Origin of the sequence: Nonomuraea roseola, assembly GCF_039535395.1 — a bacterium.
GTDB classification, from domain to species: Bacteria; Actinomycetota; Actinomycetes; order Streptosporangiales; family Streptosporangiaceae; genus Nonomuraea; species Nonomuraea roseola.
This window is the reverse complement of record NZ_BAAAXC010000015.1, coordinates 4,751,865-4,806,589: the sequence shown is the minus strand read 5'-3', so window position 1 is coordinate 4,806,589 and position 54,725 is coordinate 4,751,865. Positions and strand designations below refer to the sequence as shown.

Annotated in this window: 56 protein-coding genes and 2 pseudogenes (2 of these 58 cut by a window edge); 29 read left to right on the top strand and 29 right to left on the bottom strand. The window is 70.8% G+C overall.

Annotated features, from left to right (window positions below):
- The 5 genes in view from ABFX55_RS46210 to ABFX55_RS46190 are tightly spaced (at most 32 nt apart) and all read left to right on the top strand, a layout consistent with a single transcriptional unit that may run on beyond the window.
- Positions 1–803, top strand: partial view of a phenylacetate--CoA ligase family protein gene (locus ABFX55_RS46210; RefSeq protein WP_346130206.1) — the 3' portion only. 178 nt of this gene lie to the left of the window's left edge; 803 of the gene's 981 nt are visible here — the last part of the coding sequence; the start codon falls outside the window, past its left edge; the stop codon is at positions 801–803.
- A gap of 9 nt (positions 804–812) precedes the next feature.
- Positions 813–2,273, top strand: a complete 1,461-nt coding sequence (locus tag ABFX55_RS46205; RefSeq protein WP_346130204.1) for an AMP-binding protein — start codon at positions 813–815, stop codon at positions 2,271–2,273.
- A 32-nt stretch (positions 2,274–2,305) separates the two neighbouring features.
- Entirely contained in the window at positions 2,306–3,496 is a 1,191-nt protein-coding gene (locus ABFX55_RS46200; protein ID WP_346130203.1) for a class I adenylate-forming enzyme family protein, read from the top strand.
- 21 nt (positions 3,497–3,517) lie between these two features.
- Positions 3,518–4,828 carry an FAD-dependent oxidoreductase gene (locus ABFX55_RS46195; RefSeq protein ID WP_346130202.1) on the top strand — a complete coding sequence of 437 codons (1,311 nt, stop codon included), beginning with the start codon at positions 3,518–3,520 and terminating at the stop codon, positions 4,826–4,828.
- A 32-nt stretch (positions 4,829–4,860) separates the two neighbouring features.
- Positions 4,861–6,006 (top strand): DUF6986 family protein, encoded by a 1,146-nt coding sequence (locus ABFX55_RS46190; RefSeq protein WP_346130200.1) that lies wholly within the window; start codon positions 4,861–4,863, stop codon positions 6,004–6,006.
- A 6-nt stretch (positions 6,007–6,012) separates the two neighbouring features.
- On the opposite strand, the gene ABFX55_RS46185 is transcribed toward ABFX55_RS46190, so the two are convergent.
- The 3 genes from ABFX55_RS46185 to ABFX55_RS46175 all read right to left on the bottom strand — a co-directional run bounded on the left by ABFX55_RS46185 (position 6,013) and on the right by ABFX55_RS46175 (position 8,252).
- Positions 6,013–6,690, bottom strand: a complete 678-nt coding sequence (locus ABFX55_RS46185) for a copper homeostasis protein CutC (RefSeq protein ID WP_346130198.1) — start codon at positions 6,688–6,690, stop codon at positions 6,013–6,015.
- 74 nt (positions 6,691–6,764) lie between these two features.
- A complete protein-coding gene (locus ABFX55_RS46180) occupies positions 6,765–7,343 on the bottom strand; it encodes a GNAT family N-acetyltransferase (protein WP_346130196.1) in 579 nt (192 codons plus the stop codon).
- A 186-nt stretch (positions 7,344–7,529) separates the two neighbouring features.
- Positions 7,530–8,252 carry a GntR family transcriptional regulator gene (locus tag ABFX55_RS46175; protein WP_312895861.1) on the bottom strand — a complete coding sequence of 241 codons (723 nt, stop codon included), beginning with the start codon at positions 8,250–8,252 and terminating at the stop codon, positions 7,530–7,532.
- A 210-nt stretch (positions 8,253–8,462) separates the two neighbouring features.
- Between ABFX55_RS46175 and ABFX55_RS46170 the strand changes: the two genes are divergently transcribed.
- Entirely contained in the window at positions 8,463–8,768 is a 306-nt protein-coding gene (locus ABFX55_RS46170; protein WP_346130194.1) for a hypothetical protein, read from the top strand.
- A 99-nt stretch (positions 8,769–8,867) separates the two neighbouring features.
- Here ABFX55_RS46170 and ABFX55_RS46165 read toward each other — a convergent pair whose 3' ends face one another.
- A complete protein-coding gene (locus ABFX55_RS46165) occupies positions 8,868–9,236 on the bottom strand; it encodes a Zn-ribbon domain-containing OB-fold protein (protein ID WP_346130193.1) in 369 nt (122 codons plus the stop codon).
- A 3-nt stretch (positions 9,237–9,239) separates the two neighbouring features.
- Complete coding sequence (locus tag ABFX55_RS46160; protein ID WP_346130191.1) at positions 9,240–10,367, bottom strand: thiolase C-terminal domain-containing protein; 1,128 nt, start codon at positions 10,365–10,367, stop codon at positions 9,240–9,242.
- A 183-nt stretch (positions 10,368–10,550) separates the two neighbouring features.
- Between ABFX55_RS46160 and ABFX55_RS46155 the strand changes: the two genes are divergently transcribed.
- The 7 genes and pseudogenes from ABFX55_RS46155 to ABFX55_RS46125 all read left to right on the top strand — a co-directional run bounded on the left by ABFX55_RS46155 (position 10,551) and on the right by ABFX55_RS46125 (position 16,527).
- Positions 10,551–11,075: a flavin reductase family protein gene (locus ABFX55_RS46155; RefSeq protein WP_346131457.1), complete on the top strand. Its 525-nt coding sequence runs from the start codon at positions 10,551–10,553 to the stop codon at positions 11,073–11,075.
- Entirely contained in the window at positions 11,072–12,193 is a 1,122-nt protein-coding gene (locus tag ABFX55_RS46150; protein ID WP_346130189.1) for an acyl-CoA dehydrogenase family protein, read from the top strand. The genes ABFX55_RS46155 and ABFX55_RS46150 overlap by 4 nt, the downstream gene beginning before the upstream one ends.
- 9 nt (positions 12,194–12,202) lie before the next feature.
- Positions 12,203–12,970, top strand: a pseudogene (locus ABFX55_RS46145) (SDR family oxidoreductase); the annotation flags it as partial.
- Positions 12,971–12,999: 29 nt separating this feature from the next.
- A complete protein-coding gene (locus ABFX55_RS46140) occupies positions 13,000–13,356 on the top strand; it encodes a PadR family transcriptional regulator (RefSeq protein ID WP_246452284.1) in 357 nt (118 codons plus the stop codon).
- Complete coding sequence (locus ABFX55_RS46135) at positions 13,353–14,393, top strand: hypothetical protein (protein ID WP_346130188.1); 1,041 nt, start codon at positions 13,353–13,355, stop codon at positions 14,391–14,393. The genes ABFX55_RS46140 and ABFX55_RS46135 overlap by 4 nt, the downstream gene beginning before the upstream one ends.
- Positions 14,394–14,427: 34 nt before the next feature.
- A complete protein-coding gene (locus ABFX55_RS46130) occupies positions 14,428–15,729 on the top strand; it encodes a DUF2252 domain-containing protein (RefSeq protein ID WP_346130186.1) in 1,302 nt (433 codons plus the stop codon).
- A 51-nt stretch (positions 15,730–15,780) separates the two neighbouring features.
- Positions 15,781–16,527 carry an SDR family oxidoreductase gene (locus ABFX55_RS46125; protein ID WP_346130185.1) on the top strand — a complete coding sequence of 249 codons (747 nt, stop codon included), beginning with the start codon at positions 15,781–15,783 and terminating at the stop codon, positions 16,525–16,527.
- A 7-nt stretch (positions 16,528–16,534) separates the two neighbouring features.
- Here ABFX55_RS46125 and ABFX55_RS46120 read toward each other — a convergent pair whose 3' ends face one another.
- The 6 genes from ABFX55_RS46120 to ABFX55_RS46095 form a co-directional block, all read right to left on the bottom strand.
- Positions 16,535–16,876 (bottom strand): RNHCP domain-containing protein, encoded by a 342-nt coding sequence (locus ABFX55_RS46120; protein WP_246452283.1) that lies wholly within the window; start codon positions 16,874–16,876, stop codon positions 16,535–16,537.
- 209 nt (positions 16,877–17,085) lie between these two features.
- Positions 17,086–17,901, bottom strand: coding sequence for an ATP-grasp domain-containing protein (locus ABFX55_RS46115; RefSeq protein ID WP_346130183.1), 816 nt, complete (start codon positions 17,899–17,901; stop codon positions 17,086–17,088).
- A gap of 78 nt (positions 17,902–17,979) precedes the next feature.
- The gene (locus ABFX55_RS46110; RefSeq protein ID WP_346130182.1) at positions 17,980–18,240 is read right to left on the bottom strand and encodes a hypothetical protein; all 261 of its coding nucleotides are present in this window, start codon (positions 18,238–18,240) and stop codon (positions 17,980–17,982) included.
- Between the two features lie 87 nt (positions 18,241–18,327).
- Positions 18,328–18,585, bottom strand: coding sequence for a hypothetical protein (locus ABFX55_RS46105; RefSeq protein ID WP_346130180.1), 258 nt, complete (start codon positions 18,583–18,585; stop codon positions 18,328–18,330).
- Positions 18,586–18,741: 156 nt separating this feature from the next.
- Positions 18,742–19,668 (bottom strand): SDR family oxidoreductase, encoded by a 927-nt coding sequence (locus ABFX55_RS46100; RefSeq protein ID WP_346130178.1) that lies wholly within the window; start codon positions 19,666–19,668, stop codon positions 18,742–18,744.
- A gap of 19 nt (positions 19,669–19,687) precedes the next feature.
- The gene (locus ABFX55_RS46095; RefSeq protein WP_346130176.1) at positions 19,688–20,476 is read right to left on the bottom strand and encodes an SDR family oxidoreductase; all 789 of its coding nucleotides are present in this window, start codon (positions 20,474–20,476) and stop codon (positions 19,688–19,690) included.
- 45 nt (positions 20,477–20,521) lie between these two features.
- On the opposite strand from ABFX55_RS46095, the pseudogene ABFX55_RS46090 reads away from it, so the two are divergent.
- The 4 genes and pseudogenes from ABFX55_RS46090 (at position 20,522) to ABFX55_RS46075 (ending at position 23,728) form a co-directional block, all read left to right on the top strand.
- Positions 20,522–21,254 (top strand): annotated as a pseudogene (locus ABFX55_RS46090) (enoyl-CoA hydratase family protein).
- Positions 21,255–21,262: 8 nt separating this feature from the next.
- Positions 21,263–22,036, top strand: a complete 774-nt coding sequence (locus ABFX55_RS46085; protein WP_346131455.1) for a CoA transferase subunit A — start codon at positions 21,263–21,265, stop codon at positions 22,034–22,036.
- On the top strand, positions 22,023–22,703 hold the full coding sequence (locus tag ABFX55_RS46080; RefSeq protein WP_346130174.1) for a CoA-transferase subunit beta: 681 nt from the start codon (positions 22,023–22,025) through the stop codon (positions 22,701–22,703). Before ABFX55_RS46085 ends, ABFX55_RS46080 begins: the two co-directional genes overlap by 14 nt.
- Positions 22,700–23,728, top strand: coding sequence for an NAD(P)H-dependent flavin oxidoreductase (locus ABFX55_RS46075; protein WP_346130173.1), 1,029 nt, complete (start codon positions 22,700–22,702; stop codon positions 23,726–23,728). The genes ABFX55_RS46080 and ABFX55_RS46075 overlap by 4 nt, the downstream gene beginning before the upstream one ends.
- Here ABFX55_RS46075 and ABFX55_RS46070 read toward each other — a convergent pair.
- Genes ABFX55_RS46070 through ABFX55_RS46055 form a run of 4 tightly spaced genes read right to left on the bottom strand, consistent with a single transcriptional unit; the run spans position 23,715 to position 27,669 of the window.
- Positions 23,715–24,386, bottom strand: a complete 672-nt coding sequence (locus ABFX55_RS46070; RefSeq protein WP_346130171.1) for a pentapeptide repeat-containing protein — start codon at positions 24,384–24,386, stop codon at positions 23,715–23,717. The genes ABFX55_RS46075 and ABFX55_RS46070 overlap by 14 nt on opposite strands.
- A gap of 4 nt (positions 24,387–24,390) precedes the next feature.
- Complete coding sequence (locus ABFX55_RS46065; protein ID WP_346130169.1) at positions 24,391–25,896, bottom strand: glycoside hydrolase family 3 protein; 1,506 nt, start codon at positions 25,894–25,896, stop codon at positions 24,391–24,393.
- Positions 25,897–25,940: 44 nt separating this feature from the next.
- Positions 25,941–27,242 carry an alkaline phosphatase D family protein gene (locus tag ABFX55_RS46060; RefSeq protein WP_346130168.1) on the bottom strand — a complete coding sequence of 434 codons (1,302 nt, stop codon included), beginning with the start codon at positions 27,240–27,242 and terminating at the stop codon, positions 25,941–25,943.
- A gap of 13 nt (positions 27,243–27,255) precedes the next feature.
- Positions 27,256–27,669: a DoxX family protein gene (locus tag ABFX55_RS46055; protein ID WP_346130166.1), complete on the bottom strand. Its 414-nt coding sequence runs from the start codon at positions 27,667–27,669 to the stop codon at positions 27,256–27,258.
- A gap of 80 nt (positions 27,670–27,749) precedes the next feature.
- Between ABFX55_RS46055 and ABFX55_RS46050 the strand changes: the two genes are divergently transcribed.
- Positions 27,750–28,211 (top strand): MarR family winged helix-turn-helix transcriptional regulator, encoded by a 462-nt coding sequence (locus ABFX55_RS46050; RefSeq protein ID WP_346130165.1) that lies wholly within the window; start codon positions 27,750–27,752, stop codon positions 28,209–28,211.
- Positions 28,212–28,329: 118 nt separating this feature from the next.
- Positions 28,330–28,944: a hypothetical protein gene (locus ABFX55_RS46045; RefSeq protein WP_346130164.1), complete on the top strand. Its 615-nt coding sequence runs from the start codon at positions 28,330–28,332 to the stop codon at positions 28,942–28,944.
- A 19-nt stretch (positions 28,945–28,963) separates the two neighbouring features.
- Here the strand turns inward: ABFX55_RS46045 and ABFX55_RS46040 are convergent, their stop codons facing one another.
- Entirely contained in the window at positions 28,964–30,844 is a 1,881-nt protein-coding gene (locus tag ABFX55_RS46040; RefSeq protein WP_346130162.1) for a beta-galactosidase, read from the bottom strand.
- Positions 30,845–30,909: 65 nt separating this feature from the next.
- Positions 30,910–32,046: an acetyl-CoA C-acetyltransferase gene (locus ABFX55_RS46035; RefSeq protein WP_346130161.1), complete on the bottom strand. Its 1,137-nt coding sequence runs from the start codon at positions 32,044–32,046 to the stop codon at positions 30,910–30,912.
- Positions 32,047–32,144: 98 nt separating this feature from the next.
- Here ABFX55_RS46035 and ABFX55_RS46030 point away from each other — a divergent pair, with 98 nt between their 5' ends.
- Together ABFX55_RS46030 and ABFX55_RS46025 are read left to right on the top strand one after the other, a co-directional pair.
- Complete coding sequence (locus ABFX55_RS46030; RefSeq protein WP_183657210.1) at positions 32,145–32,810, top strand: TetR-type transcription factor C-terminal domain-containing protein; 666 nt, start codon at positions 32,145–32,147, stop codon at positions 32,808–32,810.
- Entirely contained in the window at positions 32,807–33,520 is a 714-nt protein-coding gene (locus ABFX55_RS46025; RefSeq protein WP_346130159.1) for a DNA alkylation repair protein, read from the top strand. Before ABFX55_RS46030 ends, ABFX55_RS46025 begins: the two co-directional genes overlap by 4 nt.
- Here the strand turns inward: ABFX55_RS46025 and ABFX55_RS46020 are convergent.
- Complete coding sequence (locus ABFX55_RS46020) at positions 33,474–34,298, bottom strand: LysR family transcriptional regulator (RefSeq protein WP_346131453.1); 825 nt, start codon at positions 34,296–34,298, stop codon at positions 33,474–33,476. The genes ABFX55_RS46025 and ABFX55_RS46020 overlap by 47 nt on opposite strands.
- 55 nt (positions 34,299–34,353) lie before the next feature.
- Here ABFX55_RS46020 and metE point away from each other — a divergent pair, with 55 nt between their 5' ends.
- Entirely contained in the window at positions 34,354–36,474 is a 2,121-nt protein-coding gene (metE, locus tag ABFX55_RS46015) for a 5-methyltetrahydropteroyltriglutamate--homocysteine S-methyltransferase (RefSeq protein ID WP_346130157.1), read from the top strand.
- On the opposite strand, the gene ABFX55_RS46010 is transcribed toward metE, so the two are convergent.
- Positions 36,437–38,344, bottom strand: coding sequence for a HelD family protein (locus ABFX55_RS46010; protein ID WP_346130155.1), 1,908 nt, complete (start codon positions 38,342–38,344; stop codon positions 36,437–36,439). The two genes, metE and ABFX55_RS46010, sit on opposite strands and share 38 nt — an antisense overlap.
- Positions 38,345–38,535: 191 nt before the next feature.
- Here ABFX55_RS46010 and ABFX55_RS46005 point away from each other — a divergent pair, with 191 nt between their 5' ends.
- From ABFX55_RS46005 to ABFX55_RS45990, 4 genes are all read left to right on the top strand, one after another.
- Positions 38,536–39,477 carry a LysR family transcriptional regulator gene (locus ABFX55_RS46005; RefSeq protein ID WP_346130153.1) on the top strand — a complete coding sequence of 314 codons (942 nt, stop codon included), beginning with the start codon at positions 38,536–38,538 and terminating at the stop codon, positions 39,475–39,477.
- A gap of 85 nt (positions 39,478–39,562) precedes the next feature.
- A complete protein-coding gene (locus ABFX55_RS46000; protein WP_346130151.1) occupies positions 39,563–40,114 on the top strand; it encodes an RNA polymerase sigma factor in 552 nt (183 codons plus the stop codon).
- Complete coding sequence (locus tag ABFX55_RS45995; RefSeq protein WP_346130150.1) at positions 40,111–40,986, top strand: hypothetical protein; 876 nt, start codon at positions 40,111–40,113, stop codon at positions 40,984–40,986. Before ABFX55_RS46000 ends, ABFX55_RS45995 begins: the two co-directional genes overlap by 4 nt.
- Before the next feature lie 122 nt (positions 40,987–41,108).
- Positions 41,109–41,387 carry a hypothetical protein gene (locus ABFX55_RS45990; protein ID WP_346130149.1) on the top strand — a complete coding sequence of 93 codons (279 nt, stop codon included), beginning with the start codon at positions 41,109–41,111 and terminating at the stop codon, positions 41,385–41,387.
- 51 nt (positions 41,388–41,438) lie between these two features.
- On the opposite strand, the gene ABFX55_RS45985 is transcribed toward ABFX55_RS45990, so the two are convergent.
- From ABFX55_RS45985 to ABFX55_RS45970, 4 genes are read right to left on the bottom strand one after another with little or no spacing between them, the layout of a single operon-like run.
- Entirely contained in the window at positions 41,439–42,323 is an 885-nt protein-coding gene (locus ABFX55_RS45985; RefSeq protein ID WP_346130148.1) for a carbohydrate ABC transporter permease, read from the bottom strand.
- Positions 42,323–43,219 (bottom strand): carbohydrate ABC transporter permease, encoded by an 897-nt coding sequence (locus tag ABFX55_RS45980; protein WP_346130147.1) that lies wholly within the window; start codon positions 43,217–43,219, stop codon positions 42,323–42,325. Before ABFX55_RS45980 ends, ABFX55_RS45985 begins: the two co-directional genes overlap by 1 nt.
- Before the next feature lies 1 nt (position 43,220).
- Positions 43,221–44,639, bottom strand: a complete 1,419-nt coding sequence (gene ngcE / locus ABFX55_RS45975) for an N-acetylglucosamine/diacetylchitobiose ABC transporter substrate-binding protein (RefSeq protein WP_346130146.1) — start codon at positions 44,637–44,639, stop codon at positions 43,221–43,223.
- 2 nt (positions 44,640–44,641) lie between these two features.
- Entirely contained in the window at positions 44,642–45,505 is an 864-nt protein-coding gene (locus tag ABFX55_RS45970) for a MurR/RpiR family transcriptional regulator (protein ID WP_346130145.1), read from the bottom strand.
- A gap of 243 nt (positions 45,506–45,748) precedes the next feature.
- Here ABFX55_RS45970 and ABFX55_RS45965 point away from each other — a divergent pair, with 243 nt between their 5' ends.
- Complete coding sequence (locus ABFX55_RS45965) at positions 45,749–46,699, top strand: N-acetylglucosamine kinase (RefSeq protein ID WP_346130143.1); 951 nt, start codon at positions 45,749–45,751, stop codon at positions 46,697–46,699.
- Here ABFX55_RS45965 and ABFX55_RS45960 read toward each other — a convergent pair whose 3' ends face one another.
- The 6 genes from ABFX55_RS45960 to ABFX55_RS45935 all read right to left on the bottom strand — a co-directional run bounded on the left by ABFX55_RS45960 (position 46,700) and on the right by ABFX55_RS45935 (position 52,790).
- Complete coding sequence (locus ABFX55_RS45960; RefSeq protein WP_346130142.1) at positions 46,700–47,518, bottom strand: carbohydrate ABC transporter permease; 819 nt, start codon at positions 47,516–47,518, stop codon at positions 46,700–46,702.
- Positions 47,518–48,453 carry a carbohydrate ABC transporter permease gene (locus tag ABFX55_RS45955; RefSeq protein ID WP_346130140.1) on the bottom strand — a complete coding sequence of 312 codons (936 nt, stop codon included), beginning with the start codon at positions 48,451–48,453 and terminating at the stop codon, positions 47,518–47,520. The genes ABFX55_RS45960 and ABFX55_RS45955 overlap by 1 nt, the downstream gene beginning before the upstream one ends.
- 89 nt (positions 48,454–48,542) lie before the next feature.
- The gene (locus tag ABFX55_RS45950) at positions 48,543–49,793 is read right to left on the bottom strand and encodes an extracellular solute-binding protein (protein ID WP_346130138.1); all 1,251 of its coding nucleotides are present in this window, start codon (positions 49,791–49,793) and stop codon (positions 48,543–48,545) included.
- 49 nt (positions 49,794–49,842) lie between these two features.
- Positions 49,843–51,165 carry a cellulose binding domain-containing protein gene (locus ABFX55_RS45945; RefSeq protein WP_346130137.1) on the bottom strand — a complete coding sequence of 441 codons (1,323 nt, stop codon included), beginning with the start codon at positions 51,163–51,165 and terminating at the stop codon, positions 49,843–49,845.
- A gap of 18 nt (positions 51,166–51,183) precedes the next feature.
- The gene (locus ABFX55_RS45940) at positions 51,184–51,924 is read right to left on the bottom strand and encodes an SIS domain-containing protein (protein ID WP_312895856.1); all 741 of its coding nucleotides are present in this window, start codon (positions 51,922–51,924) and stop codon (positions 51,184–51,186) included.
- On the bottom strand, positions 51,921–52,790 hold the full coding sequence (locus ABFX55_RS45935) for a MurR/RpiR family transcriptional regulator (RefSeq protein WP_183657165.1): 870 nt from the start codon (positions 52,788–52,790) through the stop codon (positions 51,921–51,923). The genes ABFX55_RS45940 and ABFX55_RS45935 overlap by 4 nt, the downstream gene beginning before the upstream one ends.
- 60 nt (positions 52,791–52,850) lie before the next feature.
- On the opposite strand from ABFX55_RS45935, the gene ABFX55_RS45930 reads away from it, so the two are divergent.
- Together ABFX55_RS45930 and ABFX55_RS45925 are read left to right on the top strand one after the other, a co-directional pair.
- Positions 52,851–53,918 (top strand): N-acetylglucosamine kinase, encoded by a 1,068-nt coding sequence (locus ABFX55_RS45930; protein ID WP_346130135.1) that lies wholly within the window; start codon positions 52,851–52,853, stop codon positions 53,916–53,918.
- Between the two features lie 224 nt (positions 53,919–54,142).
- Positions 54,143–54,725, top strand: the 5' portion of a protein-coding gene (locus ABFX55_RS45925; protein WP_346130133.1) for a hypothetical protein. The gene runs 209 nt beyond the window's last position; the window shows 583 of its 792 coding nt (coding positions 1–583); the start codon lies at positions 54,143–54,145; its stop codon lies off the right edge, out of view.

Sequence of the window (54,725 nt, the reverse complement as noted above, 5' to 3'; positions counted from 1 at the left end):
CGACGGCCGCCGCGTCCGTGGCCGAGGCCGCCGCGTCGGTCGGGCCGCGCGGCAGGATGCGCCTCCACCACGCGCTCCAGGAGATGGGCGCCACGACGCTGGTCGCCACCCCCACGGGCGCCATGGACTTCCTGGCGAGGCTGCACCTGGAGTTCCTGCTCGACCCTCTCGACCTCGGCCTGCGGCACATCGTGCTGACCGGCGAGATCGCCTCGAGGAGAACCCTCGGCCACCTGGCCTCGGAGTTCGAGGCGCGGGTCACCGAGGTCTACTCCAGCCCGTTCTCGGGCGGCGCGCTGGCGTGGAGGCCGGCCGAGAGCGAGCCGCTGACGCCGCTGGCCGAGGGCGTGCTCGGGCTGGCCTCCATCGGCAAGGACACCATGATCGACGAAGGGCGCGGCGAGCTGGTCATCCCGTACGGCGACGCCGTCCTGCGCACGGGGCAGGTCACGGTCGAAGGCCGGCTCGCGCACACCGTCGGCGAGCACGTGCTGGTGCGCGGGGTGTGGCTCTCGCTGCCCAGGATGGAGAAGGCGCTGTCGAAGATCGACGGCGTCTCGGGGTGGGAGCTGGCGATCAGCAGGCAGGGCACGCTCGACGCCGCCGCGCTCACCGTGACCTTCGCCAGGCAGAGCCTGGTCAAGAACCCGATGTGGAGATCGCGCATCCAGCAGGCGCTCGCCGCGCTCACGCCGATCTCGATCGCCGTGGAGATCTCCCCCGACGCCGCGGAGAGCTCCACCCCCGGCGTCGTCACCGACCATCGCGGCCACCACCTCGGCAGGGACCGCGCTCTCGTCTAGGAGCCCGTCATGCAGTGGGAAACGATCCCCCGGATGCTGCGGGACCAGGCCGAGCGCCTTCCGCGCGCCGCCGTCACCCTCGACTTCGACCTGGCCTCCCTGCGGGAGCGGGCCCAGACGGTGGCGCGGGCGCTCATCGCGCAGGGCGTCCGTCCGGGCGACAGGGTCGCGATCTGGGGCCCCAACGACCTGTCCTGGGTGGTCAACGCCTTCGGGGTCTGGGACGCGGGCGCGGTGCTCGTGCCGATCTCCGCCCGCGCCAAGGAGCTCGAGGCCGCCGACCTGGCCGGCAGGACGGGCGCCCGCCTGCTGGTCAGCGAGCGGCGCCTGCCCTCCGTCCGGCCCTTCGAGGGCGTACGGCACGCGCTGGCGAGCGTCGAGGAGGCCGAGGAGAGGGCGCTGGCCGTACGGGGCGAGGACATGTGCGAGATCATGTCGACCTCCGGCACGACGGGCATCCCCAAGGGCGTCATGCTCGACCATGCCCAGATCCTGCGGGGCTACGGGGACTGGGCGGAGATCGTCACCCTGCGCGAAGGCGACAGGTACCCGGTGATCGCACCCTTCGCCCACGGCTTCGGGCTGAACGCGGGGCTGCTGGCCTGTGTGTTGCGCGGCGCGACGATGATGCCCGTCGCCTCCTTCTCCCCCGACGGCCTCATGGACCTCATCGAGAACGGCGGGATCACCATCCTGGCGGGGCCGCCCACCCTCTTCGTCCGCCTCCTCGACGAGCTCGACAGGCGTCCGCGAGACGTCTCCTCGCTCAGGGTCGCCATCTGCGGGGCGGCGGCGGTGCCCGCCTCGCTCGTCACCCGGCTGGTCGAACGGGTGGGGCTGGAGCGCATGATCAACGCCTACGGCCTCATGGAGGGCACCGTCGTCTCGATGACCAGGGCGGAAGATCCGGTCGAGGTGATCGCGGGTTCGGCGGGACGTCCCGTGCCCGGCATCGAGGTCAAGATCGTCGACGCGGCGGGCAAGGAGGTGCCCAGGGGCGAGAGGGGCGAGATCCTCCAGCGCGGCTACGGCGTCATGCGCGGCTACTGGGGCGAGCCCGCCATGACCGCCGAGGTGATCGACGACGACGGCTGGCTGCACACCGGCGACATCGGCCTGCTCGACCTGGCAGGCAACCTGTCCGTCGTCGACAGGAAGAAGGAGCTGTTCATCGTCAACGGCTTCAACGTCGCCCCCGCGGAGGTCGAGTCGCTGCTGCTCAGGGAGGGGTCGCTGGCGCAGGCGGCGGTGATAGGGATGCCCGACGCGCGCTCGGGCGAGGCGGGCTGGGCCTTCGTGGTGCCGAGAGCGGGCGCCGAGGTCACCGAGGAGGGCCTGCGCGCGTGGGCGAAGGCGAACATGTCCGACTACAAGGTGCCGCTGCGCGTGCGCGTGGTCGAGGAGCTCCCCCTGAACGCCAACGGCAAGCTCGACAAGAACGCCCTGCGTGAGGCCGCGCGGGGCGGGTAGACAGACAGTGCGCCTTTCGTCAGGAGCCAGCCATGTTGCGCCTGCTGGCCGGAGAGGCCGCACGCAGGTTCGGGGCGCGCGCTGCGGTCGAGTCCGGCACCTCCCGCCTGTCGTTCACCGATCTCGACCACCTGTCCGACCGGGTGGCCGCGGGGCTGGCCCATCGCGGCGTGCGCGTCGGCGACGTGGTCGCCCTCGTCCTGCCCGACGGCCCCGAGTTCGTCGTCTGCTACCTCGCCGCGGCCAAGATCGGCGCCGTGACGGCGGGGATCGACGCGCGGCACCCGGCCAGGCTCGGCCTGCTGACCAGGCTCGATCCCGCTCTCGTCGTCACCGCCCCGCGCCTGCTCCCCTCGCTGCCCGGCCGCGAGGTCGTCACCCTGCCTGCGTCGCTGCGGATGACCACGGACGCGCTCGGCGTGCCCCCTCCCGCCTCCTGGCTGGGCTCCCTCGCCAGGAACGAGCCCCCTCCTCCTCCGCTGCCTCCCGATCCTGGGCGGCCCGTCGTGATCACCCACACCTCCGGCAGGACGGGCCCGCCCAAGGCGGTGCTCTTCGGCGAAAGGCAGCTGGAGGCCATCAGGGCGCACGGGGCCGGCGTCAGGTGGGGCAAGGGCGACGCGCGGCTGCTGTCGCACCCGATGAGCCACATGGCCTTCGCCACCAGGCTGCCGGTGATCCTGCAGACCGGCAGGACCACCTACCTGCTGCCGCGCTGGGACCCCGAGTCGGCGCTGCGGCTGGTGTGCGAGAAGCGGCTGCGCGTCCTGCAGGGCACGCCCGAGCAGCTGGCCGCCCTGCTGGAGCCAGGAGGCGAGCCGCCCTCGGTCGAGCTGGTGCTCTCCAGCGGAGGGCCCGCCGCCCCCGGCCTGATCAGACGGCTCAGGGAGCGCTTCGGCGCGCCCGTCTGCAACCGCTACCTGTGCACGGAGGCGGGTCTCGGCCTCGGCACCCGCCCCGACGATCCGCCGGAAGCCGCCGAGCACACCGTCGGCAGGCCGCGCGCGGGCGTGGACCTGTCCGTCCGCGACGAGGCAGGGCGCCCGCTGCCGGCGGGCGGGGAAGGGGAGGTGCTCCTCAGGTCTCACGCGGTCATGAGCGGGTACGTCGGAGACGGCGACGCACGAGTGTTCGCGAGAGACGGTTTCGTCAGGACGGGCGACACGGGTTTCCTCGACGACCTTGGCCGCCTGCACCTAGTGGGTACACAATCACGGACATAGCGTCGCCCCCGAGGAGGCAGCGTGTCATTGCGCGTGGCAGTCGTCGGATCGGGTCCCGCCGGTATCTACACGGCCGAGGCACTGGTGAAGCAGTCGGCAGGGCCCGTCGAGGTGGACGTGCTCGAACGGCTGCCCACGCCGTACGGGCTGGTGCGGTACGGGGTGGCGCCCGACCACACCTCGATCAAGTCGATCGCCAACTACCTCCAGCGGGTGCTGGAGCTGCCGCAGGTGCGCTTTCTCGGCGGCGTGACGCTCGGCTCGGAGGTGTCCGTCGACGACCTGCTGGCCTGTTACGACGCCGTCGTCTACTGCACGGGCGCGATGGTCGACAGGAGGATGGGCATCCCCGGCGAGGACCTGGTGGGCAGCGTCGCCGCGACGGACTTCGTGAACTGGTACTGCGGCCACCCCGACGTCTCGCCCGACAGGTTCACCCTCGACAGCCCCGAGGTCGCGGTGATCGGCGTCGGCAACGTGGCGGTCGACGTGGTGCGGGTGCTCGCCAAGACCGCCGAGGAGCTGAGCTCCACGGACGTGCCTGACGACGTGCTGGCCAGACTGGCAGACAGCCAGGTCAAGGCGATCCACATGATCGGCAGGCGCGGTCCCGAGCACGCCAAGTTCACGCTGAAGGAGCTGCGCGAGCTCGGCGAGCTGGCAAACGCCGACGTGTGCGTGCGGCCCGACGAGGCGGTGGTGCTGGGCGGCGACTTCCCCAGGCAGGTCAAGGGCAACATCGACGTGCTGAGGTCGTGGTCGGAGCGTGAGCCGGTCGGCCGTCCGCGCAGGCTGGACGTGCGGTTCTGGCTGCGCCCCGTGGAGATCCTCGGCACCACCGGTGTGGAGGGGCTGCGGCTGGAGCGCACCAGGCTGTCGGAGGACGGCAGGGTCGTGGGCACGGGCGAGTTCGAGACGCTGCCCGTCGGGATGGTGCTGCGCTCGGTCGGCTACCAGAGCGTGGCGCTGCCCGGCGTGCCGTTCTCCAGCGAGACGATGACCGTGCCGAACGTCGAGGGGAGGGTTCGCGACCGCGAGTACGTGGCGGGCTGGCTCAAGCGCGGGCCGACCGGCGTGATCGGCACCAACAAGTCCGACGCCGCCGAGACGGTCCGCACGCTGCTCGCCGACGACCCGCACGGCCGCGTGGCCTCGATCGACGAGCTGCTGTCCGCGCGTGGCGTCAGGCCCGTCACCTACGAGGACTGGATGGCGATCGAGCAGGCGGAGGCCTCGCTCGCCCGCACGCTCGGCAGGGGCGAGAGGGTCAAGCTGGTCGGGCTCGAGGCGATGCTGGCCGCCTGCGGCCGCGTCACCCCGGCACCGCCGTGACCGTGACCTGCACCCCTCGATAGCGTGTGACGATGCGCATCACCGTCGGCGGTTTCGAGGACGTCCACAGGATCCAGCAGGCCCGCTACCCCGTGCGGGAGCCGGCCTGGCAGCCCGTCCACACGGTCTACGTGCCGGCCGACAGGTTCTCCTCCTCGACGCCCTCGACATGGGGCGGCCAGGCCCTCGACCTGATGAAGACGCACCTGCCCGACGCCGACGCCCTGGCGGAGGTGTTCGGCGTCCCTTCCGGCCTGGCGGCGGGCGTGCACACGCGGGTCGCCGCGAAGCTGGCCGCCGAGCCCGTCGAGGACCTGCGCGTCGACTTCGAGGACGGGTACGGCGTGCGCCCCGGCGCCGAGGACGGCGACGCGGTGGCGGCGGCCTCGGCGCTCGCCGACCTGCACGCCGAAGGGAGGCTGCCCCGCCGGTGGGGGCTGCGGATCAAGTCGTTCGCCGACGGCGACCCCGCCCGTTCCGTCCGCACCCTCGAGCTCTTCCTCGTCGAGCTGGTCGCCAGGACGGGCTCGCTGCCGCCCGGTTTCACGGTCACCTTTCCCAAGGTGCTCATGGAGGAGTATCTGGGGCAGTTCGCGCAGGTCCTGGCCGAGCTCGACAGCGCGCTCGGCCTGCCGGCCCCGCTGCGGTTCGAGATCCAGGTCGAGGCGCCGCAGACCGTGCTGTTCCTGCGCTCCGACCTGGCCGAGTCGCTGGGCGGACGGCTCGCCGCCGCCCATTTCGGCGTCTTCGACTACACCGCCGCGATCGGCCTGCCCCCGCACGAGCAGCGGCTCGACCACCCGGCCTGCGACCACGCCCGCCATGTCATGCAGGCCGCCTTCGCGGGGACGGGCGTGGAGCTGTCCGACGGCTCGCTCGCCGCCTCGCCCGCCTCGCCGTCCACGCAGGACGTCCACGCGCTGTGGCGCAGGCACGCGGAGCTGGTGCGGCACTCGCTCTCGCACGGCTTCTACCAGGGCTGGGACATGCACCCCTCGCACCTGGTCTCCCGCTTCGCCACCGTCTACGCCTTCCACCTGGAGCGCTACGACTCCTACGCGGCCAGGGTGCGGGCGTGGGAGGACAGCCGCGAGGCCGGCGGCGGCGTGATGGACGAGCCGGCGACGATCAAGACTCTCGTCGCCGCACTCCGCCGCGCCGACTCCGCACTCGGCTGACCCGCGTCAGAGGTCGCGGTCGATCAGGGCGCGCCACTGCGAGACCAGGCGGGCCTCGATGGGAGAGGTCCACGAGTCGCGCACCGCGCTGCCGACGTGGAAGGCGCGCACGCCGTAGTCGAGCAGGGTCGGGATGTGGCGCAGCTTCAGGCCGCCGCCGGCGAGGATCAGCCCCGCGTCGCCCGCCTCGGCACGGGCCTTGAGCACGGGCAGGCCGTCGGTGACGCCGTTGGGCGAGCCCGAGGTCAGGACGGTGGCCAGGTTGGGCAGCAGCCGCACCGCCCGCCAGGAGGCCTGGGTGTCGGCGGCGTGGTCGACGGCCCTGTGAAAGGTCCACGGCAGCGGCGAGACCGCGTGGATGAGCGCCTCGGTGGCGGCCAGGTCCACGGCCCTCTTGGCATCGAGGAAGCCGAACACGAATCCTGCCGCCCCCGCGTCGGCCAGCTCCTTCACCAGCGAGCTCAGCTTGTCCAGCGAGTCGGCGCCGAAGTTCGCCTCGGTGCGCAGCATCACCATCTGCGGAAGCGGGCACTCCCTGGCGATCGCGGCGACCGTCTCCGCGGCGGGGCTGAGCCCGTCGGCCGCCATGTCGGCGACGACCTCCAGGCGGTCGGCGCCACCCTGTTCTGCGGCCACGGCGTCGCGCACGTCGAGCGCGATCACCTCGAGCAAGGATCCGGTCATGAACCAGAGGTTATAGCCTATTTCACCCTCCTCCCGGCAGAGAGGAGGGTAGGGGTTATTTCTGACAAACCATGTCAGGCATTGACAAGATCCCGTGTCCGGAAGAGTCCGTCCGCCGTGCTGGTGCGCACCATCGCCGGACGCTGGAACAGCGCGCCCGATGCCCGGTGCGGCAGGTCGACGGTGCGAAGGTGGCGGAATCCGCGGCGCCGGTAGTAGTGCTGCAGGCGCGCGTTGTCCTTGGAGCAGTCGAGCCTGAGCCAGTCGAGCCCGGAGGCCGCGACGCTCGCGCCCGCCCAGTCCAGCAGCGCGTCACCGAGCCCCGTGCCCGAGGCGGCGCGGGAGACGGCGAGCTTGTGGACGTACAGGGCCGAGCCCGGCTCGTCGGCGGGGGTCCAGAACTCCGCGTCGGCGTGGCCGTCGAGCGCGATGGTCGCGACGGTCGTGCCGAAGTCGCCTTCCAGCACGTAGAGGACCTGCTCCTCGATCAGCGGTTCGATGCGCTCGGGACCGAAGCCGCCGCGCGGCCACTGCCGCACGCCCTGCCGGTGCAGCCATTCGGAGGTGTCGGCGAGGAGGGAGAGGACCCCTGAGAGGTCGGCGGGTACGGCACGCCGGAGGGTCAGCGGGTGAAGCAGGGTGTTGGAGTGCATGGTTCTACCCTTCGTTCCGATGGGTGACTGAGTGAACACGGAGCGTGTCCATCCGGTGGCGCACGGCTTTCGTGGCGATATTTCTAGGAAGAATGCAATTTGGGGGAGTATGCACGAGTCCCTAGTGCCCAGCGCGGCAGAACGATCCGCGCCCCGTGGCAGGGATCACCCCCAAGCGAGCCGCTCCTAGCGGAGAGCGAGCTCGTAACGGATCAAGTGCTTGTCGGCAGGGAGCACCGACACCGCCACGCGCACGGGCGTGTCGCCGCTGTCGTAGCCGACCCTGATGTACACCACGACCGGGGTCCCGAGCTCCAGTTGGAGGCGCTCGGCCTCGGACTGGTTCGGCATCCGCGCCATGATGTCGTCGACCACGCGCACCTGCCCGTGGCCGAGCTCTTCGAGCACCCTGTTCGCCCCTCGGGCGATGTCCCCTGGCCGCTCGATCTCCGAGCCGCGGACGAGGTCTCTCGGGAAGTAGGAGTCGTTGGTGTTGTAGGGCTGCCCGTCGACGAACCTCAGCCGCCGCCTCACGACGGCCAGGTCGGCGTCGCCGAGCTCCAGCCGGCTGGCGATCTCCTCGACCGGGCTGACGATCTGCACCTCGATCAGCTGGCTGGGCTCGCGTCCCTCCTGGGAGACGGCGTAGGCGAAGGCCTCGCGCACTTCGCCTGTCGGCTGCGGGGCGAGTTCCCGCTGCGGGTACATCAGCAGGGGCCTGCGGTCGCGCACGATCGTGCCGCGCCGGGGAGCACGTGTGACGAGGCCCTCGTTCACCAGCTCACCCAAGGCAAGTCTGACGGTATTGCGACTTACGCCGTACTTGTCCTGCAAAGTCGCTTCTGTGGGCAATTGCGCCCCAGGGCCGAGGTCGCCGGAGTAGATGGCCCTTCGCAGATCCGAAGCCACCTGCTGATACAGCGACGACCGTGCCACTTTCACCCCTTTTGTTCCAACAATTTAGACGATCTGGTTCTGGCTAGCTACAACCCCTTGACCGCACGGCCTTGACAGCCCCATCATCCATTCGTTGGTACAAATCCATCGAAAGGTCGGGCGAGGGGGTGACTGCCGGTGTCGCCGGTCCACGCGGGCACGCCGTATGCGAAGCAAGCGAGCTTGCGAAGCTACCTGCCCTGGCACGATCCCCGCGAGGCAACACGTTTACTGCGTTACGCGTTGCACCGCGAGGGGTTCACCCACACCTACCAGAGCAATGGGAATGGCATGTCCGTGCTTTCCGTACTGACCGAGGTGACCGTGTGGTGCAAAGACGGATCATTCATCTGGAATGAGGATGGATCTCCCGTCACCCACCCGATCGACGACCCGGTAGGCGCGGCGCACCGCATCGCCGAGCGCTATCGGCATCCAACTGCAGACGGTCACACCCTCACTGACTCCGTGCGCGAGCACTCGGCCTAGGACCCCATCCCTCGCCGGGGTCCTGGGTCGACGCGCACGGTACGGAGGCGCGTCCTGGCGGGTCCCCCACGCCCGCCAGGGCGCGCTCTCCCCTTCGAGTCAGGTGGCGTGGCCGCCGGGGTCCTCGGGGCGCCACTCGATCGACGGCCGCTCGGTGAAGACGGCGACCACCCGCTCCCCCTGGCGGGGCTCCCGCTCCCCTCGCCAGGTCCCGTACATCACGCACCCCCGCGCCTCCGCGGGCCGCACCCTCACCACGGTGAACGGCTCGGGCGCGCGCCAGCGGCCGACGATCCAGCTCTCCACCACACCCAGCGGCGCGAGCCGCGCCCATGACCAGCCCTCGGTACGGCAGGCGGCGCAGAACGCCCGCGCGGGGAAGCGCGTCAGCCCGCACGCGTCGCACCGCTGCACGGCGAGCACCCCCTTGGCCGCCAGCTCCCACCACTCGGCCGAGTCCCTGTCCACGGCTCACCCCCTCCGCAGGATCAGCGCCGACGTGGCAGGCAGGATGTGGCCGGGCTGGGCGGTGGACAGCGCCACCTCCGCCCCGGCGACCTGCCGTTCACCCGCGTCGCCGCGCAGCTGCGAGACCGCCTCCGCGACGTGGTTGAGCCCGTGGACGTACCCCTCCGACAGGAATCCGCCGTGCGTGTTGACCGGCGGGCCCTCTCCCGAGGCCGCGAAGGGGCCGCCCTCCCCCTTGGCGCAGAAGCCGTAGTCCTCCAGCTGGACGATCACCGAGTAGGTGAAGCAGTCGTACAGCTCGGCGACGTCGATGTCCGTGGGGCCCACGCCCGCCATGCCGTACAGGCGCGGGGCGAGCGCGGCGGCCGCGGTGACGGTGGGCTCGCCAGGCGCCAGGAAGGAGTCGCCGCCGCCCCATGCCGCTCCCGAGACGAGGACGGGAGGGCGGCGCAGGTCTCGCGCGCGCTCGGCGGTGGTCACCACGACCGCGCACGCGCCGTCGGTCTCGAGGCAGCAGTCGAGCAGGCGCAGCGGCTCGGCGATCGGACGGCTGGCGAGATAGTCGTCCATGGTGATCGGCTCGCGCATCAGCGCGCGGGGATTGCTCGCCGCATAGGCGCGCTGCCTGATCGCCACCCGCCCGAAATCCTCCGCCTTCGTGCCATATTTCAGCATGTGTGTGCGCGCGTACATCGCGAACTGCTGCACGGGCGCGCCGTAGCCGTACGGGGCGAGGTACTGCGTCTCCGGGCTCGGGTTCGGCGCGGTGCCCATGCGGAACTCCGAGCGCGCGTTGATCGCCCGGTAGCACACGACCACGTCCGCGATCCCCGCCGCCACCGCCAGCGCCGCCTGCCCGACGATCGCGTGCGAGACGCTGCCTCCGCCGAACTGGTCCAGGTGCCAGGTGGGCGCGTGGATCCCGAGCGCGGGGCCGACCAGCGAGGGCGCCGCCGAGTCGCCGACCCTGTGGGTGGCGATGCCGTCCACGTCGTCGGGGGTGAGTCCGGCGTCGTCGAGAGCGCTCATGACCGCCCTGCAGGCGAGGGTGAGCGTGCTGACGCCCGAGTCCTTGGAGAAGGGTGTGTAGCCGATGCCCACGAGAGCGGTGTCGTTCCGGAATTCAAGCAAGCGCTTGGCCACAACCCTGACGCTATGCGGGCCTCCACGCGACTGTCAACGTGCCTTCTCGAGAAGACACCTACCGTGCCAAGCAAGCGCTTGGTAATCTACAGTGGTGGACAGGAGGCGCCCATGAGCACACACGCCGCCCGGCTGATCGCGGTGGACAGCTGTGACGACAGGCTGCCTGTCATGCCGCACCACACCGTCAACGGAGCCGCGATGCAGGGGAACGGCCATCTGGACGGGCGGCGTTTCAGGTCGGTGCTGAGCAGGTTCGCCACCGGCGTGGTGGCCATCACGGCTCTCGACCCCGACACGGGCGAGCCCGCGGGCCTCGCCGCCAACTCCTTCACCTCGGTCTCCCTCGACCCGCCACTGGTCGCCTTCTGCGTGGCCCACACCAGCACCAGCTGGCCGAGGCTTCGAGCGGCCAAGACGGTGACGGTCAACGTGCTGGCCGAGCACCAGCAGCCGGTGTGCGCGCAGCTGGCGGCCAAGGGGGGCGACAAGTTCGCGGGGCTGTCATGGACCCGCTCCCCCGGCGGCAACCCGCTGCTGGAGGGCGCGCTGGCCTGGCTCGAGTGCTCGATCGAGGCCGAGCACCCGGCCGGCGACCACGTGATCGTCGTCGCCAGGGTCCACCAGCTCGACGCGAACGCCGACGGCAGCCCGCTGGTGTTCTACCGCGGCGGTTACGGGCGCTTCACCTCATGACGCTCAGGCAGGAGGCGAGGGCCTGGCTGGAGTCGGCGCTGGCCGGTGAGTTCGCGCACGCCAGGGGGCTCGGCGGCCCCGGCCGCGAGCACGAGGGGCACGCCGTACGGCACGCGTGGGAGCGCCATCTCGGCGGGGCGGGCTGGACCTGCCTCGGCTGGCCCAAGGAGTACGGCGGCCGCGCCGCCTCCCTTGAGGAGCAGATCGCCTTCCACGAGGAGTACGCCAGGGCGGACGCCCCTGCTCGCGTCGGCCACATCGGCGAGGGGCTGATCGGCCCGACCATCCTGGACTTCGGCACCCAGGCGCAGAAGGACCGCTTCCTTCCGCCGATCCAGCGCGGCGACGAACTGTGGTGCCAGGGCTACTCCGAGCCGGAGGCGGGCTCGGACCTGGCAGGCGTCCAGACCAGGGCGGTGCTCGAAGGCGGCGAGTGGGTGGTCACGGGACAGAAGGTATGGACGTCGCTGGCGCACGTGGCCGACTGGTGCTTCGTGCTGTGCCGTACCGAGCCGGGCTCGAGGCGGCACCACGGCCTGTCGTACCTGCTGGTCCCGATGCGCCAGGCGGGCGTCGAGGTGCGCCCGATCAGGCAGCTCACCGGTACCTCGGAGTTCAACGAGGTCTTCTTCGACGGCGCGAGGACCGCCGCGGGCAACATCCTCGGCGCGCAGGGCGAGGGCTGGCGGGTGGCGATGGCCACGCTCGGCTACGAGCGGGGCGTCTCCACCCTCGGCCAGCAGCTCGGCTTCCAGCGTGAGCTCACGAAGGTGATCGAGGCCGCGAGGAGGACGGGCGCCCTCGACGACCCGCTGGTCAGGGACGGCCTGGCCCGCTCGTGGCTGGAGCTGCGGATCATGCGGCTCAACGCGCTGCGGCCCGACACCGAGCCGACGATCGCCAAGCTCTACTGGTCGCGATGGCACCAGCGCCTCGGCGAGCTGGCCCAGGACGTGCTCGGCAAGGAGGGCCTGGTCGGCGAGCTCAACGACCTGCAGCGGCTCTACCTGTTCAGCCGCGCCGACACCATCTACGCGGGCTCGAGCGAGATCCAGCTCAACATCATCGCCGAGCGCGCGCTCGGACTGCCGAAAGAGCCGAGGACGGAGCCCCGATGAGCCCGCAGCCCCCCCTACCCTCGCTCGCACGGCCTGCTCGACGGCCGCGTCACGCTCGTGACGGCCGCGGCGGGCACCGGCATCGGCTACGCGACCGCCAGACGCTGCGCGGAGGAGGGCGCGACGATCGTCGTCTCCGACCGGCACGAACGCCGCCTGGCGGAGGCGGCGGAGGCGCTGGCCGAGCTGACGGGGGTCAAGCCGCTGGCCGTACCGTGCGACGTCACCTCCGAGGCGCAGGTGCGCGCGCTGTTCGACGCGGTGCTCGAAACCCACGGACGCCTCGACGTGCTGGTCAACAACGCGGGCCTCGGCGGCACCGCCGAGCTGAGCGAGATGACCGACGAGCAGTGGCACGCCGTGCTCGACGTGACGCTGACCGGCACGATGCGCTGCACCCGTGCGGCGCTGCGGCACATGGTGCCGCAGCGCTCCGGCGTGATCGTGAACAACGCCTCGGTGGCCGGCTGGCGGGCCCAGCGCGGCCAGTCGCACTACGCGGCGGCCAAGGCAGGGGTCATGGCGCTGACGAGGTGCGCCGCACTGGAGGCGGCCGAGCACGGGATCAGGATCAACGCGGTCGCGCCCTCGCTGGCCATGCACCCGTTCCTCGCCAAGGTCACCACCGAGGAGGTGCTGGACGACCTGACGGCCAGGGAGGCGTTCGGCAGGGCGGCGGAGCCGTGGGAGGTGGCCAACGTGATCGTCTTCCTGGCCGGCGACTACTCGGGCTACATGACGGGAGAGGTCGTCTCCGTTTCGAGCCAGCGCGCCTGATATCTTGTTCGGCAGGGTATAGTGGAGCCATGAATATGACGGAGCCCATGTTCTTGGCTCTGACCGCCCTGGTGGACGAGCCGCGCCACGGCTACGGCATCGTCCAGGAGGTCGAGCGGCTGTCCGAGGGCAAGGTGCAACTGAAGATCGGCACTCTCTACGGCGTCCTCGACCGGCTGGCCGCCGAAGGCCTCGTCGAACTCGACCGTGAGGAGGTGCAGTCGGGCCGGCTGCGCCGCTACTACCGCCTCACCGACTCGGGCGAGCACGCCCTGCAGTCGGAGGTGTCCAGGCTGGCGGGAACCCTGCAGACCGCCACCGAACGACTGAGCGCCCGCAGGGGCGCCGTCGCCGTCCGCCCCTCGATCGCCGGAGGCGCCGCATGAGCCTGCTCGAACAGCGCTACCGCTTCGTCCTGCGCATGCTGCCCGCCTCCTACAGGGCAGAGCGCGAGGAGGAGATGGTCGACGCCTTCCTCGACGCCGCTGGAGACGTCCGCGACGAGGACAACCTCAGGCCCGGTCTGCCGGAGGTCGCCTCCGTCGCCGGGCTGGCGGTCAGGACCAGGATCGGCGGCCTCGGCGCCCCGCCCCGCGCCAGGGCGACGGGCGACGCCGTCCGACTGTTCGCGCTGCTCGGGCTCGGTTACCTCGCCGCGCTGGCGTGGGACAATGTGGCCGCGGAGCTCGTCCTCTTCGGCCTGGTCCGCGCGGCGCCCGACGAGTACCTCGTCACCGGCGAGCAGTGGGCATGGGCTCTCCTGTGGATCGCGCAGGGCCTGGTGTGGGCGGCGGCGTTCGCCATGCTCGCGCTCGCCAGGGTGCGGCCCGCCAAGGTGCTCGCGGTGACGGGCCTTGCCGCCTCGGTGCTCATGTACGCCGTCCTCGGCGTGATGACGCCCGAGACCCTCGGCTGGGGCCTCCTCGCGTTCCTGTTCGCCACCGCCCTGCCCGTCGTGGCCCTGCTGTCCGCCTACCACGCGGACGCGCCGCCGGTGCGGCCCTCCGCCCCGCTGACCGCGGCTCCCCTGGGGGTGGCCGTGCTCTACGAGGCGTTCGCCCTGACCATCGGGCCGCGCGTGGCGGACTCACCCTTCGAGGGTGTGGGATGGCTGGCCCCCTGGCTGGACCCGCAGGGCGTGGCCACCGCCGCGCTCCTGGTGGCGGGGACGGTGTGCCTGACCAGGCGCGCCAACCCCTCCCTCCTGCTGGCCCTGGCCATCGCCGCGGTGCCGATGATCGCGCTGAGGGCTCCCTTCCACTACCTCGGCGCCCAAGGAGACGGAGTCCAGGCGATGGCCCTCACCATGCTCGCCCAGGCCGCCGCGCTCGCCGTCCTGGCCGTGGCGCTCACCGTCGCGGCCATGCACGCCCTCCCGCGCGTCGAGGGCGTCCCCGGGGTCGGTCAGGGACGTTCCGCCTAGTCAGAGCGGGGACGCGCGGCCTACTGTGCGAGGTATGGCGTCACAGAGCCGCGCGTCCCACCTGCTCGATGTCCTGCTGACCGAGTTCGGCCCCTCGATCGAGCGCGACCCGCTCTCCTTCCAGCGCAAGTTCAGGAAGATGGCGGGCTCGGCCTTCGCCTTCTACCGGGGCAGCGCCGCCGTCTTCTACGCCGACCTGACCGGCGACCACGCCGACGACTCCTTCCTCGACGGGCCGACCAGCAGGGTGTGGATCCACGGCGACCTGCACGCGGAGAACTTCGGCACCTACATGAACGCCTCGGGCGTCCTGGTCTTCAACGTCAACGACTTCGACGAGGCCTACGTCGGCCCCTACACCTGGGACCTCAAGCGCTTCGCCGCCAGCGTGGCGCTGATCGGCTACGGCAAGGCGCTCTCGGACGAGGCGATCACCCGCCTCGTGACCGACTTCGGCGACGCCTACCTGACCGAGCTGACGGGTATCGCGAAGGGCGGCGACGACGCGATCGGCTCGCTGACGCTGGCCACCACCTCGGGCGTGCTGCACAGGGTGCTGCAGACGGCCAGGCTCAACACCCGCGTGGCCATGCTCGACGTCGAGACCGTGATCGACGACTACGACCGGCGGTTCGCGTTCATGGACGGACGCGAGCCGGTCTCGGCCAGGACGCGCGCCGCGGTGCTCGACGCCTTCGAGGACTACCTCGGCACGCTGCCGGGGGAAGCCGATCCCATGGGGCACCTCATCAAGGACGTGGCGCTGCGCAAGGGAGTGGGCATCGGCTCGGCGGGGCTGCCCTCCTACAACCTGCTCCTGGAGGGACGCTCGCAGGCGCTGGAGAACGACGTCATCCTCTACATGAAGCAGGCCCAGGTGCCCGCCGTGGCCAGGCACATCGACGACGCCAGGGTGGCGGCCTACTTCAGGCACCAGGGCCACAGGACGGCCGAGTCGCAGCGGGCCCTGCAGGCCTACGCCGATCCGTGGCTCGGCTACACGACGCTCGAAGGGGTGGGGCAGCTGGTGGCGGAGGTCTCGCCGTACTCCGCCGACCTGGACTGGGAGGACGTCAACGAGCCAGGCGAGCTGCGCTCGATCATGCTGGACCTCGGAAGGGCGGTGGCCCGCATGCACTCGGTGGCCGACGACGAGTCCAGCCACGACCTGGTCGACTTCTCGACCGAGGAGGCGATCGTGGCGGTCGTCGACGGCGACAGGCGGGGCTTCGTCGGGATGCTGGTGGACTTCGCCCACCAGTACGGCGCGCAGGCCCGCCAGGATCACCAGACCTTCGTCGACCTGTTCAGGAACGGCCGCATCCCCGGGCTCTGACGAACGCCCAACTCTGGCAACCGACCGGTCGGTATGGCATGCTCCCAGAACATGACTCTGTTCTCCGTGGAAGGCAAGACGGTCGTCGTCACCGGCGGCTCCAGGGGCATCGGGCGAATGATCGCGGCCGGGTTCGTCGCCGCGGGCGCCACGGTCTACATCTCCGCACGCAAGACGGCCGAGGTCGACAAGGCCGCAGCCGAGCTCGGCTGCACCGCCGTGCCCGCCGACCTGTCGACGCCCGAGGGCGTCGGCGCGCTGGCCGAGGCGGTCGAGGGGCCCGTGCACGTGCTGGTCAACAACGCGGGCGCGACCTGGGGCGCGCCGCTGGAGGAGTATCCCGAGCACGCCTTCGACAAGCTGTGGGGCATCAACGTGAAGGGCGTGTTCCACCTGACGCAGCGCCTGCTCCCCCGCCTGCGCGCCGCGGCCACCCCTGACGATCCCGCCAGAGTGATCAACATCGGCTCCGTGGACGGGATCAGGGTGCCCGCGCTGGAGAGCTACGCCTACTCGGCGACCAAAGCCGGGGTGCACATGCTGACCAGGCACCTGGCCAGGCAGCTCGCGCCCGAGCACATCACGGTCAACGCGATCGCGCCAGGGCCGTTCGAGTCGAAGATGATGGCCTTCGCGCTGGACGACCCCGCCACCCGCGAGCTGGTCGCGGGGGGCGTGCCGCTCGGCAGGATCGGCCGCCCCGACGACATGGCCGGGGCGGCGATCTTCCTGTCCTCGCGGGCGGGCGCCTACCTGACGGGCACGGTGATCCCCGTCGACGGCGGGATCACCGCCTGAACGGCTCTCACAGGCTGGCGAACCAGTCGAGGGGGAAGGGCGGCTGGGCGAGCGGGGCGACCGCCAGGCGCATCAGGGTGAGCGGGTTGTCGTCACCGGCGATGCGGTTGGCGTCCAGCTCGCCGCAGAAGGTGCAGCGATGGATGAGCTGCCATTCGCCGCCCTGCCGTACGTGGATGGCGATCGGGGCCATCCCCGCGGAGCAGTCAGCGGCGCGGTCGCCCGGCGTGCGGTCGACATGGCGCGACCACAGGCAGGTCGGGCAGTGGTTGCGGTGGCGGGTGCCTGGAGCGTCCATGGAGACGTCGAGGCGGCAGTTGACACAGCGGAACGAGCTCTGACGAGGCAACGGAGTAACACCTTCGGGCGATGACGGACGGGACCGCGTGTGCCGTCACCACGCCAGGCGGACTCAGCCCCGCCGGATGCTCCGGCGGGGGCGCGATTCCGCTCGAGGGCGCGTGACGGCGACCTCGTGGCGCGCGGTCATCAACATCCCCCCTTTGAAGGCTCGCCCGCAGTCAACCAACCGGAGCCCGTCTACCGCAACGGGTTTTCTCAGAGGAGCTCGCCCAGTGCCCTGGTCAGGTTGCCCACCGCGGCTTCGCTGTGGCTCAGGAACAGGTAGGGCTCGGTCAGCTCCAGCTCGATCAGCACGGGCCTGCCGTCGGCGAGCCTGACCAGGTCCACCCTGGCGTAGAGCAGGTCGCCCGGCACCTCGGCGAGCACCTTCTCGGCCAGTTCGAGCTGGTCGGGAGCGGGTGTGCGCAGTTCGGCGCGGGCGAGGTCGGCCTGGGTCTGCCCGGGAGCGAGCATGGGGTTGCGCCGTACGGCGTGGCTGAGGACGCGGTTGAAGTAGAGCAGCGAGGTCTCGCCCTCGGCCTCCACCATGTCGAGGTATGGCTGGATCATCGGCGTGCGACCCTCGGCCTCGAGCTGCGCGGCATGCGCCTTCGCGGCGGCCCTGTCGGTGGTCCTGATCGTGCCCTTGGCGCTGGCAGAGATCGCGGGCTTGACGACGTACTCGTCCCACTGAGGAAAGTCGCCCGAGGACCAGTGGGTCGGCACGATCGGCACGCCCATGTCACGCAGGTAGGTCTTGTCGGTGTTGGCCTCGATCACCGCCGCCGGGTTGAGCAGCTTCGTCACGCTACCGGCGCGGTGGGCCCAGGCGACGAACTCCGCCCGCCTCTCGACGTAGTCCCACACCGAGCGGACCACGGCCGCGTCGAACGCGCTCCAGTCGGCCTCGGGGTCGTCCCACCTGACCGCCCTGCCCTCGATGCCCGCCTCCCGCCAGGAGGCGAGGACGAGCTCCCGCTCGTCGTCGTTGCCATCAGGGTCATCAAAGGTTACGTATGCACAGATAGTCACTCAACGGATGGTACGGGGCCGGACAAACGGCGCGAGCCGGGCCTGTGACGACCCGGCTCGCACGCTCATCGGGATCGGTCAGTCGTCAATCGCGACCCTGACGCCGACCCAGCTCCCGTTGGTGCCGGTGACGGCGTTGCCGTTGATGTTGTTGACGTTGGTCGAACGGCTCGTGCCCACGTTGCCGGCGAACACGTTGCCGAAGTTGTTGCCGGACTGCGACGCCTCGCTGTTGCGGCTCGCGTTGCGCGTGTCGGTGTCGGCACTCGCGGGAGCGCTCATGAGGGTGGCGCCGGCGGCGGCGACGACGATTCCGGTGACGCAGAGCTTCTTGAGCATCTCGACTTCCTTCCAGATCACGGGTTTTGGAACGTTCCCGCACGGCAGAGCCGGCGGGCGGGGAAGGTATGGGGAAGGCGTGGCGGCTTAGTAGAAGATGTAGGTCACCGAGATGCTGCTGTCGGAAGCAGTCGTCGCGATGCCGTTGATGTTGTTGACGTTGGTGGAACCGCTGGCGCCGCGGTTGACGGCGGCCACGTTCCCGAAGTTGTTGCCGGACTGCGAGGAGCCGATGTTACGGCTCCAGTTGCTGGTCCAGTCGTCGGCGTGTGCCGGGGTCGCCACCAGGGTGACGCCCGTGGCCGCTGCCAGTACGGCACCGGTCGCGCACAGCTTCTTGATCACTTCAGCTCCTTCGCCAGTGTGGCGTCGCGGGCAGAAGCGCGCATGGGGCCCCTGGCGCGCGACTGCCCTTTTGACTCCGCTTGACCCGGTGGGGTCAAAGCCAAAGCGAGCATATAACCGAGGGTAGAGAAAGGGTAGCACTGAGTAATCAGAAGATTATTCTGCGCCGAGCCCTCCTGACGCTCCGTACACCGGCTCGGGGTCAGGAGCCTCCGCCATGAGTCTCGACACCGCTTCGCCCACCTCGGCGGCGTCCCAGCGGGCGCCGCGGTCGACGCCGGGACCGTGGGCCCAGCCCGTGGCGAGGGAGATCCTGCCGCCCTCCACCTCGAAGACCCTTCCCGTCACGTGCCCGGACTCCGTCGAGCCGAGCCAGGCGACCAGCGGGGCCACGTTGGCGGGGTCCATGGGGTCGAAGCCGGTCTCGGGTCTGCCCATCTCGCCCGCGAACACCTCCTCGGTCATCCGGGTCCTGGCGGCGGGGGCGATCGCGTTGACCGTCACGCCGTAGCGCGCCAGCTCCGCGGCGGCGACCTGGGTGAGCGTGGCGATGCCGCCCTTGGCCGCCGAGTAGTTGCCCTGGCCGACGCTGCCGAGCAGGCCCGCGCCCGAGGAGGTGTTGACCACTCTCGCCTCGACCCGCTCCCCTGCCTTGGAGCGCTCGCGCCAGTGGGCGGCGGCGTGGCGTAACGGCAGGAAGTGGCCCTTCAGGTGGACCCTGATGACCTCGTCCCACTCGTGCTCGGTCATCGAGACGAGCATCCTGTCGCGCAGGAAGCCGGCGTTGTTGACCAGGACGTCGAGCCTGCCGTAGGCGCTGACGGCCATCTTCACCAGCCTCGCGGCGCCGTCCCAGTCGGCCACGTCGTCGCAGTTGGCCACCGCGTACCCGCCGAGCGCCTGGATCTCCTCGACCACGGCGAGCGCGGGCGCGCCCGAGCGCCCTCCGCCGTCGCGGCCGGTGCCGAGGTCGTTGACGACCACCTTGGCGCCCTGCCTGGCGAACTCCAGCGCGTGCTCTCTTCCGATGCCACGGCCCGCGCCCGTCACGATCACGACCCGGCCTTCGCAGATCCTTGTCACACGGCCTCCTGCGCCTTGGTTATCGGGAGATTCCATCAGATGCGACCCACTTCCAGGCAGGGGTCTCGCCGCCTCCGTGCACGAGGATCTGCGCGCCCGTCACGTAGCCGGAGCCCGCCAGCCACAGGCAGACCTCACCCACGTCGGACGGCCCGGCCATCCGCCCTGCGGGAATGGTCGCGCTCATCAGCTCCGACCTGCCCCCGTAGTGCTCGGCCGCGTTCTCCGTCTCGGCCAGGCCGACGACGACCGTGTTCACCCTGACGTCGGGGGCCCACTCGGCGGCCAGGCAGGCCGCCAGGTGGTGCAGGCCCGCCTTGGCCGCGCCGTACGCGGAGGTGCCGGGAGAGGGGCGGGTGCCGCTGGTGCTGCCGATCATGATCACCGCACCCTGGGCGGCGGCCAGGAGCGGGTGGGCGCGCTGGGCGACCAGCAGCGGGGCGATGAGGTTGAGCTCGATGACGCGGGCGTGCAGGCGGGGCGAGGTCCCCGCGACCATCGCGTACGGCGCGCCGCCCGCGTTGTTGACCACCACGTCGAGGCGGTCCAGGCCCGCGAAGAGCCGTTCGAGGTCCTCGGGATCGCGCACGTCCGCCCGCACGAACCCGGCCACGCCGGTGCGGCCGTCCGATGCGGGAGCCGGGGCCCGCGGATGAAGGGGGGCGGTGACGGGCGCGTCGGGCGGGGTACGGGCGCAGACGATCACGGTGGCCCCCGCGGACAGGAACGCGCGGGCGATCCCCCTGCCGAGCCCCTTGGTCCCACCCGTCACCAGGACGACCTTGCCGGTGTAGTCGAAGGCGATCACGGATGCTACGGTACCAAGCAAGCGTTAGGTACCGACAGGAGCGCCATGGCCATCACGACGCACTCCGGGCCGATCGCCGAGGTGGTCGTCGACGTCCCCCCCGGTCAACGCCCTGCGCGTGCGCGACTGGAACGACCTGGCCCGTGCCGTACAGACGGCGGGGCAGGACCCCGCGACCAGAGTCGTGGTGCTGCGGGCGGAGGGACGCGGGTTCAACGCGGGCGTCGACATCAAGGAGATGCAGGCGACACAGGGCCACACCGCGCTGGTCGAGGCGAACAGGGGCTGTTACAGGGCCTTCGCCGCCGTCTACGACTGCGAGGTGCCCGTGGTGGCCGCGGTGCACGGCTTCTGCCTGGGCGGCGGGGTCGGCCTGGCGGGCAACGCCGACATCGTGCTCGCCAGCGAGGACGCCTACTTCGGGCTGCCCGAGGTGGACAGGGGCGCGCTGGGCGCGGCGACGCACCTGGCCAGGCTGGTGCCGCAGCACCTCATGCGCGCCATGGTCTACACGTGCAGGAACGTCACCGCCCATGAACTGCACGCCTTCGGCTCGGTGCTCGAGGTGACCCCGCGCGACAAACTCCGCGAGGCGGCGCTGGCCGTCGCGCGGGTCATCGCGGAGAAGGACCCCTACGTGATCCGCCGCGCCAAGGAGTCGCTCAACGGCATCGACCCCGTGGACGTCAAGCGCAGCTACCGCTTCGAGCAGGGCCTCACCTTCGAGCTCAACCTCGTGGGCGCGGGCGACGAGCACAGGGAGAGGTTCCTGGGGTGAGCAAGGTCATGACGGCCGCAGAGGTGGCGGCGCGGATAGAGAGCGGGATGACCGTCGGCGTCGGCGGCTGGGGCTCGCGCCGCAAGCCGATGGCCCTGGTCAGAGCGCTGCTCGACACCTCCGTGACCGACCTGACGATCATCTCGTACGGCGGCGCCGACGTCGGCATGCTGTGCGCGGCCGGCAGGGTCCGCAGGGTCGTCGCCCCCTTCGTCACCCTCGACACCATCCCGCTGGAGCCCCACTTCAGAGCCGCACGGCAGCAGGGCTCGATCGAGTTCGTGGAGTACGACGAGGGCATGTTCATGTTCGGCCTGCTCGCCGCGGCGCACCGGCTGCCGTTCCTGCCGACGAGGGCAGGGCTCGGCTCCGACGTCATGCGGGTCAACCAGGGGCTGAGAACGGTGCGCTCGCCGTACACGGAGGAGGATCTGGTGGCGGTGCCGGCGCTGACCATGGACGTGGCGCTGGTGCACCTCAACAGGGCGGACCGGCGGGGCAACGCGCAGTACCTCGGACCCGACCCCTACTTCGACGACCTGTACGCCAAGGCCGCCACGAGCTGTTACGTCTCCTGCGAGCGGCTCGTGGACAGCGCGGACCTGCTGAAGGAGGGCCCCGTCCAGTCGCTGCTCATCAGCAGGGCGTTCGTCACGGGGGTGGTCGAGGCGCCAGGAGGGGCCGGGTTCACCTCGTGCGAGCCCGACTACGGCAGGGACGAGGCCGAGCAGCGGCGCTACGCGACGACCCCATGGCTGGAGTACCACGATGAGCAGGGCTGATGTGTGCGTCGTCGCCTGCGCGGAGGCGTTCAGGGGCGACGGGGAGATCCTCGCGGCGGGGATCGGCGGGCCGATCACGACGCTGGGGGCGCGGCTGGCCAGGATGACGTTCGAGCCCGACCTGCTGACCACCGACGGGGTCTGCCACCTGACGGGCGACGATCCCCAGGTGACGGAGGGCTGGCTGCCCTTCCGCGACCATCTGTGGCTGGTGCTGACCGGCAGGCGGCACGTGTTCATGGGCGCCTCGCAGATCGACAGGGCCGGCAACACCAACATCTCCTGCATCGGCGCGTGGGAGCGCCCGAAGGCGCAGCTCCTCGGCGTGCGGGGGGCGCCGGGCAACACGGTGTGCTGTCCCACGAGCTACTGGATCCCCCGCCACTCCCCTCGCGTCTTCGTCGAGAGGGTGGACATGGTCTCGGGCGTGGGAGGGCCGCTGCTGCGCAGGGTGGTGACGAACCTGGCGGTGCTCGACCTGCGCACGCCCGACGGCTCGATGCGGCTGGTCTCGGTCCATCCGGGGGTGAGCGTCGAGGAGGTGGTCGACGCGACGGGCTTCGAGCTGGTGATCCCGCCAGACGTGCCCACCACCCGCGGCCCCACCGAGGAGGAGCTGCGCGTCCTGGAGACGCTCGACCCCGGCAACCTGCGCGAGGCGATGTGAGGACCGCGCTCACCGACCTCGTCGGCTGCCGCCATCCGATCGTCCAGACCGGCATGGGCTACGTCGCGGGCGCCCGCCTGGCCGCGGCCACCTCCCGCGCGGGAGGGCTCGGCGTCGTCGCCGCCGCGACCATGTCGCTCGAGCAGATGACGACGGCCATCCGCGAGGTGAAGCAGCGCACCGACCAGCCCTTCGGCGTCAACCTGCGCTCCGACGCCGCCGACGCGGCCGAGCGGGTCGAGGTGCTGATCCGCGAGGGCGTCCGCGTGGCCTCCTTCGCCCTGGCCCCGCGCAGGGAGCTCATCGCGCGGCTGAAGGAGGCGGGCGTGGTCACCATTCCCTCCGTCGGCGCTCGCCGCCACGCGGAGAAGGTCGCCGCATGGGGCGTGGACGCGGTGATCGTGCAGGGCGGCGAGGGCGGCGGGCACACGGGGCCGATCCCCACCACGCTGCTGCTGCCCCAGGTCGTCGACTCCGTCGACATCCCCGTCATCGCGGCGGGCGGCTTCTTCGACGGCCGCGGCCTGGTGGCGGCCATGGCGTACGGCGCGGCGGGCATCGCCATGGGCACCCGCTTCCTGCTCACCCAGGACTCCCCCGTCCCCGACGCGGTCAAGCGGCTCTACCTCGACTCCACCGACACCCTGGTGACCCGCAAGGTGGACGGCGTGCCGCACCGGGTGCTCGCCACGCCTTTCGTCGCCTCGCTCGAACGCACCAGGCTGCTGCGCGCGGTGGTCAACGGGGCCCGCTTCAAGCGGCTGTCCGGGCTGACCTGGGCCCAGCTGATCGGCGAGGGCCGCAGGATGCGGCGGGGCAGGGAGCTGACCTGGGCCCAGGTGCTGCAGGCCGCCAACACCCCGGTGCTGCTCAGGGCCGCCATGGTCGAGGGCCGCACCGATCTCGGCGTCATGGCCTCGGGTCAGGTGGTCGGCGTGCTCGACGACCTGCCCTCGTGCGAGGAGCTGATCACCAGGATCATGGCCGAGGCGGAGGCGACGCTGGGGCGCATCACACGACCGTGAGGCCGCGCGCCCCGAGGATGGCGTTGGCCTGCGCCTGGTTGATGACCGCGCCTGCGAGGGCGCGCACCTTCGCGTCGTCGGGCTCGCCGAGGTCGGCGCCGCGCAGGTCGGCCTTGGCGAACACCGCCCTCAGCAGCTTGGTGCCGGTCAGGCGGCAGTCGCTGAAGACCGCCTCGGTGAAGTCGCAACCCGACAGGTCGGCGTCGTCGAACCTGATCCCTTCGAGCAGCTGACCGCGCAGCGTGCAGCCGCCGAGATTGGCCATGATCAGGTTGGAGCGGGAGAGGCGGAAGCCCGTGCCCCTCGATCCGGTGAGCGAGGCACCGATCATCCGGCAGCCGGTGAACGAGGCGTCGGTCATCAGCGCGCCGCCGAAGTGCGCCGAGGACAGGTCGACGTCGGTGAAGGAGGCGTCGAGCAGGTCGGCGTCGGTGAACCTGGTGCGCAGCCCGCCGCCGCCCGTGAACACGGCGCCGTCGAGGTCGGCCTTGCGGAAGTCGGTCTGCTCCAGCACGCACGACTCGAACCTGGCCCCCGCGAGCGACGCTCCCCACAAGTCGGTCTCGGTGAGGTCGCACTCGCGGAAGACGTGCGGCTCGTCGCCCTTCAGCCGCTCGGTCAGTGATGTGCCGGAGAGGTCCTCGCCGTCGAAGTTCACGACGTCAGAGCGTACCCGTGATCACCTCGGCGGCGGCCTGCCCGCAGACGCGGGCCGAGCCGTACGTGGCGATGTGCACCGCGCCGAGGTCGGAGCGCGCGGGCAGGCCCATCTCCACCACCACGGCGTCGCCGCGGGCGCTGAGCAGGTGGCCGATCGCCTCGGCCTGCCACGGGTAGCGGTGCGCGTCACGCGCGACGATCACCAGCGGGCGGTCGGCCGAGGAGCGCAGCAGATCCTCCAGTACGGCGGCGCGTGACTCCTCGGCGGTGAGGCGGGCGACGGTCGTGCCCGGCAGCAGCTTGCCCAGCGGCTCGCCGACGCCCCACGGGGTGCCCTTGTCGATGGCCAGGTTCATCTCGGGGGCGAACTCCACGACCTGGGCTGCGACGGTGATCGGCAGGACGGCCGCGGAGGACCTGCGGGTGACCTTGACGGCCCGCCTGGCGGCGATGAGCCCGATCTCACCCTCGACGCGCCCGTCGCCTTCGCGGGCGGCCTGGGCGTGGGCGGCGCGGGCCGCGGCCGACCACGCGCCGAGCCCTGCCACCCGGCCGGCGGCCTCGGCCAGGCGCTCCTCGGGCAGTCTGCCCTCCATCACCGCCAGCGCGATCGCGTCGCGCACCTCGGCGGCCGTCGCCTCGTCCGACCGCTCGCCGCCCACGCAGATCGCGTCGGCCCCTGCCGTGACGGCCGTCGCCGAGGCGCCGCCGACGCCGTACGCGCCCGAGACGGCGGCCATCTCGATCCCGTCGGTGATGACCACGCCCTCGAAGCCCAGCTCGTCACGGAGCAGCGCGGTCAGCACGTGCGGGCTGAGCGTGGCGGGGGTCGAGGGGTCGTAGCGGGGCACGAGGAGGTGTCCCGTCATGATCGACCTGACGCCCTCCTCGATGGCTGCGCGGAAGGGGCGCAGATGCTCCTCGATCTCGCCCGCCACCACCGGCACCCCGTGGTGGGAGTCGACGGAGGTGTCGCCGTGGCCGGGGAAGTGCTTGGCGCACGCCGCCACGCCCGTCGCCTGCATGCCTCTGACGAAGGCCCTGGTGTGCCTGGCCACCAGCTCGGGGTCGGCGCCGAACGCGCGCAGCCCGATGACGGGGTTTCCCGGATTGGAGTTCACGTCGGCCGAGGGGGCGAAGTCGATGCTGATCCCCGCGGCCGCGAGGTCCCTGCCGAGGTCGCGGGCGAGCTCCTCGGTGAGCGCGACGTCGTCCACCACGCCCAGCGCGTAGTTGCCAGGGCGGCTGCTGCCCTTGGCGACCTCCAGCCTGGTCACCTCGCCCGATTCCTCGTCCACGCCCACCAGCGCCGACGGGTTCTCCGCGCGCAGCGATGCCGTCAACTCGGCCACCTGGGCGGGCCCTGTGATGTTGCGGGAGAAAAGCACCACCCCCGCCAGGCCTTCTGACAGTCGGCGGCGGAGCCAGTCGGGGGGCGCCGTCCCGACGAAACCCGGAAGGATGACGGAGTCGGCAAGGCGAAGCAAGTCGCGGCCAGGCTTGGGCATGACCGAAATCTAATAGGAAAGTTTCCTATTTTCTAGAGGCATTTTCAGACGTCAACGCGTCTGATTCCACGTCCCTCCGTGACGAACTCGGCGAGTGTGCGGACGGGCGCGCCCTTCCTGTCGACGTGGTCCACCCCTCGGAAGGCGACCCGGAAGTCGGTGGCGCTCGCCGTACCCGACAGGTAGCCGCGGTGGGCGTCGAAGTAGCGCAGGTGCGGGTTGGCCGCCAGGACCCCCGGGCCGTCGGTGACCGGCGGGTTGCTGGTGATCGCCGAGCCGACGAACTCCGCGCCGACCGTCACGCCCGCGCCGGTGACGATGTCGCCCGCCCACGCGTTGTGCACGTCGCCGCTGAGCACCACCAGGTTCTGCGGGACGGCGGCGAGCAGGCGGGCGCGCTGCTCGGGCTGGCCGTCCCACGACTCCTTGCGCAGGTTGGGCGCGGGGCCGGGCACGAACCTCCTGGTGAAGAAGAGCGACTGGACCAGGACCCGCCACCTGACGGGCGTGGCGGCCAGCCTGGCCAGCAGCCACGCCTCCTGCTCGGCGCCGAGCATGGTGGCAGGGCCGCGGAACTGCCGCACGTCCAGGGCCATGAAGTCGGCGATCACGCCGTAGGTGCGCCTGCGGTACATCTGCAGGCCGCCGTCGCGTGGGCGCACCCGCAGCGGCATGTGCTCGTAGTAGGCCTGGTAGGCCGCGGCCCTGCGCCTGAGGAAGCGGTCGGAGCCGTCGCCCCTGCCGTGGTAGTTGTCCATGACCTCGTGGTCGTCCCAGACCGGCACCCAGGGAGCGGCGGCGTGGGCGGCCCGCAGGTCGGGGTCGCTCCTGTAGCTGGCGTAGCGGGCGCGGTAGCCGGCCAGCGTGGTGGTCTCGTCGGCGGGATCGACGCGGCGCACGCCGTGGGCGGGCCTGGCGTACTCGTAGATGTAGTCGCCGAGATGGAAGACCACGTCGGGACGCTCGTCGGCCAGGTGCCTGTAGGCGGTGTACCAGCCGTGCTCGAAGCGCTGGCAGTTGGCGGCGGCGAACCTGACCGGCTGCGTGGATGTCGGGCCGGGGGCCGTTCTGGTACGGCCGGCGGGGCTGAGCTCGCCGCCGGACCTGAACCTGTAGAAGTAGTCGGTCGCGGCGCGCAGCCCCTCGACCTTCACGTGGACGCTGTGCGCCCATGCGGGCTGCGCCCTCGCGACGCCCTGCCTGATGACCTTGGCGAAGCGGTCGTCCTCCGCCACCTGCCACTGCACGTCGGCGGCGCGGGACAGACCGGTCAGCCTGGTCCAGAGGATCACGCCATCCGGTAGGGGCTCGCCTGACGCGACCCCCAGAGTGAACGGATTCGGCATCCTCCGATGCTAGTCAGGCGACGACGTCGGCCCTGCTCTTCTGCCAGAGACGGTCGACGGCGAGCGCGCCGCCGCCCGTGAACGCCAGCGCGAGGCAGGCCGCCGCGAGGGCCATCGGGAACTCGATGCCGCCCTTGTCGGCCATGAAGCCGTTGCCGAGGTGGACGAAGACGATGGCGCCGACCATGTTCAGGGCGAGCAGGACCCCGAAGACGGGCAGTGCCGCGCCGACGATGAGCGCGATGCCGCCCACCACCTCGAGCACGGCGACGGCGGGCGCGGCCAGACCCGGCAGCGGGATGCCGACCTGCTCGAAGAAGGCCGTCGTCCCCGAGATCCCCATGGACGTGAACTTCATCCAGCCGTGGACGAGGAAGGTCACTCCCACAGCCACTCTGGCGAGCAGCAGCGTGATGGATCGAGCCATTGGTGCCTCACAGTGTTGTTCGAGTTTGAACAACTACCATAAGCGGTCGTTCAACTTCGAACAAGTCATACACTGACAAGGTGAGCGAGTCGCGATGGCTGGACGCCGAGGAGATGTCGGCGTGGCAGGCGTTCCTCACCGCCTCCCACCTGCTGGACAGACGCATCGAGGAGCAGCTGAAGAGCGCGGCGGGGCTGACGCACCCGCAGTTCGAGATCCTGGCCATCCTGTCGGCCTCACCCGAGCGCCGGCTGCGGATGACCGAGCTGGCGCGCAGGGTGGTGGTCTCCAAGAGCGGGCTCACCTACCAGGTCACCCAGCTGGAGAAGCGGGGCCTGGTCGAGCGCACCACCTGCCCCGGCGACGACAGGGGCGTGCTCGCGGTGCTCACCGCCGAAGGCATGCGCCACCTCGAGAAGACGGCCCCGGGGCACGTCGAGGTGGTCCGCAGATTCCTGATCGACCTCCTCTCCAGGCACGAGCTGACGACCATGGCCTCGGCCATGCGCAAGGCCCAAGAAGCCATGCGCCCGTCCGCCTAGATCGATCCTCCCCGCCGACGGACGGCAGAGGACGGTGGCGATTCGATGGAAGAGCGCTCGTGAGTGGAGGCCTGGACGCTTCTTTCGGATCTCGTTGGGGCGTGGGATGCTCGCCGCCATGGTGGAGCACGACAGCCAGGCCCGGCCTTCGACCGCGAAGCGGGAGCTGATCGACCGGCCACCGGGATGGACGTTCCTCACGCTGGTCACCGCCGCGGGAGTGTTCACGTTCTGGTGGGCCAGTGCGCCGTTCTTGCCTGTCGAGACTGTCCTCTTCATAGGGCTCGTCTGGACGGCGCTCATGACGATCTGGTGGATCTGGTGGATCGCGGCGATGGCGATGGCGAGTACCACGTTCAGCCGCGCGCGGGCGCGGGGGCGCTGGCTGGCGCCCCCGCTCATCCTGGCGGCCGCCGTCGGCGTGCTCGCGACGGACGCGCCCTTCCACGTGCGGTTCGCGTTGTCGGAGGCGAGCCTGGAGGCCTACGCGCAGAAGCTCGCGCAAGGCGCGGAACCGGATCCCGACTGCGAACGCGTGGGCCTGTACCGGGCGTGCAAGGACTGGCTGGGAGATCCCCCGCCCGGTGGAGCCATGTTCCTTGTCACCGACTTCGGTGTGGAGAGCGCCGTCGGCTTCGCGTGGTCGCCGACCGGCCAGGAGCCTGCTCTAGCGGTGGACTTCGAGCACCTCGGAGGGCGCTGGTGGGCCACCCGGCAGTGGGACAAGTGGTGACAGGCGCTCAGCAGGAGGGTCAGGTGCGGATCACCGTCACCGCTCCTGCGGGTACCACCGCCTTCTCGACCACGGCGTCCTCGTCGGTGTGGTTGATGGCGAACAGGTAGGAGCGGCCGTCGGGGTGGGTGCGGCGGACGACCTCGACCCCCGGAGGGGCCTGCGCCGCAGGGGTGACGCCCGCCTCCTCGCAGACCCTGGCCATGATCGGGAACAGGTCGGCGGGCAGGGTGGTGAGGTAGTGGGCGGTGCCGCCGCCCCACTCGTTACGGGTCCAGGCGGGCCGGCCGTCGCGGTAGGTGTCCAGGGCCTTGGCGGTGGTCAGGCGGGCCTGCTCGCTCCAGATCCTGCCCACGCCTCCCCCGGCCAGCGCGATCGGCTCGGTCAGGGGGAAGAACTCCTCGACGCTCACCCCGAGCAGGTCGCGGAAGGCGCCGGGGTAGCCGCCGAGCCTGACGCGGTCGTGGGGGTCGACGATCCCCGAGTACGGCCCGACCAGCGCCACGCCGCCCGCCGCGACGAAGCTCTCCAGGTTGGCCGCGCCCTCGTCGGAGACCAGGTAGAGCGAGGGCGCCACGACCAGCCGGTAGCCGGACAGATCGTGCTCGGGCCTGGCCAGGTCGCAGGTGATCCCCGCACGCCAGAGCGCGGCGTGCCACTCCTTGATCACCTCGACGGGCTTCAGGCGGTCCGTCGGCTGGGCGGGGTGGTCCTGGGCCCAGACGCTGTCGTGGTCGAGCAGGATGGCGACGTCGGCGGCGACCGTACTGCCCGAGACGTCGCGCAGCGACTCGAGCTCCGCGCCGAGGGCGACGACCTCGCGCCAGGTCTTGGTGTCGGTGCCGGCGTGGGGCAGCATCGCCGAGTGCCACTTCTCCGCGCCGGCCCTCGACTGCCGCCACTGGAAGAACATGATCGCGTCGGCGCCCCTCGCCAGGTGGGCGAGGGAGTTGCGGCGCAGCTCGCCAGGGTCCTTGGCCAGGTTGAGGCCCTGCCAGTTGACCGCGCTCGTCGAGTGCTCCATCAGCAGCCACGGCCTGCCGCCGTTGAGCGAGCGGGCGTAGTCGGCGGCGAAGGCGAGGTCCTCGTGGGGGTGCTCGCCGATGAGGTAGTGGTCGGTGGCGACGACGTCCACGGCCTCGGCGAAGCTCCAGCAGTCCATGTCCCAGTGCGCGCCCGTCATCAGGTTCGTGGTGGCCGGTTTGGGACCGAGCAGGGCGCGCTCGGCCCGGTAGAGGCTGACGAGGGCGTCGGAGGAGAAGCGCTTGAAGTCGAGCTCGTGCGCGGGGTTGGTGAGGGTGGGCGTGGCTCTCGGGGGCAGGATCTGCGCCCAGTCGGAGTAGCGCTGGGACCAGAACGCGGTGCCCCACGCGTCGTTGAGCGTCTCCAGCGATTGATAGCGTTCACACAACCAGGCGCGGAAGGCCTCCGCCGAGGCGTCGCAGTAGCAGCGGGCGTTGTGGCAGCCGTACTCGTTGTGCACGTGCCACATGACCACGGCCTCGTGGTCGCGGTAGCGGTCGGCGACCTTCTCCGCGATGCGCAGCGCCCTGTCCCTGTAGATCGGCGAGCTCGGGCAGAAGCCCTGCCTGCTGCCGTGGTGGAGCCTTCGCCCGTCCCTGTCCACGGGCAGCGCCTCGGGATAGGTGTGGCCGAACCACGGAGGAGGGGCGGCGGTGGGGGTGGCGAGACAGGCCTCGATGCCGTGCTCGCCCAGCAGGTCGAGCACTCTGTCGAACCAGGCGAAGTCGTACCTGCCCTCCTCGGGCTCCAGATGCGACCAGGAGAAGATGCCGACGCTCACGCGGGTGACCCCCGCCTCGCGCATGAGGACGACATCCTCGGACCAGGTCTCCTCCGGCCACTGCTCGGGGTTCCAGTCGCCGCCGTAGACGATCACGTGAGCTCCTCTGCGTCGAAGTGTGACGTCAGCGGATTAAAACGTTCTTCTCGGCCTGGCACAAGTCAGAGGCGCTCGATGATGGTCACGTTGGCCTGGCCGCCGCCCTCGCACATGGTCTGGAGACCGTAGCGCCCGCCCACACGCTCCAGTTCGTGGATCAGCTTCACCGCCAGCACCGCGCCCGTCGCGCCGAGAGGGTGACCGAGGGCGATGGCGCCCCCGTTGGGGTTGACCACCGCGGGGTCGGCGCCCGTCGCCTTGAGCCAGGCCAGCACGACCGAGGCGAACGCCTCGTTGATCTCGACGGCGTCGAGGTCGGAGATGGACATGCCGGCCCTGGCCAGGGCGTGCGCGGTCGCGGGGATGGGGGCGTCGAGCATCACGACGGGGCTGGCGCCCCTCACCGACAGGTGGTGGACGCGGGCGCGGGGCGTCAGACCGTGCTCGCGTACGGCCCGCTCCGACGCGACGAGCAGCGCCGCGGCCCCGTCGGAGATCTGCGAGGACAGCGCGGCGGTCAGCGAGCCGCCGGGCAGGAGGGTGCGCAGCGAGGCCATCTTCTCCCTCGAGGTGTCCCTGCGCGGCCCCTCGTCGACGGCGACGCCCTCATAGGGCGCGATCTCCCGCTCGAAGCGCCCGGTGTCGACGGCGCGCAGCGCCCGCTCGTGCGAGGACAGGGCGAACGCCTCCATCTCCTCGCGGGACAGGCCCCAGTCGGCGGCGATCCGCTCGGCGCCGGCGAACTGGGAGATCTCCTGCGTGCCGTACCGCGCGGCCCAGCCCTTGGAGCCCGAGAACGGCGTGTCGAACCCAGGGAAGACCATGGCGGAGGACATCGGCACCATGCTCATGTTCTGCACCCCGCCGGCCACGACCAGGTCGGCCGTGCCGGACAGCACCGCCTGGGCGGCGAAGTGCAGCGCCTGCTGGGAGGAGCCGCACTGCCTGTCGACGGTCACGCCCGGCACCTCCTCCGGCAGTCCCGCGGCCAGCCAGCAGGTGCGGGCGACGTCTCCCGCCTGCGGCCCCACCGTGTCGACGCAGCCGAAGATCACGTCGTCGACGGCGGCGGGGTCGACGCCGGAGACGACCTGGTTGATGACATGGGCGCCCAGGTCGGCGGGGTGCGCCCCCGCCAGCCCGCCGTTCCTGCGCCCCACTGGGGTCCTGACGGCGGCGACGATGTAGGCCTCGCTCATGCCACCTAGACTAGCAAGCGCTTGGTTCAGAGAGGAACCGCACGTGAGCTGCGGGTGTTGGGTGAACAAGCGATTGCGCAAGGGCTCATAATGGAGAGGTGACCACGCGAAAGAACGCCACTGCCGCACCCCCGAAGACCAAGCGCGCCACCGCGTCGGGATCGGCCTCCGAGCGCCGTGACCACCTCGTGAAGCTCGCCGCGGAGATCTTCGCACGCAAGGGCTTCCAGGCGACGACCGTTCGCGAGATCGCCAACGAGGCGGGCATCCTCTCCGGAAGTCTCTACCACCATTTCGACTCAAAAGAGACAATTGTCGACGAGGTGCTCTCCACCTTCCTCGACGACCTCATCGCCCGCTACCGCGCGGCGCTCGAGAGCGGCGGCGAACCACGCGCGGTCCTGTCGGAGATGGTGCGCATCGGGTTCGGCACGCTCGAGCCCCACCGCGCCGCGATCACGGTCATGCAGAACGACTGGAACTACCTGCGCCAGTTCCCCCGCTTCAACTACCTCGTCAAGGCCGAGGACGACGTGGAGCAGATGTGGGTACGGCAGATCAAGGCGGGCCAGGCGGCGGGGCAGTTCCGCGCCGACGTCGACCCGAAGCTCACCTACCGCATGATCCGCGACACCATCTGGGTGGCCGTGCGCTGGTTCCGCCCAGGCGGCAGGCTCAACACCACCGGCCTGGCCGAGCACTACATCACGGTGCTCTTCGACGGCCTGGCCACCGGCGAGCGGTCCACGCAGCCGCAGGCATGAGCCTCCGCAAGGCGGTGCGGCTCGCGCTGCAGGAGGCCGCCGAGCCCGACAAGGCCGCGGCCATGCAGGCGTACATGAAGTCTGACCTGCCCTTCCTCGGCGTGCAGGCGGGGCCGCGGCGGACGGCCCTGAAGAGGGTCTTCGCCGGGCAGCGCCTCGAGGCCGCTCCCGAGTGGCGGCGCGCGGTGCTGGAGCTGTGGCGCGAGGCCGAATACCGCGAGGAGCGCTACGCCGCGATCGAGCTGTCGGGCTTTCGCTACTACCGTCCGTGGCAGTCCCTCTACACGGTCCCGATGTACGAGGAGATGATCGTCACAGGCGCCTGGTGGGACCTGGTCGACGAACTGGCCACGCACAGGATCGGCGGGCTGCTCGCCGCCTATCCCGACGCGATGCGCCCACTGCTGCTGGAGTGGGCCCACTCCGATGACCTGTGGAAGCGCCGCACCGCGATCCTGAGCCAGAACAGGTTCAAGGCGCGCACCGACACCGCGCTGCTCTACGCCTGCATCGAGCCGAGTCTGTCCGACATCGACTTCTTCGCCCGCAAGGCGATCGGGTGGGCGCTGCGCGAGTACGCCAAGACCAACCCGCGCGAGGTCGTCCGCTACGTCGACGCGAAGGGCATCACCGGCCTGAGCCGCCGCGAGGCGCTGAAGAACATCACCGCGTCCATAGCGCCTGCTGCACCGCCTGCACCAGCGCCATGAGCTCGGGCCTGACGCTCTCGCCAGCCCACGCCAGCGTGTAGGTGAGGCGCAGGTCGGCCACTTCCAGCGGCACGAACCTGACGTCGTCGCGGCGCACGGTCCTGGCCACCAACTGCGGGATCGGCAGCAGCCCCGCGCCGGCGGCGACCAGGTCGAGCGCGGCGGCGAAGTCGTCCTCGGCCACCTGCCTGTGCCTGCCCGGCAGTCCCGCCCACCGTCCGCCGGGAATCAGCAGGTCACGACCGCCTAGGTCGGCGGCGGTGACCCCTGAGCGCCACGGATGGTCCACGGGTACGGCCAGCCGGTCCACCGTGACGTGGAACCTCGCCCCCGTGCCGAACCTGGGTGGCGCGGGGACGGCCACGATCGCGGCCGACACCTCGCCCGTGTCGAGCGCCCGCGCCGCCGCGCCCCGCCCCGCCGTCGCGAGCTCGACGGCGATGCCTCTCGCCGCGAGCCGTCTCGCCACCCTGGCGACGAGCGGTCCTGCCAGCGGTGGATAAGCCAGGTGAATGACAGGCCGGGCCAGTCGCGCCGCCTCACGGCTGAAGGCGGTGACGCCGTCGAGCACCTGGTGAGCATGGTCGAGCAGCGCCTTGCCCTCGGGTGTCAGCCGCACCTGCCTGGCCGTCCTGTCGAACAGGCGCAGACCCACGGCGTTCTCCAGCCGGGTGACGGCCTGGCTCACGGCGGGCTGCGACAGGCCCAGGTCGGCGGCCGCCCGCGAGAAGCTGAGCAGCGCGGCGACCTTCGCGAAGCATTGGATCTCCCGAAGCATAAGCAGCACGAATAGATGATGCACCCGGACGGAGATCGCGTGTTGGGTGGGCGGCATGAGAACGACCGTGCTGGGCTATCCGAGGATCGGCCCGAACCGTGAACTGAAGCGGGCCCTCGAGTCCTACTGGGACGGGCGGATCACCCGTGACGAGCTCGACCAGGTGGGAGCAGGCCTGCGCGAGGAGACCTGGCGGCGGCTGGCCGAGCTGGGGCTCGACGCGCTGCCCTCCAACACCTTCTCCCTCTACGACCAGGTGCTCGACACGGCGGTGATGCTGGGAGCGGTGCCCGAGCGCTACCGCGAGGCCGAGGATCCGTACTTCGCGATGGCGCGCGGCACCCAGGGCCTGGCGCCGCTGCGGATGACCAAGTGGTTCGACACCAACTACCACTACCTCGTGCCGGAGATCTCCCCTTCGACAGTGTTCAGGCTGGACGCCTCCAAGCCCGTCGGCGAGGTACGGCAGGCCAGGGCGCTGGGGTTCGACACCAGGCCCGTCATGCTCGGACCTGTGACGTTCGTGCTGCTGGCGGGGGCGCTGGAGCGACTCGACGAGGTGCTCGGGTGCTACGAGGAGCTGCTGTCGGCGCTGGCCGCCGAGGGCGTGTCATGGGTGCAGCTCGACGAGCCCGCGCTGGTCTGCGACAGGACGAAGGAGGAGCTGGAGGCGGTGCGGGCGGCCTACGAGCGGCTGTGCGCGCGGCCGTCCAGGCCCTCGCTGCTGGTGGCGGCCTACTTCGGCGACCTGGGCGAGGCGCTGCCCGTGCTGGCGGGCACGCCGGTCGAGGGGATCGGCGTCGACCTCGTGCGCGGGAGCCTGCCGATCGAGCTTCCCGGCAGGACGGTGTTCGCGGGGGTGGTGTCGGGGCGTGACGTCTGGCGCACTCGCGAGGCGGAGGCGCTGGCGGCGCTGCGGGCCGTACGGGCCGGCGAGGTCGTGGTGAGCACCTCGTGCTCGCTGCAGCACGTGCCCTACAGCCTCGCGGTGGAGGAGCGCCTGGAGCCGGCCCTTCGCGAGCGCCTCGCCTTCGCCGAGGAGAAGGTGGCCGAGGTGGTCGCCCTGGCGCGGCTGTTCGCCGAGGGAGCGACGCCCGCCCCCACGAGTGCGGCGGCTCCGGCGGGCGCCGAGCGGGCCGAGCCGAGCGCGCGCAGCCCCTACGAGGTCAGGGCGAAGGTGCAGGCCGAGCATCTCGGGCTGCCGAAGCTGCCGATCACCACGATCGGCTCCTTCCCTCAGACCGCGCAGCTGAGGGCGGCCCGCGCCGACCGCTCGCTGCCTCGGGCGAGCTACGAGGCGCTGGTCGAGGGGGAGATCGAGCGCGCGATCAGGGTTCAGGAGCGGCTCGGCCTCGATGTCCTGGTGCACGGCGAGCCCGAGCGCAACGACATGGTGCAGTACTTCGCCGAGCACCTCGACGGCTTCGCGGTGACCGAGCACGGCTGGGTCCAGTCGTACGGCTCGCGCTGCACCCGCCCTCCCCTGCTGCACGGCGACGTCGGCAGGCCCGCGCCGATCACGGTCAGATGGGCGCGGTACGCGCAGTCGCTGACCGCGAAGCCCGTGAAGGGCATGCTGACAGGGCCCGTCACGATCGTCGCGTGGTCGTTCGTCCGCGACGACCTGCCGCTGCGCGAGGTGACCTTCCAGGTCGCCGACGCCATCGCGCGGGAGGTGCGCGACCTGGAGTCGGAGGGCATCTCCGTCATCCAGGTGGACGAGCCCGCGCTGCGCGAGCTGCTGCCGCTGCGCGCCTCCGCCCAGCCGTCCTACCTGCAGTGGGCCGTCGCCGCCTACCGCAGGGCCACCTCGGTGGCCGCCGACCGCACCCAGATCCACACCCACCTGTGCTACTCAGACGCCGAGCAGATCATCTCCGCGATCGACGCGCTCGACGCCGACGTGACCACGATCGAGTCGGCCAGGTCGGGCGCGCCCGCGCCGGAGGGCTTCCCGCGCGGGCTCGGCCCAGGGGTCTACGACATCCACTCCCCTCGGGTGCCCTCGGAGGAGGAGGTGGAGTCGCTGCTGAAGGCCGCGCTCGACGTGCTGCCCGCCGAGCGGCTGTGGGTCAACCCCGACTGCGGCCTGAAGACGCGCACCTACGAGCAGGTGGAGGCGTCGCTCGCCAACGTCGTCAGGGCGACCCTGCGGGTACGGGAAGCGCTCCTATGACGTCGAGCCTGGAGACGGCCCTGGTGAGCGCCACGTAGAGCCGGTTGAGCCCGCGCGGCTCGGCGGCGACGACCGCCGCGGGCTCGACCACCACCACGTGGTCGTACTCCAGGCCCTTGACCAGGCTGGCCGGCATCACGCTCACCCGCTCGTCGTCGATGCCGTGCGCGGCCAGCCTGGCCGCCAGCGCGGGCAGCGCGGCGTCGGCGGCGATCACGCCGATCGAGCCCTCGTGCTCGAGCGCCTCCCTGACGGCGAGCTCCACCTCGTCGCTCCCGCGCAGCTTCAGCCGTCCGTCGGACCTGAACGAGCGGGTGGGCGGCACGTTCACGCCGAGCTGGTCCAGCAGCCTGTTGGCCAGCTCGACCACCACGGCGGGGACCCTGAAGCCGGTGGTCAGCGCGATCACTCTGGCGTCCGGCTTGCCCAGGTTCTTCATCTGCTCGGCCCAGTCGCGGGCCGCCCACGGAGTGGTGCCCTGGGCGAGGTCGCCGAGGACGGTCAGCGAGCCGTACTCGCTCCTGCGGGCGATGGCGCGGCACTGCATCGGTGACAGGTCCTGCGCCTCGTCGACGATCACGTGACCGTAGCCCTTGGGATGGTCGAGCAACCCGGCCAGCTCGTCGAGCAGCACCGCGTCGGCCGCCGTCCAGACGTGCCGGCGGCGGGTGATCGCCGCCTGCTCCCGCGCGCTGAGGAGGCCCTCGGCATGCGGCGCCGGGTCCGACAGCAGCCCTGCCAGCACCTCCTCCGGCTTCACGTTCGGCCACACCGCCTCGACCGCGGGGGTCACCGCCCTGGTCATCCTGCGCAGCCAGGGCGCGTCGGCGGCGCGGCCCCTCAGCTCGGCCTGCCGCCGCACCAGCGCGACCGTCTGCGAGAGCACCCTCTCCCTGCCGATTTTGTACGGCAGCGCCGCCCGCCGCGCCTGGTCCACGATGCGCCTGAGCTCGTCCTCGGCCACGCGCCACACGAACGCACCGTCGCGCACCGCCACCGGCTCGACCGGCTTGGTGATGCGCCCGTACAGCGCCCGCCTGAGCACCGCGGCCATCCTCTCGTCGTGCTTGACGAGCGCGGCCTCGACGCTGTCCTCGCCCTTCACAGGGGTGCGCTGAAGCAGTTCGTCGACGGTCGTCTGCTCGACGTCGACCTCGCCGAGCGCGGGCAGCACGGCGCCGATGTAGCCGAGGAAGGCGCGGTTGGGCCCGAGGATCAGCACGCCGTGCCGTTCGAGCCGCTGCCTGTGGGCGTAGAGCAGGTAGGCCGCCCTGTGCAGCCCGACGGCCGTCTTCCCCGTGCCGGGCGCGCCCTGCATGCAGATCGACTCCTCCAGCTCGGCGCGGACCAGCTCGTCCTGCTCGGGCTGGATGGTGGCGACGATGTCGCGCATCGGGCCGACCCTGGGCCGCTCGAGCTCGGCGGCCAGGATCCGGCTGGCGACCCGCTCGCCGTCGTCGAGGCGTTCGTCCTCGAAGCCGGTGAGGGTCAGGCCCGACCAGCCGTACCTGCGGCGCATGGCCACTCCTCGCCGCTCTCCCGCGTGGGCGCGGTAGAACGCCGTGGAGACGGGAGCCCGCCAGTCGATCACGACGGGCGGGTGTCCCGTCTCTCCTGAGATGTGGCGGCGGCCGAGGTAGTGGCGGTGGCCGTCCTCCAGGTCGAGGCGGCCGAAGAACGGCGGCCCTTCGGGGGCCTCGCCGAGCTCCTTGGCCAGGCTCTTGAGGTGGCGGCCCAGCCGCTCGGCGCTGTAGCGGTCGCCCGCGACGCTCTCGCCGACGATGACGTTGTGGCGGGCTCCGTCGAGCATGCGCTGGAGCCCCTTCCTGCACTCGTCGACGTAGGCGCGCTCTGTCTCGAGTTCGGTCATGCAGATAGTGTAACCGAGTCACGTTTTTAACTGAGTCACATCATGAAGCCTCCCCTGTGAAGGGAGAGGAGGACGAAGACCTGAGCGTGGGTGAACCGGAAGAACATGTCTTCAGGCTCCCGCCGATACGGACACCGCGTCCAACACCGGAAATATCAGGATTAACGCGTATCTGTTGTTAATGTGTGCGCGTGGACATCAACCCCCGGCTCCTGCGGGTGTTCGTGGCGGTCGCCGAGGAGCTCCACTTCGGGCGCGCCGCCGCCCGGCTCTACGTGGCCCAGCAGGCGCTCAGCCGAGACATCCGCAGGCTGGAGGAGCAGCTCGGCGCGACGCTCTTCGCGCGCTCCACCAGGCAGGTGCAGCTGACCCCCGCAGGGGCGAACCTCCTGCCCTCGGCGCGGCGGCTGCTCACCGTCCATGACGAGCTGGTTGCGCAGATCCGCGGCGCGGCGGGACCGCTCCTCGTCGACTTCAACAGCGCGGGCTCCGCGCTGCCCCGGCACCTGATCAGGGCCAGAGAGCTGGCGCCCGAGGCGGAGATCGTCGCGCGCTACCACGGCGGGCTGGCCGCGGGGGCGGCGGCGATCCTGGCGGGCGCGGCCGACGTGTCGTTCGGCCGCTTCGCAGGCCTGGACCCTGATGTGCGAACCCGGCTGGCGCAGACACCGGTGCGGCTCCAGCCGCTGACCGTGATCCTGCCGCCCGAGCACCCGCTGGCCGAGCTGCCCGAGGTGCCGCTCAGCGTGATGGCCGGCTTCCCCCTCGACATCATGGCAGGCAACCCGGCCACCACCGAGTGGACGGACCTGGGCCGGCGGCTGGCGGAGGAGTTCGGACTCACGCTGGCCGCCCCGCACGCCTGCCCGATCGGGCTCGACGAACTGCTCGTCTACCTGCGGCGGCACGGTGAGCCTGTGCTGTCGAGCGCCGGCTGGGCCGACCTCGAGGGCGCGGTGGTCCGCCCGCTGGTCGATCCCGTGCCGCTGTCGCTGGTCAGCCTGGTCCACCGTCAGGGGCTGCGGCACCCTGGCCTCACCGCGCTGTTCCAGGCGATCGCCGAGGAGGACGGCTGGACGGACCGGCCGCCGGGCTCCTGGCTGCCCCCGCTGGACGAGTCGCTGCTCGGCTGAGACTTGTTTGGCTTTCGTCCTGAAACATCTCGCTTGAGCCGCACATCTCCCAGGTGACGCGTTCCCCAGGAAAGGAAGTCACCGCGTGGGACCACCCGAACCGCGGCAGCTCTTCGAGGAGATCTACCTGGCTCACTATCCGGCTGTGTCCGGATACATCGCCCGCCGCACCGACTCTCCCGACGACACCGCCGACGTCATCTCCGAGACGTTCACGACCGCGTGGCGACGGCTCGCCGACATCCCGTCGGGAGAGGAGGCCAAGCTGTGGCTGTACGGCGTGGCCAGACGCATCCTCGCCAACCACTACCGCGCCGAGTCACGAAGGAGCGCGCTGGCCGTGCGACTGCGGGCGGACCTCACCCGCTGGGCGCATTCCGTGGCCGAGCGCGAGCCGGACGCGGCGCGTGAAGCCTTCGCCCGGCTGTCGGACGACGACAGGGAGTTGCTGTCGCTGGTCGGCTGGGAGGGCCTCAACACCGCTGAGATCGCCAAGGTCCTCGGCTGCTCGGGCGGCGCCGCGCGCCTCCGCCTGCACAGGGCCCGCAAGCGACTGGCCGCCGAGCTGGCGGCCGCCGACCTCGACCTCGACCGGTACGGCTCGCGTGCCGTGGCGCTCGCCAAGGAGTGCTCATGACCCACGACCTCGACCGCGTCGTCGCCGCCATCGCCCCCGACCCCGGCCCCGGACTGGTTCCCGGCGCCCACGACCTGATGAGAGAGATCATGGACACCTCCCCCGCACCGGCCGTCCAGCCCACCGTCGAGTCGGCCAGGCGGCGCAGGCGGATGGGCTGGCGGATCGCCGTGCCGGCCGTGGCCGTCCTCGCCGCCTCGGTGACCGTGCTCGGCTGGACCTCCGCCCTGCCCGTCTTCGGCCCCGAGCCGGTGGCCGCCGCCCTGGAGATCACGCAGGAGGACGGCTACTACGTCATCCAGGTGAAGGACCTGCGCGCCGACCCGGCCAAGTACCAGGCACAGCTGAAAGGGCTCGGGCTGGACGTCTCGCTCAGGCTGGTTCCCGCCACCCCAGGCCTGGTCGGCAACCTCTTCGCCACCACGCCCACGAACGAGGTGGTCGAGGAGTTCAAGACCATCGACCGCCCGGGACCCTGCGACAAGGTGGGAACCTGCCCGATCGGGCTGAAGATCCCCGTCGGCTACAAGGGCACGGCGCTGGTGGATCTGAACCGCGATGCCGAGCCGGGCGAGAAGTACGACGCCTTCACCGGGTTCGACGCCAAGGGCGAGCCCATGCACTGCGTGCCGTACGTCAACAAGAAGGTGGGCGAGGTGCGCACGATCCTGGCCGAACGCGGGCTGTCCATCGAGGGGTATGCGACAGGGAAGGGCCCCGACGACGTCAAGGAGCTCACCACGGTGCCCGACTCGTGGTACGTCACCAGCGGCTTCTTGGTCATGCCCGGCAAGGCCAAGCTGATCGCAGGGGCCGAGCCGAAGGCCGACCACCTCGTGAAGACGGAATGGAGGAAGCGGGGCTGCTCCTGACCCTGCCCCAGGGGTGAAGCCGGAGGAGAGGGGCCCATGGGGGCGGGCCCCTCTCCTCCGGGCGGAGAAGTTCGCCCCCCGACGACGGTGACCGGGCGGGATGCCGGGGTAGCTGCTCGGTCATGAGCGAGACACCTGATGACAGGTACACGGGGGAAGAGGCGGCCGAGCGCGTGGACAAGGCCCTGAACGACGACGCGGCGCCCGACGAGATGGACCAGCGCGACGCGCAGGTCGTGGCGGACGCCGAGGCGGCGCCGGTGCACCCTGATCGCGGCCGCTACTCCGAGGAGGGCGGCGCCGAGGACGGGGACCCCGAGGAGGCCGAGCACCGGCAGACGCTGTGGGACGAGTCCACCGCGCAGTCCGGCGTGGACGGGGGGATCGAACCGCCGGACTGAGCACGGTGCCCCACACCCGCCGCCCGCCACCTCGGCGGACGGCGGGTGCCGCTATTTGAGCGCGCCCGCCGTCAGCCCGCTCTGGATCTGACGCTGGAAGACGGTGTAGACGACGAGCATGGGCAGGATCGCGAGGGTCAGCGCGGCGAACAGCGCCGACCAGTCCTGGTCGTAGCCCGCCGCTGTGGAGATGTCGGCGATGCCCTGTGTCAGCACCCACTTGTCGCGCTCCTGCAACAGCACCAGCGGGAGCTGGTACTGGTTCCACTGCCCCAGCACGTTGAAGATCGTGATGCTGACGAGACCGGGGCGGGCCATCGGCAGCATGATCTGGAAGAAGATCCTCGTGTGCGAGGCGCCGTCCACCAGGGCCGCCTCGGCGACCGCGGTGGGCAGGGTGCGGAAGAAGGCGGCGAGGAAGAAGATGGTGAAGGGCATCGAGTAGGCGATGTAGACCAGCACCACCCCCGCGTGGGTGTTCAGCCCGATGAAGGGGATGACCCGCCCCATGTTCTGCACGACGAAGAAGAGCGGGGTCAGGGCGAGGTAGACGGGGAAGGCCAGCCCCGACACGAACAGCAGGTAGAAGGCGCGGTTGCCGCGGAAGGGGTAGCGCGCGAGCACGTACGCGGCCATCGAGCCGAGCAGCATGGTGCCGAGCGTGCTGAAGGACACCACGATGACGCTGTTGAGCATGTACTGGCCGATGTGGGCCTGCTCCCACGCCCTGGCGAAGTTGTCCCACCGCAGCGAGGCGGGCAGCGACCAGGCGTCACCGAAGATCTCCTCCTCGCTCTTGACCGACGCGAGGAAGGTCCAGAGGATCGGCACGATCATGAGGACGGTCCAGACCATCAGCGCCACGTGACTCAGCGCCGACAGCGGCCCCAGCCGAGTACGCCGGTCCTTTCTGACCGACTTCCGGGAAAGGTACATCAGTACTCGATTCGTTCCCGACGCGAGAGGCGCAGGGCCAGGATCGCGAAGCCGATGGTGAAGAAGAACATGATCACGCCGAGCGCCGACGCGTAGCCGAACCTGAAGTACTGGAAGGCGTTGCGGTAGATCTCGGCGGCCATGACCGTGGTGGAGAAGTCGGGGCCACCGTGCTGGTCGGTCATCACCCAGACGATGGCGAAGACGTCGAGGGCGAGGATGCCCAGGTAGACCCATGCCACCTGGACGGTGTCCCACAGCAGCGGCAGCGTGATGCGGAAGAACAGCGAGAAGCGGCCCGCGCCGTCGATCTGGGCGGCCTCGAACATGTCGCCGGGGATCGAGGCGAGCCCCGCGGAGAACAGCACGACGTAGAAGCCGACCGCCTGCCAGACCATGACGCCGAGGACCGACCAGAAGGCGACGGAGGGATCGGACAGGAACCCGACGGGCGACAGCCCGAGCGCCATGAGCGGGCCGTTGAGCATGCCGCTGTCGTCGGGCCTGAAGACCTGCTGGAACAGCACCGCGACCACGGCCACGGCCAGCACCTGGGGAAAGAAGAACACCACCCGGTAGAACTTCGATCCCCACACCCCCGTGACGCCCTTGCCTCCCACGTTGAGGAGGAAGGCGAAGAACAGCGCCAGGACGATGGTGATCAGCGGCAGCAGGACGAGCAGCAGCGCGTTGTGCGACACCGCCTTCCAGAAGATCCCGTCGCTGAAGAGCCGCTGGAAGTTCTCCAGGCCGGTGAACCGCGGCGCGGCGGACACGCCGCGCCAGTCGGTCATCGCGATGTAGAACGCCTGCACGTACGGCGCGATCACGTAGACCAGGTAGAGCGTGACGGGCGCCGCGAGGAACGAGGTGATGAAGAGGCGACGACGCAGCATGTCAGCGCTTGTACTTCTTGATCGCCGAGTCGTTCTTGATCTCGTCGGCCTTCTTCTGGATGCGCTCGAGGTACTTGTCGGGGGTCAGGCCGCCGCTCATCAGCTGGCCCGTGGCGGCGATGGCCTCGTCCTTGAGCTGGGCGTACCAGGTCTGCCAGCGGTAGTAGACGGTGTTGGCGCCCGCCGCGCTCACCGCGTCGGAGGCGCTCTTGGCCCCGGGCGACAGCTGCCTGCCCTCGCCGGCCCCCTTGACGACGGTGACGGTGCGGACGAGCTCGCTGAAGTCGCCCGCCGCCTTCTTCGACAGCATGGCGCGCAGGTACTCCATGCCGGCCTGCGGGTTGGCGCCCTTGGAGGGCACGATGAAGTTCTCGCCCGGCGCGGTGTGCAGCGTGCCGTACGGCAGCTTGTCCGAGCTGGTCACGTCGGGGACGACGAACATCTGGTAGGCGAAGTCGGCGGGGGTGGTGTCCTTCTGCTCGTTCTCCAGCCAGGAGCCCGAGGGCAGCATGGCGACCTCGTACTTGTTCTGCGCGGTCTGCGTCTGCACGTGGTCGAGGCCCGCGGTGCCCTGCATCAGGTACTTGGCGCCGATCTCGGCCCAGCGGGTGGCCGACTCCTTCATCGCCTCGGTGGTCCAGGCGCCGTCCTCGAGGTTGTCGATGTTGACGAGCACCTCGTTCCCGCCGATCTTGGCCGCCATGGTCAGCAGGACCTCGTAGAGGTACTGGGGGAACTTGCCCGCGTAGGTGAAGGGGGCCATCTTGCCGGACTTCTTGATGGTCTCGCAGAGCGCGGTGAACTCGTCCCACGTCTTCGGCGTCGCCCAGCCGTTCTCGTCGAAGGCCTTCTTGGAGTACCAGATGCCGAAGATGTAGTTCACATAGCCGAGCACGCTGAACTTGCCGTCATAGGTGCCGATCTCGATCACGGCAGGGTCGATGGAGTCGCGCACCTTCACCGCCGGGTCGTCCCAGGTGGGCGCGTCGAGCAGCGGGGTGAGGTCCTGCAGCTGGCCGTCCTGTGCGAGGGCGCCGAAGTCCATGGCGTTGGCGCCGGAGTTGTCGATGACGTCGGGCGGGTTGCCGCCGGCGAAGCGCGGCTGCAGGACCTTGGTGATCTCCTTGGTGGCGTTGTGCTTGATCTGCGCCTTGGGGTACTTCGTGGCGAACAGCGGCTGGTGGATGTCCTTGGCGTACGCCTGGCCGAATCCGCCGTCGAAGATCCAGATCTCCAGCGGCTTGTCCGCCGCGACCCCGAAGGGGTTGGCGGCGCTGGTCGGGGCCGCGGCCGGCGCGGAGGAGGCGGGCGCCTGCGCGGGCGTGGCGCAGGCGGCGAGCGCACCCGCCGCCGGAATGAGGACGGCGCTGCGAAGAAGTTCGCGTCGCGTGATGCGAGGAGTGTGGGGGGTGTTCGGCATGGCTACTCCAGTCGATGACTCTCCACGGCCTTGATGGTCAGTTCGAAGGCCTGATTGGTCCGTTCGTAGGTTTGCTGGGCGATCGCCACGTAGACGGCGTCCAGCACGAACAGCTGCGAGTGGACGGCGGCGAGCCCGCCGAGCCTGAACGTGGTCTCCCTGCTGGCCGTGGTGAGCACCAGGTCGGCCAGCTCGGCCAGCGGCGAGCGGGCGAAGGAGGTGACGGCGACGCAGACCGCGCCGTGGGTGCGGGCCTCGGTCAGCGCCTCCATCACCTCGCGGGTGCGTCCGCGGTGGGAGATGCCGATCGCGACGTCGCCCCTGCCGAGCAGCGCCGCGTCGGCCAGGGAGACGTGCGCGTCGCCCGAGCTCCAGCAGGGCACGCCGATGCGGCGCAGCCGTCCCTCGAACATCGTGGCCACGGCGCCGCTGGTGGAGACGCCGACGAGCAGCACCCTGCTGGCGGCCACGATCGCGTCGGCGACCTGGCCGACGGCGGCCAGGTCGAGCTGGGCGGCGGTGTCCTGGATCAGCCGGCTGTCGGCGGCGGCCATGACCTCGATCGCGGCGTCCAGCGGGTCGTCGGGGCCGATGTCCTGGCCGACTCCCGCGCCCCAACCGGCCTGCGCCGCCCTGCCGGTCTCCGTGGCCAGCGCGACGCGCAGCTCGGCGTAGCCGGAGAAGCCGAACGCCCTGCAGAACCTCGTCACGGTGGCGGGCGAGCTGCCGGCCCGCTCGGCGAGCGCGATGATCGTGGAGCGCGCGGCCTCGGCGGGATCGCCGAGAATCACCTCACCGACCCTGCGCAGGGCCTCGGGAAGTCCGGGCAGCTCTGTCTCGACGCGGCCGAGGGCACCAGATGGCACGAATATTCCTTCCGAATATCGGACCTTGCGGCGAAAATTATTCTTGCAATCGGGTCACGTCAAGACCCACGATGTGACACGTGCATAACGGCGATCAGACCAGGCGGGGTTTTGGGCCTCTCTCTGCGCACCACGTCGCTTCCGCCCCTTTCCGTGGCCGCGAGCCGGGCTCTCCTTGGCGTACGGCCGAGCGGTACGGTGGCCTCCAGCACGGTCGGCGCGAACGAAGTGGATGGGTGAGCCGTGGAACGCGGTGACATGGTGGTCGGCGTCGACGCGGGCGCGACGTCCACGCGGGTGGCCGTGCACGCCCTCGACGGCGGCAGGCTGGGCTACGGCACGGCGGGCGGCGGCAACCCCAGCGCCCACGGGGCTCAGGCGGCGTCCGCGGCGATCGGGGCGGCGCTGACCCGGGCCCTCGAAGGGCTCGACCCCTCGCGCGTGTCCCGCTCGGTCGCGGGCGTGGCGGGCAACAGCCTCACCTTCGGAGCCGTCCTCGACAAGCTGTGGGCCGATCACGGCCTGCCCCTCGGCCCCCGGCTGATGAACGACGTGCCGATCGCCTACGCGGCGGGCTCGGCCGAGCCCTCCGGCACACTGCTGCTGTCGGGCACAGGAGCGGTCGCCGCCCGCTTCACCGCCCACAACCTCGACGAGCTGTCCGACGGGCTCGGCTGGCTGCTGGGCGACGCGGGCTCCGGCTTCTGGATCGGCAGGGCGGGCGCCAAGGCCGTGGTCCACGCACTCGACCGCGGCGAGACGGGCGGGCTGCTGTCCGACCTGGTCGTCGCCCACTTCCTCGGCGACGACCGAGGCCCCACCCCGCGCCGGGAGGCCGAGCGCATCGTCAGGCTCGCCATGGCCGACAGGACCACCCTCGGCCCGCTGGCCGGCATGGTCAGCAGGGCCGCCGCCGAGGGCGACCCGATGGCCTTGGAGATCGCCGAGCGGGCCGCGTCCCACCTGGCCGCCACGGTGGCCAGGGTCTACGACGGCGGCCCGATCGTGCTGGCGGGCTCGGTGCTCACCAACGAAGGGCCGGTACGGCAGGCCGTACAGAGGCTGCTGGAGCAGCGGTGGGAGGCGAAGGTCGCCGTCGCGCGCGACGGCGCGGGAGCGGCCGCCTGGCTGGCGGCGCTCGACCTGCTGCCCGAGGCGGCGGCGACGCGGCTGCATCCCGTCTTCACCGGCTGATCAGCCCTTGACCGCGCCCGCGACCATGCCGGCGCCCACCCTGCGCTGCAGGAACAGGAAGACGACCAGCACCGGCAGCGCGAACAGCGTGGCGGCGGCCATCGTGGCACCCCAGTCGGTGCCGTAGACGTCGCGGAAGGTCGACAGCCAGACCGGCAGCGTCCGCTTGTCCTGGTCCTTGATGATGAGCACGTTGACGAAGGAGAACTCGTTCCACGCGGTGATGAAGCCGAACAGCGAGGTCGCCATGAGGCCTGGCGCGAGCAGCGGGAAGATGACCCGGCGGAACGCGGTGAACCTCGTCGCCCCGTCCACCAGCGCCGCCTCCTCCACCTCGATCGGCACCGCGTCGAGGAAGCCGCGCAACGTCACGATCGTGAACGGCAGCGTGACCATGAAGTAGACGCCCGACAGCATGGCCAGCGAGTCGAGCAGGTCGCTGTCGCGCGCGATGATGAACATCGGCACCAGCAGCGCCTCCCACGGCGCCATCTGCGCGGCGAAGACCGCCACGACGAACACGCCCCTCCCCCTCCAGCGCAGCCGCGCGACCGCGAAGGCGGCCAGCAGCGACACCACCAGGGCCAGCAGGACGGCGGCGCCCGTCACCATCAGGCTGTTGCGCCAGTAGGACCAGAAGCCCTCGGCGCTCATCGCGGTGGCGAAGTGGTCGAGCGTCGGGTTCACGGGCAGCAGTGACGGCGTGTCGGACTGGATGTCCCTGGTCGGCTTGAACGCGGTGACGACCATCCAGTAGACGGGGAAGATCGTCAGCGCGAGCGTGACCAGCGCCGCGCCGTTGAGCGCAGCCTTGCGCATCACGACTCCTGCCTGAGCATCCGCCGCAGGTTGGCGACCAGCGCGACGGCGAGGATGACGACGGTGACGACGGCCACGGCCGAGCCCAGGTCGTACCTGTGCAGTACTCGGGCGATCTTGAAGGCGTAGACGGGCAGCGTGGTGGTCGCGCCGTCGGGGCCGCCCTGGCTGAGCACCCAGATCTGCGGGAAGCACTTGAAGACCCAGATCACCTCCAGCGAGGTGATCAGCGCGAACATCGGGCGCAGGATCGGGAAGACGACCTTGGTGAAGATCTGCCTGCTGGTGCCGCCGTCGATCCTGGCCGACTCGAACAGCTCGCCCGGGATCGTCGTCAGGCCCGCGTACAGGGTGAGGGCGGCGAACGGCACCGACTGCCAGACGACCAGGATCACCAGGACGGCGAACATGGCGCCGCCGTCGGCGAACCAGGAGTAGCCGCGGATGTCCAGCAGCCAGTTGACGATGCCGAGCTCCGACTGGAACAGCCACTGGAAGATGGTGGTGGCCGCGATGATCGGCGTCGCCCACGCCAGGGCCAGGGCGCTCATCAGCGCCACCCTCATGCGGCGGCCCAGCCGCAGCAGCATGAGCGCGACGCCGGTCGACAGTCCGACGATGAGCACCACGTTGACGGCCGTCCAGACAGCGGTCCTGAGCAGGACGCTCCAGAACTCCTCGCCTGTGAGCAGTTCGCGGTAGTTGTCGAGGCCGACGAAGGTGGCGCCGCCCCTGATGAGCTCGCCCATCCTGAAGTGCTGGACGGAGATCACGCCTGCCCTGATCAGCGGGTAGAGCAGGAGCAGCACGCCTGCCACGACCGCGGGGGCGATGAGCAGGTAGGGCCACGGGCTGGTGCGGCGGCGGGCCCGTCTGCGCGCCGGCTGGGGCGTTCGGGCGAGCGGCGGCGCGGGCGCTCGGGTGGCGGCGGGCATGCGCTCCCTCCTGGGATCGTCTCTGGCGTACGGCGGGGACCGTCACCCCTGAAGGTGGTCGCGGGGTGACGGTCCTGGTCTCGGAGGGGTCAGGAACCGCTGTTGAGGGTCGTGGTGATGGACTCCGACACCTTGCGGGCCTCGGCCGCCGCGTCCTTGCCCGTCAGCACCGCCGTCATGTACTGCTTGACGACCGACGTCGCCTCCACCGCCGCCCAGTTGGGCGTGTTGGGCGTGGCCTTGCCGTTGGCCGCTCCCGCCGCCATCGCGGCCGTGCCCTCGTCACCGCTGAGCACGCCGGCCAGCGACGCCCTGTTCGGCACGAAGCTCATCGCCTTGGCCAGCTCGGTCTGGAACTTCTCCCCCGCCAGCGCCTTGACCACCTCGTAGGCGGCGTCGTGGTTCTTCGACGCCTCCGGGATGATCAGGTCGGAGCCGCCGGTGAACACCGCGCCCGGCTTGTCAGCGGTCTTGCCAGGGATGGGGAAGAAGCCCATCTTGCCCTTCATACCGGGCTCGACCTCGAGCACGCGGGCGGCGATGCCGGGCACGGCGATGATCTGCCCGACCCTGCCCTGCGCGAACACCTCGTGCTGCGGCGGGTTGGCCTCGTCGGCGTCCTTCGGCCCCTTGCCGAGCGCCTGGAGCCGCTGGTAGAACTCCATGCCCGCCAGCGCCTGCGGGGTGTCGAGGGCGCCCTTCCACCTGTCGCCCTCCTTGACCGCCAGGTCGCCGCCCTCGTCCCAGATGAAGCCCGCCAGGGCGTACCACGTCTGACCCGTGAGGTAGATGCCCTGGTCGCCGCCCTTGTTGAGCGAGGCGGTGACCTCCAGCCACTCGTCCCTGGTCTTCGGAGGGGCCTTGATGCCCGCCTTCGCCCACAGGTCCTTGTTGTAGACGACGACGCGGTTGGCGGCGTACCAGGGCACGCCGTACTGCTTGCCGTCGATCTTGCCGGGCTCGGCGAGGCCGGGGATCCAGTCCTCGCCCCGCAGGTCGGCGATCTTGCCGGTGAGGTCCCTGACGCCGCCGCTGGCGGAGTACTGCGCGACCTGGGTGTTGCCCACCTCGATCACGTCGGGGGCGTCGGTGCTGGCCAGCGCGGCGGTGACGCGCTCGCCGATGCCGTCCCACGCCTGGATCTGGATGTCGAGGTCGACGCCCTTGTGCGCGGCCTCGTAGTCGGTCTCGAACTGCTTGAGCAGCTCCTGCGTGACGCTGCCGTCCATGATCCAGACGGTCAGCTTGGCGGGGGCCGCGCTCGCGGCGGGCCCGGGGTCCGTGGAACCGCACGCGGTCACCGCGAACAGGGCCGCGAGGGCCAGAAGGCGGTACTTCATGGGGGGTCACCTTCGAATGGAGGGTGGGTACGGCCTGGCCGTACGAGTGTCAGGAGACGGTGTCCTGGAAGGCCGTCCCCGCGGCGCGGAGGGCGTTGACCCTGCTCAGCACACCGGCGGGCGAGACGACCTCGTTCTTGGAGTGGTAGACCCAGTCGACCTGCTGCTGGTAGGCGCGCCTGGTGGATCCGCCCTGCAGGTCGATGAACCACTGGTTGAACATGATCCACATCGGGGTCTCGGGGTAGTAGACGCCGCCGTGGTCGGCGAACAGGTGCCCGTCGACGTAGTACTTGACGCGCCCTCCCGACACCTGGACGACCAGGTCGTGCCAGCCGGAGAAGCTGGTCCTCTCCTCGGTGTGGGTGTTGACCGCCTGCCACGGGTCGGCCTGGTAGGTCTCCCAGCTGGTGGCGTAGAGGATGTTGGCGGGCTCGCCCCATCCGCCGTTCGGCAGGTACTCGAAGTCGAGCTCGCCGTAGTCGGGGTCCATGTTCTGGCGCAGCGGCGTGATGGTGAAGAAGGTCTGCACGACGTGCTCGCCGTCGGGCCCCGTCACGGGGGCGTCGCTGAAGCGCACGCGGGCGGCGTAGGTGCCCTCGAAGAACTTGCGGTTGGCGGTCGAGAGCTCGGTCTGGACGGTGCCCGCGCCGGTGCCGTCGGTGGACGACTCCAGCTGCAGCACGCCGCCGGGGAAGGTGACGGCCGCGGGCGACCAGGTGGCTCCCGGCACGCCCGGTCCTCCTGAGCTGGACCTCACGGTCCATCCGCGCTGTGCGAGCCGCGGGTCGCCCGAGCCGGTGTAGGAGAAGTCGTCGAACAGGACTCCCGCCGAGCCCGTGGGCGGGTCGGTGGGGGTGGGAGTGGGTGTCGGCTCGCCGCCGCCGGGCGGCCTGCCCCAGGCCGGCTGCCCGTTGACGTAGACGGCGGCCTTCTCCCAGTCGGCGTAGCCGGTCTGGACGCCGAAGGAGTAGTCGTCCGACTGGTCGAAGCTCTGCCAGTCGGCGCGGTGGAAGCGCAGTTGCAGGTCGCGCGTGCTGGAGCCGGGCGCCAGCGTCCCCGAGGTGAAGCCCACCTCCAGGTAGCCGTCGCCGAACGTGCCCGTCACCGTCGAGCAGCCCACCACCGCCCACGAGCAGGCGAACCTGTAGGTCTCCGTGCCCGTCAGGTAGTAGCGGATCTTCACCTGGGCGAGCGGCACAGCCGACGTCCCGTCGTTCAGCAGCTGGAACCAGGGCTCGGCCTGGGCGATGGTGGGGGTGGTCGAGGAGTTCTTGTACTGCAGGCGCAGCCCCTGCGCGGCGTTGGCGGGGGCGGCCAGCAGGGCGGCGACGACGGCGAAGGGAAGGGCCAAGGCGAGGAGGATCTTCACGGCTTGATCTCCTTGGGGTCAGCCGCCTCTTCTGATGCGGCCTTCGTAGCGGGCCTCGAGTGCGAGGTTGTGCTCGTCGCCCTCGGGGACGTTCGCCGACAGGTACACCGGCGGCGTCTGTCCTGCCTTCACCAGGTCGCGCACCGCTTCGGCGACGACGAGCTGGACCAGCAGGGCCGAGGTGATCGTGGAGACGGCGCCGACGGCGCCGCCCTCGGGCAGCGGCAGGACGGCGTCGCCGCGTGGAGCCCTGTTGTCGAGGACCACGTCGGCGAGTTCGAACAGCTTGCGCCCCGACGGGTGCCTGGACGGCACGCCGGAGCTGTGCGTGAGCGAGGTGATGGCGATCAGGTCGTGGCCGCGCTCCTTGACCAGGGCGGCCAGTTCGACGACGACGCCGTTGACGCCGGAGTTGGAGATGATCACGAACAGGTCCTCGTCCCTGACCGGCGCGAGGTCGAGGATGCGCGCGGCGAGGCCGGGGTCGCGTTCGAGGTCGTAACGTTCGAGCTCGGCGGGGTCGGCTCCGCCGTACAGGACGATGTCCCTGAGCGCGAGCTTGTTGGTGGGGACGAGACCTCCCGCGCGGCCCGCGATCTCCATCGCGGTGGCCTCGGAGTGCCCCGAACCGAACGCCTGGATCACACCTCCCCTGTCGAGCGCCTTGGTGAAGAGGGCGGCGGCCCTGGGGATCTGGGGGTCGTCGGGGATGGCGGCGACGAGGTCGGCGATATGCCTGGCGTAGTCGGCCGGGTTCACGATTCTCCTTCTGAGAGGCGGTGGCCTTCGACGGCCCTGACGGTCAGGTCGAACGCCTCGCGGGTGCGTTCGTAGGTGCGCTGGGCGACCGAGACGTAGACCACGTCGAGGACGAGCAGCTGGGAGTGGATGGCGGCGAAGCCGTGGGCGCGGAAGGTGGTCTCGCGGCTGGCCGTGGCGAGCACCAGCTCCGACACCTCGGCCAGCGGCGAGCTGGGGTGCGAGGTGACCGCGACGGTGATCGCGCCGTGGCTGCCGGCCTCGGCGAGCACCTCGATGACCTCGCGGGTCCTGCCGCTGTGCGAGATGCCGATGGCCACGTCGCCGTGGCCGAGCAGCGCGGCGTCGCTGAGCGCGGAGTGCGCGTCGGACCTGCTCCACGTGGGGATGCGGATGCGCTGCAGGCGATGCTCCATCTCGCTGGAGACCGCCGCGCTGCTCGACACCCCGAACAGCAGCACCCTGCCCGCGTGGGCGATCGCCTCGGCCACTTTCTCGACCATGGCGAGGTCGAGCTGGGCGGCGGTCTGCTGGATGAGCCTGATGTCGTTGCCCGAGACCACGCCGAGCACCCTGTCCAGACCGTCGTCGGGGAGGATCTCCTGGCCGATGTCGGTCTCCCAGCGCTGCCGCGCCGTCCTGCCCGTCTCGGTGGCGATGGCCACGCGCAGCTCGGCGTAGCCGCCGAAGCCGAGCGCGCGGCAGAACCTGGTGATCGTCGCGGTCGAGGTGCCGCTGCGCTCGGCCAGGTCGACGATCGTCGACCGCGCGGCCTCGGCGGGGTTGGCGAGGATCACCTCGGCGACCTTGCGCAGCGCCTCCGGCTGGTCGGCCTGTTCCGCTCTGATACGGCTCAGCAGTTCCACGCGATGAAAATTATGCTCAACGTCTCGACGGGTCAAGGGTTCTGGAGAATAATTTTTGACATGGCCATGGTGTTAGGAGTGGACGCGGGCGGGACGTCGACCCGCGCGGCGGTGCTGTCCCTCGAAGGCGAGGTGGTGGGCAGGGGGCTCGCCGGGTGCGGCAACCCGATGGCGGCGGGTGCGCGGGTGGCTTTCGGCAACCTTCGCACCGCCGTTGAGCAGGCCCTCGGTGCGGCGGACCGCTCCTTGATCAAGAGGGGCGTCGTGGGCCTCGCGGGCTCGGGGCTGCTGCGCGAGCCGTCGGCGATGGCGGCGTTCACGGCGGTGTTCTCCGACCTTCCGGTGGTTCCCAGGGCGGCGGGGGACGTCGTGGTGACGTTCGCCGCAGGTACCCCCGCGGCCGACGGCACCGTTCTGGTGTCGGGGACGGGCGCCATCGCGGCAAAAATTATTGACCGCGCTCAGGGGCGGCTCGCCGACGGGTACGGATGGCTCCTCGGCGATGAGGGGTCGGGGTTCTGGCTCGGGAGGGCCGCGGCGAGGGTGACGGTGCGGGAGCTCAACGCGGGTACGCCAGGCCTGCTCACCCGCCTGGTCACCGAGCACCTTCTCCCCTCCTCGCCCCCCTTCGTGCACCACCCGCCCGGCGACTCCACTGCGCCTGCCCTTTCGCACCTCCCGCCCGGTGACTCCGCCGGTGCTGCTGACCGGGACGCCACGGGGCTGGGGAGGGTCGATCAGGTCGGCGAGCTGGTGGACAGGATCGCGGCCACCGTCCAGTCCAGGCCGCCGCTCGCGCTGGCCGAGCTGGCCCCCCTCGTGAGCAGGGCCGCCGCCGACGGCGACCCCGCCGCGCTGTCGATCGTCGAGGCCGCCGCCACCAGGCTGGCCCGTACCGCCTCCGAGGTGCGCGAGCCTCTCGACCGCTCCCCCCTCGTGCTGGCAGGAAGCGTGCTGACCAGCGGAGGTCCCGTCCAGCAGTCCGTGAGGGAGCTGCTCGGACGGCGGTGGGCGGCGGCCCCGATCACGGTGGCGAAGGACGGAGCGGGAGCGGCGGCGTGGCTGGCCGCACTGGACCTCCTCGGCCCCTCGCGCGCGGCGGCGCTGCACTCCCGCTTCGTCGGCTAGTCCTCCAGTGCCGATCCCCGTGATCTCAAAGGGTCCCTGGAGTACGGGGCAAAGAGCTACGCGGGCGACCGCGCGAAGTCGCTCGGCGGGTGGCCGCCGATTAATTCGACACCGTTAGGCATCGCCTGTCCGAATAGATATTTCAAGCATATTCCCTTATATAGTCCGGGCTTTGTCCGCGTGATATCGTCCTTTCTCGCGAACCACCCCCGCGGGAGCCATTCGTGACGAGACGCCGCCGGCTCGCACAGGCGACACTCATCCTCGGCCTGTTCCTGACCGTCAGCGCCGTCACTGCTCACTTTCTGCTGCGCTCCCCCGACTCGGTCGCGCTCGACGTGCGGTCCGACACCCGGTTGGTGCCGCTGTCGCTGCCAGGGACGGCCGAGGGGCAGTGTGCCGACGGGGTGTGCCGGTCCACGTACACCGTGGAGAAGGCGCCGCGGACGCGATCGGTCAGCGTCGTGCCCCGCGGGGCGCTGCCCGCCGGAGTACGGCTTGCCTACTGGGGCTGCCTCGAAGGGCCAGGCGCAGCCATCTGCACGGTTCCTTCCGACCGCGACGGATCCGTCTGTGTGACCACGACCGGGCCCGCCGACGTGGCCCGCAGGCCGTGCGGCACCGTGCCCGTCCCCGCCTCCACCGTCGGCCGGGCGGGGATCCTGTCGGTGGTACTCAACACCAAGTGGCGGGTCAGGGTGTCCGGAAACTTCACCGAGCCCTGCTCCAACGGCGGCGTCGCGGGACGGAGGTGCGAGATCTCCATCGTGCCCGGCAAGATCTACCACCTGCGCGCCCGGTTCGAGC

What these genes read in the sequence shown, in the direction of transcription:
- ABFX55_RS46180 (WP_346130196.1), bottom strand. Translation starts at nt 7,343, where the DNA reads ATGCACTCCAACACCCTGCTTCACCCGCTGACCCTCCGGCGTGCCGTA.
- ABFX55_RS46085 (WP_346131455.1), top strand. Translation starts at nt 21,263, where the DNA reads ATGACGGCCGCAGAGGTGGCGGCGCGGATAGAGAGCGGGATGACCGTC.
- ABFX55_RS45930 (WP_346130135.1), top strand. Translation starts at nt 52,851, where the DNA reads ATGGCCATGGTGTTAGGAGTGGACGCGGGCGGGACGTCGACCCGCGCG.
- ABFX55_RS45955 (WP_346130140.1), bottom strand. Translation starts at nt 48,453, where the DNA reads ATGCCCGCCGCCACCCGAGCGCCCGCGCCGCCGCTCGCCCGAACGCCC.
- ABFX55_RS46035 (WP_346130161.1), bottom strand. Translation starts at nt 32,046, where the DNA reads ATGAGCGAGGCCTACATCGTCGCCGCCGTCAGGACCCCAGTGGGGCGC.
- ABFX55_RS46125 (WP_346130185.1), top strand. Translation starts at nt 15,781, where the DNA reads ATGACTCTGTTCTCCGTGGAAGGCAAGACGGTCGTCGTCACCGGCGGC.
- metE (WP_346130157.1), top strand. Translation starts at nt 34,354, where the DNA reads ATGAGAACGACCGTGCTGGGCTATCCGAGGATCGGCCCGAACCGTGAA.
- ABFX55_RS46010 (WP_346130155.1), bottom strand. Translation starts at nt 38,344, where the DNA reads ATGACCGAACTCGAGACAGAGCGCGCCTACGTCGACGAGTGCAGGAAG.
- ngcE (WP_346130146.1), bottom strand. Translation starts at nt 44,639, where the DNA reads ATGCCGAACACCCCCCACACTCCTCGCATCACGCGACGCGAACTTCTT.
- ABFX55_RS46045 (WP_346130164.1), top strand. Translation starts at nt 28,330, where the DNA reads ATGGTGGAGCACGACAGCCAGGCCCGGCCTTCGACCGCGAAGCGGGAG.
- ABFX55_RS45990 (WP_346130149.1), top strand. Translation starts at nt 41,109, where the DNA reads ATGAGCGAGACACCTGATGACAGGTACACGGGGGAAGAGGCGGCCGAG.
- ABFX55_RS46140 (WP_246452284.1), top strand. Translation starts at nt 13,000, where the DNA reads ATGAATATGACGGAGCCCATGTTCTTGGCTCTGACCGCCCTGGTGGAC.
- ABFX55_RS45950 (WP_346130138.1), bottom strand. Translation starts at nt 49,793, where the DNA reads ATGAAGTACCGCCTTCTGGCCCTCGCGGCCCTGTTCGCGGTGACCGCG.
- ABFX55_RS46025 (WP_346130159.1), top strand. Translation starts at nt 32,807, where the DNA reads ATGAGCCTCCGCAAGGCGGTGCGGCTCGCGCTGCAGGAGGCCGCCGAG.
- ABFX55_RS46110 (WP_346130182.1), bottom strand. Translation starts at nt 18,240, where the DNA reads ATGCTCAAGAAGCTCTGCGTCACCGGAATCGTCGTCGCCGCCGCCGGC.
- ABFX55_RS46200 (WP_346130203.1), top strand. Translation starts at nt 2,306, where the DNA reads ATGTTGCGCCTGCTGGCCGGAGAGGCCGCACGCAGGTTCGGGGCGCGC.
- ABFX55_RS46185 (WP_346130198.1), bottom strand. Translation starts at nt 6,690, where the DNA reads ATGACCGGATCCTTGCTCGAGGTGATCGCGCTCGACGTGCGCGACGCC.
- ABFX55_RS45960 (WP_346130142.1), bottom strand. Translation starts at nt 47,518, where the DNA reads ATGCGCAAGGCTGCGCTCAACGGCGCGGCGCTGGTCACGCTCGCGCTG.
- ABFX55_RS46150 (WP_346130189.1), top strand. Translation starts at nt 11,072, where the DNA reads ATGACGCTCAGGCAGGAGGCGAGGGCCTGGCTGGAGTCGGCGCTGGCC.
- ABFX55_RS46055 (WP_346130166.1), bottom strand. Translation starts at nt 27,669, where the DNA reads ATGGCTCGATCCATCACGCTGCTGCTCGCCAGAGTGGCTGTGGGAGTG.
- ABFX55_RS45995 (WP_346130150.1), top strand. Translation starts at nt 40,111, where the DNA reads ATGACCCACGACCTCGACCGCGTCGTCGCCGCCATCGCCCCCGACCCC.
- ABFX55_RS46190 (WP_346130200.1), top strand. Translation starts at nt 4,861, where the DNA reads ATGCGCATCACCGTCGGCGGTTTCGAGGACGTCCACAGGATCCAGCAG.
- ABFX55_RS46065 (WP_346130169.1), bottom strand. Translation starts at nt 25,896, where the DNA reads ATGCCCAAGCCTGGCCGCGACTTGCTTCGCCTTGCCGACTCCGTCATC.
- ABFX55_RS46155 (WP_346131457.1), top strand. Translation starts at nt 10,551, where the DNA reads ATGCCGCACCACACCGTCAACGGAGCCGCGATGCAGGGGAACGGCCAT.
- ABFX55_RS46080 (WP_346130174.1), top strand. Translation starts at nt 22,023, where the DNA reads ATGAGCAGGGCTGATGTGTGCGTCGTCGCCTGCGCGGAGGCGTTCAGG.
- ABFX55_RS46205 (WP_346130204.1), top strand. Translation starts at nt 813, where the DNA reads ATGCAGTGGGAAACGATCCCCCGGATGCTGCGGGACCAGGCCGAGCGC.
- ABFX55_RS46020 (WP_346131453.1), bottom strand. Translation starts at nt 34,298, where the DNA reads ATGCTTCGGGAGATCCAATGCTTCGCGAAGGTCGCCGCGCTGCTCAGC.
- ABFX55_RS46060 (WP_346130168.1), bottom strand. Translation starts at nt 27,242, where the DNA reads ATGCCGAATCCGTTCACTCTGGGGGTCGCGTCAGGCGAGCCCCTACCG.
- ABFX55_RS46130 (WP_346130186.1), top strand. Translation starts at nt 14,428, where the DNA reads ATGGCGTCACAGAGCCGCGCGTCCCACCTGCTCGATGTCCTGCTGACC.
- ABFX55_RS45985 (WP_346130148.1), bottom strand. Translation starts at nt 42,323, where the DNA reads ATGTACCTTTCCCGGAAGTCGGTCAGAAAGGACCGGCGTACTCGGCTG.
- ABFX55_RS45980 (WP_346130147.1), bottom strand. Translation starts at nt 43,219, where the DNA reads ATGCTGCGTCGTCGCCTCTTCATCACCTCGTTCCTCGCGGCGCCCGTC.
- ABFX55_RS46135 (WP_346130188.1), top strand. Translation starts at nt 13,353, where the DNA reads ATGAGCCTGCTCGAACAGCGCTACCGCTTCGTCCTGCGCATGCTGCCC.